This is a genomic window from Maribacter aestuarii, from assembly GCF_027474845.2.
Taxonomy (GTDB): Bacteria; Bacteroidota; Bacteroidia; order Flavobacteriales; family Flavobacteriaceae; genus Maribacter; species Maribacter aestuarii.
In genome coordinates this window covers 3,172,672-3,230,342 of the sequence record NZ_CP107031.2, presented here as the reverse complement: position 1 = coordinate 3,230,342, position 57,671 = coordinate 3,172,672, and the positions used below count along the sequence as shown (strand labels likewise).

The 57,671-nt window shown below is 39.7% G+C and carries 54 protein-coding genes and 1 pseudogene (2 of these 55 only partly in view); 32 read left to right on the top strand and 23 right to left on the bottom strand.

All coding sequences use genetic code 11. The features are described from left to right. Together N8A89_RS14815 and N8A89_RS14810 are read left to right on the top strand one after the other, a co-directional pair. Positions 1 to 646, top strand: the 3' portion of a protein-coding gene (locus N8A89_RS14815) for a PQQ-dependent sugar dehydrogenase (protein WP_281542931.1). The gene continues 473 nt to the left of window position 1, outside the view; 646 of the gene's 1,119 nt are visible here — the last part of the coding sequence; its start codon lies off the left edge, out of view; it ends in the stop codon at positions 644 to 646. 5 nt (positions 647 to 651) lie between these two features. Continuing rightward, positions 652 to 1,053, top strand: a complete 402-nt coding sequence (locus N8A89_RS14810) for a c-type cytochrome (protein WP_281542930.1) — start codon at positions 652 to 654, stop codon at positions 1,051 to 1,053. On the opposite strand, the gene murQ is transcribed toward N8A89_RS14810, so the two are convergent. Together murQ and N8A89_RS14800 are read right to left on the bottom strand one after the other, a co-directional pair. After that, positions 1,043 to 1,867, bottom strand: coding sequence for an N-acetylmuramic acid 6-phosphate etherase (gene murQ / locus N8A89_RS14805; protein WP_281542929.1), 825 nt, complete (start codon positions 1,865 to 1,867; stop codon positions 1,043 to 1,045). The two genes, N8A89_RS14810 and murQ, sit on opposite strands and share 11 nt — an antisense overlap. Before the next feature lie 3 nt (positions 1,868 to 1,870). Beyond that, positions 1,871 to 2,620, bottom strand: a complete 750-nt coding sequence (locus N8A89_RS14800) for a DeoR/GlpR family DNA-binding transcription regulator (protein ID WP_281542928.1) — start codon at positions 2,618 to 2,620, stop codon at positions 1,871 to 1,873. A gap of 210 nt (positions 2,621 to 2,830) precedes the next feature. Between N8A89_RS14800 and nagB the strand changes: the two genes are divergently transcribed. From nagB to acs, 8 genes and pseudogenes are all read left to right on the top strand, one after another. Further along, on the top strand, positions 2,831 to 4,759 hold the full coding sequence (nagB, locus tag N8A89_RS14795; protein WP_281542927.1) for a glucosamine-6-phosphate deaminase: 1,929 nt from the start codon (positions 2,831 to 2,833) through the stop codon (positions 4,757 to 4,759). Positions 4,760 to 4,816: 57 nt separating this feature from the next. Beyond that, entirely contained in the window at positions 4,817 to 6,337 is a 1,521-nt protein-coding gene (locus N8A89_RS14790) for a glycoside hydrolase family 10-like protein (protein ID WP_289644525.1), read from the top strand. Further along, positions 6,334 to 7,614: an MFS transporter gene (locus N8A89_RS14785; RefSeq protein WP_281542924.1), complete on the top strand. Its 1,281-nt coding sequence runs from the start codon at positions 6,334 to 6,336 to the stop codon at positions 7,612 to 7,614. The genes N8A89_RS14790 and N8A89_RS14785 overlap by 4 nt, the downstream gene beginning before the upstream one ends. After that, positions 7,598 to 9,178, top strand: coding sequence for a glycoside hydrolase family 3 protein (locus tag N8A89_RS14780; protein WP_281542923.1), 1,581 nt, complete (start codon positions 7,598 to 7,600; stop codon positions 9,176 to 9,178). Before N8A89_RS14785 ends, N8A89_RS14780 begins: the two co-directional genes overlap by 17 nt. Further along, the gene (locus tag N8A89_RS14775) at positions 9,165 to 10,241 is read left to right on the top strand and encodes an anhydro-N-acetylmuramic acid kinase (RefSeq protein WP_281542922.1); all 1,077 of its coding nucleotides are present in this window, start codon (positions 9,165 to 9,167) and stop codon (positions 10,239 to 10,241) included. Before N8A89_RS14780 ends, N8A89_RS14775 begins: the two co-directional genes overlap by 14 nt. Before the next feature lie 74 nt (positions 10,242 to 10,315). Beyond that, positions 10,316 to 10,576: a DUF4212 domain-containing protein gene (locus tag N8A89_RS14770; RefSeq protein WP_281542921.1), complete on the top strand. Its 261-nt coding sequence runs from the start codon at positions 10,316 to 10,318 to the stop codon at positions 10,574 to 10,576. A gap of 65 nt (positions 10,577 to 10,641) precedes the next feature. Beyond that, a pseudogene (locus tag N8A89_RS14765) lies at positions 10,642 to 12,335 on the top strand (sodium:solute symporter family protein). Between the two features lie 116 nt (positions 12,336 to 12,451). Further along, positions 12,452 to 14,359, top strand: a complete 1,908-nt coding sequence (acs, locus tag N8A89_RS14760) for an acetate--CoA ligase (protein ID WP_281542920.1) — start codon at positions 12,452 to 12,454, stop codon at positions 14,357 to 14,359. Here the strand turns inward: acs and N8A89_RS14755 are convergent. Next, complete coding sequence (locus tag N8A89_RS14755) at positions 14,356 to 15,573, bottom strand: multidrug effflux MFS transporter (RefSeq protein ID WP_281542919.1); 1,218 nt, start codon at positions 15,571 to 15,573, stop codon at positions 14,356 to 14,358. The two genes, acs and N8A89_RS14755, sit on opposite strands and share 4 nt — an antisense overlap. A gap of 108 nt (positions 15,574 to 15,681) precedes the next feature. Between N8A89_RS14755 and udk the strand changes: the two genes are divergently transcribed. The 12 genes from udk (at position 15,682) to N8A89_RS14695 (ending at position 27,430) form a co-directional block, all read left to right on the top strand. Continuing rightward, on the top strand, positions 15,682 to 16,290 hold the full coding sequence (gene udk / locus N8A89_RS14750; RefSeq protein WP_281542918.1) for a uridine kinase: 609 nt from the start codon (positions 15,682 to 15,684) through the stop codon (positions 16,288 to 16,290). Between the two features lies 1 nt (position 16,291). Then, positions 16,292 to 16,627 (top strand): FtsB family cell division protein, encoded by a 336-nt coding sequence (locus tag N8A89_RS14745; protein ID WP_281542917.1) that lies wholly within the window; start codon positions 16,292 to 16,294, stop codon positions 16,625 to 16,627. A 40-nt stretch (positions 16,628 to 16,667) separates the two neighbouring features. After that, positions 16,668 to 17,801 carry a helix-turn-helix domain-containing protein gene (locus N8A89_RS14740; RefSeq protein ID WP_289644520.1) on the top strand — a complete coding sequence of 378 codons (1,134 nt, stop codon included), beginning with the start codon at positions 16,668 to 16,670 and terminating at the stop codon, positions 17,799 to 17,801. After that, entirely contained in the window at positions 17,798 to 18,949 is a 1,152-nt protein-coding gene (locus tag N8A89_RS14735; protein WP_289644518.1) for a helix-turn-helix domain-containing protein, read from the top strand. Before N8A89_RS14740 ends, N8A89_RS14735 begins: the two co-directional genes overlap by 4 nt. A gap of 136 nt (positions 18,950 to 19,085) precedes the next feature. Continuing rightward, positions 19,086 to 21,464, top strand: a complete 2,379-nt coding sequence (locus tag N8A89_RS14730) for a TonB-dependent receptor domain-containing protein (protein WP_281542913.1) — start codon at positions 19,086 to 19,088, stop codon at positions 21,462 to 21,464. 202 nt (positions 21,465 to 21,666) lie between these two features. After that, complete coding sequence (locus N8A89_RS14725; RefSeq protein ID WP_289644516.1) at positions 21,667 to 22,440, top strand: ParA family protein; 774 nt, start codon at positions 21,667 to 21,669, stop codon at positions 22,438 to 22,440. A 1-nt stretch (position 22,441) separates the two neighbouring features. Then, positions 22,442 to 23,347, top strand: a complete 906-nt coding sequence (locus N8A89_RS14720; RefSeq protein ID WP_289644514.1) for a ParB/RepB/Spo0J family partition protein — start codon at positions 22,442 to 22,444, stop codon at positions 23,345 to 23,347. Beyond that, on the top strand, positions 23,340 to 23,978 hold the full coding sequence (locus N8A89_RS14715; protein ID WP_281542912.1) for a DUF5683 domain-containing protein: 639 nt from the start codon (positions 23,340 to 23,342) through the stop codon (positions 23,976 to 23,978). Before N8A89_RS14720 ends, N8A89_RS14715 begins: the two co-directional genes overlap by 8 nt. A 1-nt stretch (position 23,979) precedes the next feature. Beyond that, a complete protein-coding gene (dapB, locus tag N8A89_RS14710; RefSeq protein WP_289644513.1) occupies positions 23,980 to 24,681 on the top strand; it encodes a 4-hydroxy-tetrahydrodipicolinate reductase in 702 nt (233 codons plus the stop codon). Between the two features lie 113 nt (positions 24,682 to 24,794). Beyond that, positions 24,795 to 26,492: a signal peptidase I gene (gene lepB, locus N8A89_RS14705; RefSeq protein ID WP_281542911.1), complete on the top strand. Its 1,698-nt coding sequence runs from the start codon at positions 24,795 to 24,797 to the stop codon at positions 26,490 to 26,492. Position 26,493: 1 nt separating this feature from the next. Continuing rightward, complete coding sequence (locus tag N8A89_RS14700) at positions 26,494 to 27,123, top strand: WbqC family protein (RefSeq protein ID WP_281542910.1); 630 nt, start codon at positions 26,494 to 26,496, stop codon at positions 27,121 to 27,123. Next, positions 27,116 to 27,430, top strand: coding sequence for a DUF6122 family protein (locus N8A89_RS14695; RefSeq protein ID WP_281542909.1), 315 nt, complete (start codon positions 27,116 to 27,118; stop codon positions 27,428 to 27,430). Before N8A89_RS14700 ends, N8A89_RS14695 begins: the two co-directional genes overlap by 8 nt. On the opposite strand, the gene N8A89_RS14690 is transcribed toward N8A89_RS14695, so the two are convergent. From N8A89_RS14690 to N8A89_RS14660, 7 genes are all read right to left on the bottom strand, one after another. Next, positions 27,413 to 28,441: an endonuclease/exonuclease/phosphatase family protein gene (locus N8A89_RS14690; protein WP_281542908.1), complete on the bottom strand. Its 1,029-nt coding sequence runs from the start codon at positions 28,439 to 28,441 to the stop codon at positions 27,413 to 27,415. The two genes, N8A89_RS14695 and N8A89_RS14690, sit on opposite strands and share 18 nt — an antisense overlap. Before the next feature lie 5 nt (positions 28,442 to 28,446). Continuing rightward, the gene (locus tag N8A89_RS14685; protein ID WP_289644512.1) at positions 28,447 to 29,331 is read right to left on the bottom strand and encodes a rhomboid family intramembrane serine protease; all 885 of its coding nucleotides are present in this window, start codon (positions 29,329 to 29,331) and stop codon (positions 28,447 to 28,449) included. 1 nt (position 29,332) lies between these two features. Continuing rightward, positions 29,333 to 30,076: a rhomboid family intramembrane serine protease gene (locus N8A89_RS14680; RefSeq protein ID WP_281542907.1), complete on the bottom strand. Its 744-nt coding sequence runs from the start codon at positions 30,074 to 30,076 to the stop codon at positions 29,333 to 29,335. Beyond that, positions 30,077 to 31,924: a DNA mismatch repair endonuclease MutL gene (gene mutL, locus N8A89_RS14675; RefSeq protein ID WP_289644511.1), complete on the bottom strand. Its 1,848-nt coding sequence runs from the start codon at positions 31,922 to 31,924 to the stop codon at positions 30,077 to 30,079. A 3-nt stretch (positions 31,925 to 31,927) separates the two neighbouring features. Continuing rightward, positions 31,928 to 32,197 carry a riboflavin synthase subunit beta gene (locus N8A89_RS14670; protein WP_347343931.1) on the bottom strand — a complete coding sequence of 90 codons (270 nt, stop codon included), beginning with the start codon at positions 32,195 to 32,197 and terminating at the stop codon, positions 31,928 to 31,930. A 178-nt stretch (positions 32,198 to 32,375) separates the two neighbouring features. Then, positions 32,376 to 32,858 (bottom strand): 6,7-dimethyl-8-ribityllumazine synthase, encoded by a 483-nt coding sequence (gene ribH / locus N8A89_RS14665; RefSeq protein ID WP_281542905.1) that lies wholly within the window; start codon positions 32,856 to 32,858, stop codon positions 32,376 to 32,378. After that, positions 32,858 to 33,625: a tetratricopeptide repeat protein gene (locus N8A89_RS14660; protein ID WP_281542904.1), complete on the bottom strand. Its 768-nt coding sequence runs from the start codon at positions 33,623 to 33,625 to the stop codon at positions 32,858 to 32,860. Before N8A89_RS14660 ends, ribH begins: the two co-directional genes overlap by 1 nt. A gap of 124 nt (positions 33,626 to 33,749) precedes the next feature. Between N8A89_RS14660 and recF the strand changes: the two genes are divergently transcribed. From recF to N8A89_RS14645, 3 genes are all read left to right on the top strand, one after another. After that, positions 33,750 to 34,829, top strand: a complete 1,080-nt coding sequence (gene recF, locus N8A89_RS14655) for a DNA replication/repair protein RecF (protein WP_281542903.1) — start codon at positions 33,750 to 33,752, stop codon at positions 34,827 to 34,829. 70 nt (positions 34,830 to 34,899) lie between these two features. Then, positions 34,900 to 35,247, top strand: coding sequence for a hypothetical protein (locus tag N8A89_RS14650; RefSeq protein ID WP_281542902.1), 348 nt, complete (start codon positions 34,900 to 34,902; stop codon positions 35,245 to 35,247). Then, positions 35,247 to 35,543, top strand: coding sequence for a DciA family protein (locus tag N8A89_RS14645; protein ID WP_281542901.1), 297 nt, complete (start codon positions 35,247 to 35,249; stop codon positions 35,541 to 35,543). Before N8A89_RS14650 ends, N8A89_RS14645 begins: the two co-directional genes overlap by 1 nt. Positions 35,544 to 35,594: 51 nt before the next feature. Here N8A89_RS14645 and N8A89_RS14640 read toward each other — a convergent pair whose 3' ends face one another. Both N8A89_RS14640 and N8A89_RS14635 read right to left on the bottom strand, forming a co-directional pair. Beyond that, the gene (locus N8A89_RS14640; protein WP_281542900.1) at positions 35,595 to 36,014 is read right to left on the bottom strand and encodes a nucleoside-diphosphate kinase; all 420 of its coding nucleotides are present in this window, start codon (positions 36,012 to 36,014) and stop codon (positions 35,595 to 35,597) included. Positions 36,015 to 36,063: 49 nt separating this feature from the next. Beyond that, positions 36,064 to 37,086, bottom strand: a complete 1,023-nt coding sequence (locus N8A89_RS14635) for an alkaline phosphatase D family protein (RefSeq protein ID WP_281542899.1) — start codon at positions 37,084 to 37,086, stop codon at positions 36,064 to 36,066. A 73-nt stretch (positions 37,087 to 37,159) separates the two neighbouring features. Between N8A89_RS14635 and N8A89_RS14630 the strand changes: the two genes are divergently transcribed. The 3 genes from N8A89_RS14630 to N8A89_RS14620 are packed head-to-tail and all read left to right on the top strand — an operon-like array spanning position 37,160 to position 39,877. Continuing rightward, positions 37,160 to 38,176, top strand: a complete 1,017-nt coding sequence (locus N8A89_RS14630; protein WP_281542898.1) for a DHH family phosphoesterase — start codon at positions 37,160 to 37,162, stop codon at positions 38,174 to 38,176. Beyond that, a complete protein-coding gene (gene gldI / locus N8A89_RS14625) occupies positions 38,173 to 38,724 on the top strand; it encodes a gliding motility-associated peptidyl-prolyl isomerase GldI (RefSeq protein WP_281542897.1) in 552 nt (183 codons plus the stop codon). Before N8A89_RS14630 ends, gldI begins: the two co-directional genes overlap by 4 nt. A 10-nt stretch (positions 38,725 to 38,734) precedes the next feature. Continuing rightward, entirely contained in the window at positions 38,735 to 39,877 is a 1,143-nt protein-coding gene (locus N8A89_RS14620) for a peptidylprolyl isomerase (RefSeq protein ID WP_281543292.1), read from the top strand. 50 nt (positions 39,878 to 39,927) lie between these two features. Here N8A89_RS14620 and N8A89_RS14615 read toward each other — a convergent pair whose 3' ends face one another. Continuing rightward, positions 39,928 to 41,385, bottom strand: coding sequence for an aminoacyl-histidine dipeptidase (locus N8A89_RS14615; protein ID WP_289644510.1), 1,458 nt, complete (start codon positions 41,383 to 41,385; stop codon positions 39,928 to 39,930). Between the two features lie 61 nt (positions 41,386 to 41,446). Between N8A89_RS14615 and N8A89_RS14610 the strand changes: the two genes are divergently transcribed. The 4 genes from N8A89_RS14610 (at position 41,447) to N8A89_RS14595 (ending at position 49,516) form a co-directional block, all read left to right on the top strand. Continuing rightward, positions 41,447 to 42,514, top strand: a complete 1,068-nt coding sequence (locus N8A89_RS14610; protein WP_281542896.1) for a DUF3810 domain-containing protein — start codon at positions 41,447 to 41,449, stop codon at positions 42,512 to 42,514. A 183-nt stretch (positions 42,515 to 42,697) separates the two neighbouring features. Continuing rightward, positions 42,698 to 45,649 carry an amidohydrolase family protein gene (locus N8A89_RS14605; RefSeq protein ID WP_289644509.1) on the top strand — a complete coding sequence of 984 codons (2,952 nt, stop codon included), beginning with the start codon at positions 42,698 to 42,700 and terminating at the stop codon, positions 45,647 to 45,649. A 29-nt stretch (positions 45,650 to 45,678) separates the two neighbouring features. Further along, entirely contained in the window at positions 45,679 to 46,971 is a 1,293-nt protein-coding gene (locus N8A89_RS14600; RefSeq protein WP_281542895.1) for an amidohydrolase family protein, read from the top strand. Positions 46,972 to 47,113: 142 nt separating this feature from the next. Next, positions 47,114 to 49,516, top strand: coding sequence for a penicillin acylase family protein (locus N8A89_RS14595; RefSeq protein WP_281542894.1), 2,403 nt, complete (start codon positions 47,114 to 47,116; stop codon positions 49,514 to 49,516). A 92-nt stretch (positions 49,517 to 49,608) separates the two neighbouring features. Here N8A89_RS14595 and N8A89_RS14590 read toward each other — a convergent pair whose 3' ends face one another. From N8A89_RS14590 to N8A89_RS14545, 10 genes are all read right to left on the bottom strand, one after another. Beyond that, a complete protein-coding gene (locus N8A89_RS14590) occupies positions 49,609 to 50,019 on the bottom strand; it encodes a hypothetical protein (protein ID WP_281542893.1) in 411 nt (136 codons plus the stop codon). A gap of 191 nt (positions 50,020 to 50,210) precedes the next feature. Then, positions 50,211 to 50,333, bottom strand: a complete 123-nt coding sequence (locus N8A89_RS14585; protein WP_281542892.1) for a hypothetical protein — start codon at positions 50,331 to 50,333, stop codon at positions 50,211 to 50,213. Between the two features lie 496 nt (positions 50,334 to 50,829). Next, positions 50,830 to 50,958, bottom strand: coding sequence for a YHS domain-containing protein (locus N8A89_RS17820; RefSeq protein ID WP_281542891.1), 129 nt, complete (start codon positions 50,956 to 50,958; stop codon positions 50,830 to 50,832). Then, positions 50,916 to 51,830 carry an XdhC family protein gene (locus N8A89_RS14575; protein WP_281542890.1) on the bottom strand — a complete coding sequence of 305 codons (915 nt, stop codon included), beginning with the start codon at positions 51,828 to 51,830 and terminating at the stop codon, positions 50,916 to 50,918. The genes N8A89_RS17820 and N8A89_RS14575 overlap by 43 nt, the downstream gene beginning before the upstream one ends. Continuing rightward, entirely contained in the window at positions 51,823 to 52,959 is a 1,137-nt protein-coding gene (locus N8A89_RS14570; protein ID WP_281542889.1) for a vWA domain-containing protein, read from the bottom strand. The genes N8A89_RS14575 and N8A89_RS14570 overlap by 8 nt, the downstream gene beginning before the upstream one ends. Positions 52,960 to 53,063: 104 nt before the next feature. Then, positions 53,064 to 53,936, bottom strand: a complete 873-nt coding sequence (locus N8A89_RS14565) for an AAA family ATPase (protein ID WP_281542888.1) — start codon at positions 53,934 to 53,936, stop codon at positions 53,064 to 53,066. 69 nt (positions 53,937 to 54,005) lie between these two features. Continuing rightward, entirely contained in the window at positions 54,006 to 54,479 is a 474-nt protein-coding gene (locus tag N8A89_RS14560) for an SRPBCC family protein (protein WP_281542887.1), read from the bottom strand. Positions 54,480 to 54,648: 169 nt separating this feature from the next. Next, a complete protein-coding gene (locus N8A89_RS14555; RefSeq protein ID WP_281542886.1) occupies positions 54,649 to 57,015 on the bottom strand; it encodes an aerobic carbon-monoxide dehydrogenase large subunit in 2,367 nt (788 codons plus the stop codon). A gap of 18 nt (positions 57,016 to 57,033) precedes the next feature. Next, a complete protein-coding gene (locus N8A89_RS14550; protein ID WP_281542885.1) occupies positions 57,034 to 57,525 on the bottom strand; it encodes a (2Fe-2S)-binding protein in 492 nt (163 codons plus the stop codon). Positions 57,526 to 57,533: 8 nt separating this feature from the next. Next, a protein-coding gene (locus N8A89_RS14545) for an FAD binding domain-containing protein (RefSeq protein WP_281542884.1) crosses the window boundary here: on the bottom strand, positions 57,534 to 57,671 show its 3' portion. The gene runs 732 nt beyond the window's last position; only the last 138 of its 870 coding nucleotides appear in the window; its start codon lies beyond the right edge, outside the window; its stop codon occupies positions 57,534 to 57,536.

Sequence of the window (57,671 nt, the reverse complement as noted above, 5' to 3'; positions counted from 1 at the left end):
AATATTTGATAATGATGGTTACCTTTATTTCTCCATAGGGGAACGTGGTGCTCGCGACGTAAATCCACAAGATATTACAAGGGATGGTGGAAAAATCTATCGAATGTACGATGATGGGCGTATTCCTGATGACAATCCTTTCGTGAATAAGGAGGGGGCTAAAACCGCTATTTACAGTTACGGACACCGTAACCCTCAAGGATTGGCGAAACACCCTACTACGGGAGAACTTTGGGATAACGAACATGGGCCAAGAGGTGGAGACGAAATAAATATTATCCAAAAAGGCGCTAACTATGGCTGGCCACTGGTTACTTATGGAATAAATTATAGCGGTACACCGATAACGGAAAAAACCGAGATGGAAGGTACGGTACAACCCATTTATTATTGGGTACCTTCTATCGCTCCAAGCGGAATGGCATTCGTTACTACGGACAAATATGCGGATTGGAAGGGAAGTGTATTAGTTGGGTCGTTGGCATTTCAATATTTGGAACGGTTACAAATGGATGGCGAAAAGGTAATCCTGAGAGAAAAGTTACTTAATAAAGGAAGAGTGCGTGATGTAAAAGAAGGTCCAGACGGATTAATTTATGTTGCGGTCGAAGGAAAAGGTATTTATAAATTGATACCTAAAAGCTAGTCCGTATGAAGGTTTTCTTTCCCATATACTTTTGTGTCATTTTTATTATCAGCTCCTCCCTGTTTCAGGATACCAGTTTAAAAGAGAGCATGGAACGCGGCAGCGAAATTTATGCCGATTTCTGTGTTACCTGCCATCTGGAAAAGGGTGAAGGTGTAGCACATGTTTTCCCTCCGTTAGCACAATCCGATTATTTAATGCAAAACAGGGAAGCCAGTATCCGCGGTGTAAAATTTGGCCAACAAGGAGAAATCATAGTGAATGGAATTACCTATAATAGTGCGATGGCAGATTTAGGTCTGGAAGACGAAGAAATCGCAGATGTGATGAACTATGTATTGAATTCTTGGGGTAATTCTTCGAATAAAATGGTAACGACAGAGGAAGTTGAACTGATTACTGAATAGTATTATCCGCCTCTGCGTCCAGGGCTTTTTTTACCGAACCGTATTTTTTAAGTAATCGTTCGGCTTCAATATAGTCTACTCCCAGACCCTCAGCTATGTAACGAGTTCCACGGTCAACCAATTTATCATTGGTAAGTTGCATGTTTACCATTTTATTTCCTTTGACCCGGCCAATCTTAATCATGAGCGCCGTAGAAATCATGTTCAATACCAATTTTTGAGAGGTACCACTTTTCATGCGCGTACTCCCGGTAACAAATTCTGGTCCCACATTTACCTCAATAGGAATGTCAGCAACTTTAGCAATGGGCGATCCAGGGTTGTTGGTAATACAAGCCGTTAAAATCCCGTTCTTTTTCGCGTCTTTAAGCCCTCCAATAACGTAGGGCGTTGTTCCTGAAGCAGCAATGCCAACGACGACGTCCGTAGTATTTATGTTGTGCTCCTTTAAATCCAGCCATGCTTGTACGGTATCGTCTTCAGCATTTTCAACAGCCTTCCTGATTGCTGAATCACCACCCGCAATGAGTCCGACTACCCTTTCATGGGGCATGCCAAACGTGGGTGGAATCTCGGAGGCATCCAAAATACCCAAACGACCACTGGTTCCCGCACCTATGTAGAATAACCGACCTCCATTTTGAAACTTTTTACTCAATTCATCTACCAATTTGGAAATCTGTGGAATCATCTTTTCTACCGCATCGGCAATCTTTTTGTCCTCCTTGTTCATATTTACCAATATTGCATTGGTATCCATGTGTTCCAAGCCATCATAATTGGAAGGTGTTTCCGTTATTTTTTTATAATCCATAGGCTATAATATCGTTACATCGTTATTTTTAAAAGGTATTAGAATGCTATCATCGGGGTCGAGCTCCGTAATCATGGTGTTAATACTACTGATGTCACAGGTCTTATAACGGTGCTGGGAATTCAGTTTTTCTGATATGGATAGTAAGACCGTTTTTTTGGACGCCTTAATAACCGCCTTTTTAATCTGGACAATATCCCAATCAAATTCGGTAAGCCCATAAAGGGCATCCACATATCCGGTTCCAATAAAGCTATAATCTACCTTGATTTCGGATAAATTATGGATGGCATTTGCACCTATGGCTATCTGTGCCTCTTTTGCAATTTGTCCACCAATGGAAATCACCTTTACATTCGGTTTGTTTGAAAGTTCCATAGCCACCGGCAGACTTATGGTAAAACAAGTAAGTTGCAGTTTTTCAGGAATTATGCGAGCTAATTCCAAACAAGTTGTTCCACCATCAATGAAAATGACCGCTCCGTCCTTTAGCATTGTCGTTGCCTTTTTGGCAATCGTCACCTTGTCATCTAGAGCATAGATATTGGCGTTTCGTGCACTGTTCGTAGTGAAACCAAGAGAAATAGCACCCCCATGTACCTTTCGTAATTTGTTTTCTGCATCTAATTCCTTAACATCCCTTCTAATCGTATCGATGGAAACATCAAGAGTTTCCGCGATGTCCGTCAGCAGTATCCTATTATGTAGTTCAACTTCGCTAAGTATAGTTTGTTGACGCTCTTCTTTCAGCATAGTAAGGTATTTATTCGCTTAAAAATTCGCTTAAAAAGTCAAAGATAATCAAAATTATCTACCTGCCGTTTTATACAGTTTATGGTAAGTAATATCTACATATTTATTTATTAATGCATAAAACAGCATAAAATATTGCAAAAAACTGCAAATACTAAATTATTTGCATATATTTGCTTGATTTTAATCGAATAAAATTTCGTTAACCCTATGAAAACCGCGACAGCGCCACAGAAAACCGACATTACTCACAAACCCATTGGTCAATTTGAAGAAACCCGTTTTGAGAAAATCCATAATGTAATATTCGCTGATTCCAACGTAGCTTCCGTTCGTGTAGCCGATGAAATTGCAGAGCTTATCAAGAAAAAACAAGCACAGGGCAAAACCTGTGTTCTAGGCCTTGCTACTGGCTCCTCACCTATTCGTGTGTACGAGGAATTGGTGCGTAAGCATAAAGAGGAAGGTTTAAGTTTCCATAATGTGGTTACTTTTAATTTGGACGAATATTTGCCCATGGAGCGCAGCAACATCCAAAGCTACCACTACTTTATGCATGAGCATCTTTTCAACCACGTGGACATACCTGAAGAAAATATTCATATCCCGGATGGCACCGTACCTTTCGAGAAAGCTGTTGCGTACTGTTTATCTTACGAAAAGAAAATTAAGGAATATGGCGGGTTGGACTTTCAGTTATTGGGTATTGGACGAACGGGGCATATAGGTTTTAACGAACCGGGGTCCCACTATAATTCAGGAACTAGGGTCATAACATTGGACCACATTACCAGAGTGGATGCTGCACCAGCTTTTTTAGGAATTGACAACGTGCCTAGAAAGGCAATCACCATGGGGATTGCCACCGTTAGGAAAGCAAAAAGAATCATCTTAATTGGATGGGGGCAGAACAAAGCGGATATCATAAAGAAAACTATTGAAGGTGAAATCTCCTCCCACGTGCCAGCGACCTACCTGCAAAATCATAACAACTGCACTTTTGTTTTGGACACAGGCGCGGGCAGTGAACTGACGCGGAACAAAACGCCCTGGCTGGTAGATGCCTGTGAATGGACAGAAGAACTGAAGGCAAAAGCTATTGTCTGGTTGTGTGAAGAAACCGGAAAAACAGTTCTGAGCCTTACCGATAAAGATTACAACGATAATGGAATGGCAGATTTGCTATCCTTGGAAGACTCTTATGATTTGAACATAAAGATGTTCAACAAGTTACAGCATACGATTACAGGATGGCCTGGCGGAAAACCAAATGCGGATGATACCAATAGACCGGAAAGAGCAACGCCAGCCAAGAAGCGTGTCATCATATTTAGTCCACACCCGGATGATGATGTGATTTCTATGGGAGGTACTTTTGACCGACTTGTGGAACAGGGGCATGAGGTACACGTGGCCTACCAAACCTCAGGAAACATCGCGGTATCCGATACCGACGCGAGAAAATATGCTGAAATAGCCATGTATATAAATTCATCGGATAGAGCACAAAAGCTAATTGACTCAATTGCACAGAAAAATGAAAGCAGGGCAGATTCTCCGGAGGTTAGAAAGTTAAAAGGAAATATCAGACGTGGTGAGTCCTATGCCGCTACCCGTTACGTGGGTCTTAAGGATGAGAACGTACACTTCTTGGACCTTCCTTTTTATGAGACGGGAACTATCAAAAAAAATAACCTTTCCGAAAAAGACATATCGATTGTCATGGATATTATCACCAAAATTAAACCGCATCAAATCTACGCAGCCGGGGATTTGGCAGACCCCCACGGCACACATAAAGTATGTTTAGATGCTGTATTGGAGGCTTTGGATAGACTAGCATCTGAACCGTTTTTAAAAGATTGTTGGTTATGGCTCTACAGGGGAGCTTGGCACGAGTGGGATATTAATGAGATAGAAATGGCGGTACCCATGAGCCCCAGCCAAGTATTAAAGAAAAGAAATGCAATATTTTGCCACCAATCCCAAAAGGACGGGGTGATGTTCCAAGGAGACGATGCCAGAGAATTCTGGATGCGAGCCGAGGAGCGTAACAGGGATACCGCAAACAAATACAAGGCTCTTGGTATGGCCTCTTACGCCGCCATGGAAGCATTTGTACGACATAAATTCAATTAATTTTAAACCTTGACAAAAAGGTCTATTTTAGTGCGAAATAGACCTTTTTTACTTTCTATGTCCAAATACCTATTACCAGTTGTAGTTCTTCTACTCCTTAATTCCTGTGGAATTTTCAAATCAGGAATACCTCAACCTAGACGAGAGTTTAGAGGCGTTTGGATTGCCACCGTGGTTAATATTGATTGGCCAAAAAATGGCAACGATGCTCCCAAAAAACAAAAAACCGACTACTTGCATATTTTAGATTTTTACCAAAATTTAAATTACAATGCGGTTATTGTTCAAGTTAGAACCGCAGGTGATGCATTTTATAAATCGGATTTTGCTCCATTGTCCAGATTCCTCACCGGGGAAGAAGGGAAAACGGCACAGTGGAAAGAAGATACCCTGGATTGGATGATTAAGGAAGCCCACAATAGAGGTATGGAATTTCACGCTTGGTTTAATCCGTATAGGGCTAGTTTCGATTTAAAGACCCAAGTTTTAAGCCCTACCCATGATTATTACATGCATCCGGAATGGATGCTCAAATACGGTACAAAATACTATTACAATCCTGGGATTCCCGAGGTAAGGAATAGATTTTCTGAAGTAATTCAGGAAGTGGTTACCCTTTATGACTTAGATGCCATTCATTTTGACGACTATTTCTACCCTTATAAAATAAAAAACGAGGTATTTAATGATTCCCTAGCTTTCAAGAGGTATGCACAGCAGCATCAAACGCTGGAGGATTGGAGGAGAAGCAATGTAGATTCCTTGGTCAAGAACGTACATCAAACCATAAAATCCGAAAAGCCTTGGGTCCAATTTGGAATTAGCCCGTTCGGCGTTTGGAAAAATAAATCCACTGACCCCAAAGGATCGGACACCCAAGCAGGGCAAACAACTTATGAAGATCTCTATGCCGATCCCCTACTTTGGATGCAGGAGGGGTGGATAGATTATATTGCTCCACAAGTATACTGGAGCATGGAGCTGCCGGTAGCCTCCCATAAAAAAATAGTGGATTGGTGGGCCCAAAACAATACTAGGAGTAACTTGTACATCGGCAACGGAGCATACAAAGTGCGAAACAATAGCGATCAAGCCTGGAACGAGAAAAAAGAACTGCCCAACCAATTGAAACTAGCGAGAAATACTCCCGCAGTAAGTGGCAACATTCTCTTCAGTGCAAAATCATTAATGAACGACAATCCCGATGTCGTAGATTACTTAAAGAAAAAATACTATCGCTTACCGGCCCTTACACCAGTAACTCCCTCATCCAAGACAGTTGAACAAACCATTCCAATAATTAAAGCAAGTTTTCAGAATGATGAAACGGTGCAATTTGATCTACGTGATACTAGTGATTGGTCCCATGCCCTAATTTATAAATCCAGAAAAAAAGCCAAATCGCAATATCCCATGAAAAAACTTATCCAGAAAACATATTTGGATGGCAATACGGATACTTTAATTATATCCAAAAGAATGATTTCCGGTAAACACTTTGCCTTAACTTTTTTAGATAAGTATGGTCAAGAATCTGAACCAAGAATGATACAAATAAAAGAAATAAGCCAAAAATGATACAAAAAAACAAGTGGGCTTGGGCATGGGTCCCCACACTTTATTTTGCCCAAGGTTTACCTTATGCACTGGTGGTTACCGTTTCTGTAATCATGTACAAACGACTTGGGTTCAGTAATGCAGATTTGGGTCTCTATACCAGCTTATTGTATCTCCCTTGGGTGATTAAACCGCTGTGGAGTCCGTTCGTTGATTTAAAAAGCACCAAACGCAATTGGTTTTTAGCAATGCAACTTTTAGCCTCGATCGCCCTTTTGGCCATAGGTCTTTCGCTGCCTACTAATATTTTCTTTGTTACCAGCTTGGCCTGTTTTTGGATGGTAGCTTTTGCCTCGGCGACCAACGACATTGCCACAGATGGTTATTACATGATTGGCTTAACCGAAGACAGACAGTCTTTCTTCGTTGGAATGCGAAGCGTTTTTTACAAATTGGCGAATGTCACGGGACAAGGTTTACTGGTGGTACTGGCGGGTTTTTTAGAAAACAAATACAGTGATAATACAAAAGCATGGTCGTATACCATGATTTGTGCAGGCTCAATAATGTTGCTTATGACGCTCTCCAACTTTATAATTACCCCAAAATTTGAAAGCTCATCTGAGATTGTCCTTCAAAAGCCAAAGGGTTTCTGGGAAGTTTTCGTTTCCTTTTTCAAAAAGCCCGGTATGGGAATGGCAATAACCTTTATACTATTCTTTAGGTTGGGTGAATCACAATTAGTAAAAATGGCCTCTCCCTTCCTGTTAGACCCGACCTCGGTAGGAGGCCTTGGATATAGCACCTCTGAAGTAGGTACGATTTACGGGACTATAGGAGTTATCTTTTTAACCATAGGAGGAATACTTGGTGGGATTTTAATATCAAAACATGGATTAAAAAAATGGATGTTGCCTATGCTAATTTCCCTCAATGCACCCAATGCTCTTTATGCCTTATTGGCAATTACGGGAACCACAGAAGCTTGGGCGGTTACCGGAACTGTAATTGTGGAGCAATTTGGCTATGGTTTTGGAATAGCGGGTTTTATGGTCTACTTAATCTATATTGCTGAAGGAAAATCCAAAACCTCCCATTATGCGCTCGCAACCGGTTTTATGGCACTGGGGATGATGTTACCAGGGCTAATCAGTGGTTTTATGCAAGAATGGTTGGGCTATGATGGCTTTTTCATATGGGTCGTACTAGCTGCACTACCAGCATTTATTTTACTTCGATATATTTCTTATCCCCCAGATTTCGGAAAAGCAAAAGAGAAAGATGAGCAAAGTGTTTGATTACAATATAGCGAAGGACAGACTTTCGTTAAAGGAAAAACTTGGGCAACTATTTATGCCTGCGGCCTTCATTAATGATTCGGAAGAAGAAATTCTCCGGCTGGAACGATTGATACAGGAACAGCAAATTGGAGGGCTTTGCTTCTTTCATTCCCGCGCCAGTGCCGCAACCAACTACGAAGGAAATCAGCAGGTGGTTTATAATGAAAGTAGTTTTGATACCCTTACGTCTTTAATAGAGCGTTACCAAGCAGTGGCCAAATATCCCTTGATAATAGCTATTGATGCGGAATGGGGACTGGCTATGCGCATAGAAAATACACCACAATATCCTTACGCCATTACCCTAGGTGCCATAGATGATGCTGAATTAATTTTTCAGGTAGGCAAACAAATTGCCCTGGATTGCAAAGCAGCAGGGATTCATTGGAACTTATCGCCTGTAGTGGATATAAATATAAATCCGAACAATCCAGTAATAGGATATCGTTCTTTTGGTGAAAATAGGGAGTTGGTAACTAAAAATGCTATAGCCTATGTAAGTGGAACAGAGAGCGAAGGTATTCTCACTAGTATCAAACACTTTCCTGGACACGGAGATACCGCCACGGATTCTCACCTAGGTTTGCCCCTCATCGATAAATCGAAAGAAGAACTGTTGCAAAACGAATTATATCCATTTCAAAAATTAATCGATAAAGGCGTGGATGCTATTATGGTGGGCCACTTATCCGTGCCGGCCTTGGCAGATGGCAAAAGAATTCCTTCTAGTATTTCCGAAGAAATCATTAAAGGAACATTACGAAAAGAAATGGGTTTTAAAGGCGTCATTATCTCCGATGCGCTCAACATGCATGCCGTTTCAAAAAACTATCCGTTGCCGGGAGAATTGGAATGGCTGGCCTTTAATGCCGGAAACGATGTTCTTTGTTTCTCAGAGCACGTTCAAGAAGGAATTGAAACCATACTCAGAAACGCATCTCAAGAACAAATTGAAGAGAGCTTTGAACGTGTATGGAAGTTAAAAGTAAAAGCTTTTAATGAGCACGATACGAGTGCAGAACTTGACTTTAATAAAGCGGGCGCTTTAAACCGTAAAATCGCAGAAAAGGGAATTACACTATTGAAGGGACACGATTCGGATATTGCTAATTTCCGAGATACGGACTATTGTACGCTGTTCTTGAAAAGGTTTGATGAACATCAAGAACAGGTTAAAATTCTTAAGGCTGTAAAAAGAATGAAATCCGAAATTAGGGATGAAAAACAAATCTTGTTGTTGTTGACCCCTCCTCAAATGAAACCAACCAATAGTTTCGGATTTTTAAAGGAAGAAATCAATTTTATAAATGACATGATCAATACAAAGCAAGTGGTGCTCTATCATTATGGTAATCCGTATGCCTTACAACTTTTCAATTATGAAGATACTCTAGCCACAGTGGTGGTTTACCAAGATATGAAGGAATTTCAAGATGTGGCCACTGCCCATTTTTTAGGACAATTTAAAGCTAAGGGTAAGATGCCGGTAACCATTAAAAGTTTATACCATGAAAAGCTATAAAGTCTTAGGCCTAATGTCCGGGACTTCCTTAGATGGGCTGGACCTCGCCTATTGTCATATTTGGGAAAATGAAGGGAAATGGCAGTTTGAGATTAAAGAAACAACTAGCATTACGTATACCGAGGTTATGCAAACGGAGCTCAAAGATTCTATCCATTTATCGGCTGAGAGTTTGCTGCAATTACATAATACATACGGGATTTGGCTTGGGGAACGAGCTTTGGATTTCATAAAAAATAAAAATCTAGATGTAGAATTTATTGCCAGTCATGGGCACACTTCCCATCATCGACCAGAAATGGGATTGACCTTTCAACTAGGGTCAGGGCAACATTTGGCCAATTCCTCTGGTCAAAAGGTGATTTGCGATTTCAGAAGTAATGATTTGGCTTTGGACGGACAAGGTGCTCCATTGGTGCCTATTGGCGATAGATTATTCTTTAGCGAATATGATTTTTGTCTTAACCTTGGAGGAATCAGTAATATATCGTTCGAAGTAAAAGATAAAAGAATCGCCTATGATATCGGCCTAGCCAATATGATTCTGAATTATATTATAAGAAAAATAGGTCTGGATTACGATAAAGATGGGGAACTTGCCCGGACAGGAGAAATCAATTCAGATATGTTAAAGCGATTGAACGACTTAAAATATTACCTCCTACCCCATCCTAAATCTATTGGGTATGAATGGTTTATTGAGGAAGTGGTCCCTATTGTGGAAGATACAGAGGATACACTGCAAAATCTATTGCACACCTCTGTGCATCACATTTGCGATAAAATAGCGCAGCAAATAAAACTAAATTCCGACGAAACCAAAAAACGGCTTTTAATTACAGGAGGGGGAGCAATGAATTCGTTTCTTATTGAAACATTGAAACAAAAACTGGGAACCCAGATGGAAGTAGTAGTCCCAGAGCCAATTTTAATCGAATTTAAGGAAGCGTTAGTGTTTGCCCTTATGGGAGTGTTACGGGTTGAAAGGCAAATAAACGTGCTGCGTTCGGTTACGGGGGCAAAAAGGGATTCATCTAGTGGAGTGGTTTATTTACCCAATTAGGCTCAAATCTAAATATCTGTGAGTCCTTTGGTGTCAATAACCGATTCGCTATCTTGAAAAATTAAACTTAAAAAATGTCTGAAAAACAAAAGAAGGCCACCGCCTACTGGAGGGAAAATGTAAAATACTTGATTATTCTTTTAGCCATATGGTTTCTAGTATCTTATGGAGCTGGAATCCTGTTCAAGGATAGCTTGGACAATTTTAAGGTTGGAGGTTTTAAACTAGGTTTTTGGTTTGCACAACAGGGTTCCATATATGTCTTTGTTGTCTTGATATTCGTTTATGTGCGATTGATGAACAAGCTGGATAAAAAGTATGGTTTTAATGAATAGCGATTAGAATTTTAAAAACCGTCAACCAATTAATTTTCCGACCGAATACAATTAATCAAAAACTTATGACCGTACAAACCTGGACTTATATTCTCGTAGGACTCACATTCGCACTTTACATAGGTATCGCAATTTGGTCCAGGGCAGGTTCTACTAAAGAATTTTATGTTGCGGGCGGTGGTGTTTCTCCGCTGGCGAATGGAATGGCCACAGCGGCCGATTGGATGTCTGCAGCCTCTTTTATTTCTATGGCCGGTATTATTGCCTTTGCCGGTTACGATGGTTCGGTCTATCTGATGGGATGGACAGGAGGGTATGTCCTCCTTGCTCTTTTGCTGGCACCTTATCTTCGGAAATTTGGGAAGTTTACCGTACCCGATTTCATTGGGGACCGGTATTATTCCAAAACAGCACGGATTGTAGCGGTCCTCTGTGCCCTCATTGTTTCCTTTACCTATGTGGCCGGACAAATGAGGGGGTTGGGGTTGTTTTCTCCCGTTTTCTAGAAGTCGATATAAATACAGGAGTGATAATAGGAATGGTCATCGTTCTCTTCTATGCGGTGTTGGGAGGTATGAAGGGAATTACCTATACCCAAGTGGCACAGTATTGTGTACTCATCTTCGCTTTTATGGTTCCTGCAATATTTATTTCAATACAAATGACAGGGAATCCCATTCCACAACTTGGAATGGGCTCCACCCTCAATGATGGTTCAGGAAATTATCTTTTGGACAAGTTGGATGGACTTTCAACCGAATTAGGTTTCAACGAATACACGAATGGCTCAAAATCTCTGGTAGATGTTTTCGCCATTACTCTTGCATTAATGGTAGGTACCGCGGGACTTCCTCATGTCATCGTTCGATTTTTTACCGTAAAAAGAGTAAAGGACGCGCGAAAATCCGCCGGTATTGCGCTTTTACTCATTGCCATTCTGTACACCACTGCACCGGCGGTAGCCGTTTTTGCACGAACCAATATGATCAATACTGTAAGTAACAAAGCATACGCCTCCATGCCGGATTGGTTCAAGAATTGGGAAAAAACGGGTTTGTTATCATTTGATGATAAGAATAATGATGGTAAGATTCAATATGTAGCAGACGCTGCCCAAAATGAGCTTATCGTAGACCGGGATATTATGGTATTGGCTAATCCAGAAATCGCCAATTTACCCGCATGGGTAATTGCGCTGGTGGCTGCTGGTGGTCTCGCAGCGGCCTTATCCACCGCGGCCGGATTATTATTAGTGATTTCATCATCGGTTTCCCACGATTTAATTAAAAAAGTTTTCAGACCTAGTATTTCTGAAAAAGGTGAGCTTTGGGCCGCCAGAGGTGCAGCAACCGTTGCTGTGGTAATCGCCGGGTATTTTGGGATTAATCCACCCGGTTTTGTTGCGGCCGTAGTGGCATTAGCCTTTGGGCTAGCGGCAGCCTCATTTTTCCCAGCTATTGTTCTGGGTATTTTTTACAAAAAAATGAACAAAGAAGGCGCTATTGCAGGTATGGTGGTGGGTATCTTATTAATGCTTTTTTATATGACCAAGTTTAAATTTGACTGGTTCGGAGGTGGAACCCAAGATGATTGGTGGTTTGGCATATCTCCGGAAGGATTTGGCAGCATAGCCATGCTGGCAAATTTTGTGGTATCGGTCATCATCATGCAGTTTACACCGGATCCTCCAGAACATGTACAGGAAATTGTAGAAAATATTCGAATCCCAAGTGGCGCCGGAGAGGCTTCGGGACATTGATTTTTTCGTTATTTTTAGTAATGAATTACCCTTTTTTTGTTCCTATCAAGAGATTTAAGGGTAAAATTTAGAAATGTCATTTTAGTGACGACCATAATTTAAGAAACCGCGTTCACATGAGCAATTACCATATCAAGCACTTAGAGGAATATTATCAGGTATATCGCAAATCGGTTAGAAATCCAGAAGCATTTTGGGAGGAAATAGCCGAGGAACATTTTGTATGGCGAAAACGATGGAATAATGTGTTAAGTTGGGATTTTACTAAACCTGAAATTAAATGGTTCGAAGGTGCTAAATTGAATATTACCGAAAATTGTTTGGATCGGCACTTACCCGTAAGAGGAAATAAGACCGCCATACTTTTTGAACCAAATGACCCCAAAGAAGAAGCGGAACACATCACCTACAGACAATTGCATGAGCGTGTGTGTAGAATGGCGAACGTACTTTTGGAAAAAGGAGTCAAAAAGGGGGATCGTATCTGTATCTACCTTCCCATGATTCCGGAACTCGCCATTTCCGTATTGGCCTGTGCTCGTATCGGAGCAATACATTCTGTGGTTTTTGCGGGTTTTTCTGCCAATGCGTTATCTACCCGCATCAACGATTCAGATTGCAAAATGGTCATTACTTCGGACGGCTCATTTCGTGGTGCTAAGACCATCGACCTTAAAGGAATCGTGGACAAAGCGCTGGAGGACTGCCCAGGTGTAAGCACCGTTCTGGTAGCAAAGAGAATAAAATCTAAAATTAACATGGTTAAGGATCGTGATGAGTGGCTACAACCCTTATTAGATGAAGCCTATGCGGACAATGTTGCTGAAATAATGGATGCTGAGGACCCCCTATTTATCCTTTACACCTCCGGTTCTACGGGCAAGCCTAAAGGAATGGTACATACTACCGCAGGCTACATGGTCTACACCGCATATACTTTTAAAAATGTATTTCAATATAAAGAGGATGATGTGTATTGGTGTACAGCCGATATCGGTTGGATAACCGGACATTCCTACATCGTCTATGGTCCGTTAGCTAATGGAGCTACTACGGTTATGTTTGAAGGAGTTCCTTCTTATCCGGATTTTGGTCGGTTTTGGGAGGTTGTCCAGAAGCATAAGGTGAACCAATTCTATACAGCACCAACTGCTATTAGAGCTTTAGCCAAAGAAAAATTGGATTTTGTGGAGAAGTACAACCTATCCAGTCTAAAAGTTCTAGGCTCAGTAGGTGAACCCATTAATGAGGAGGCTTGGCATTGGTACAATAATAATGTGGGCAAGAAGAACAGTCCTATTGTAGATACGTGGTGGCAAACGGAAACCGGGGGTATCATGATTTCACCAATCCCGTACGTTACGCCAACGACCCCGACCTACGCTACATTACCATTTATCGGAGTACAACCGGCACTTATGGACGAAGAGGCTAAGGAAATTAAAGGCAACCAAGTAGATGGTAGACTTTGTATTAAATTCCCATGGCCTTCGATTGCACGTACCATTTGGGGAAATCACGAGCGCTATCGGGAGACCTATTTCTCGGCGTATAAAAATATGTATTTTACCGGGGACGGTGCTTTACGAGATGCCGTTGGTTATTATCGAATTACGGGTCGGGTAGACGACGTAATCATAGTTTCCGGTCATAATTTAGGGACCGCGCCAATTGAAGATTCCATAAACGAACATCCAGCGGTGGCAGAATCGGCCATTGTAGGTTTTCCTCATGATGTAAAAGGAAATGCACTTTATGGATACGTAATCTTGAAGGAGGTTGGGGAGTCGCGCGATCGAGATAATGTAAGAAAAGAAATCAATCAACAGATTACAGAGCAAATAGGACCAATTGCCAAATTGGATAAAATTCAGTTCGTCTCTGGCTTACCCAAAACCCGTAGCGGTAAGATTATGCGACGTATTCTTAGAAAGATTGCCAGTAAGGACACTTCTAATCTTGGCGACACCAGCACGTTGTTAAACCCAGAAGTTGTTAAAGAAATAATGGACAATGCCCTTTAAGAAATTTGTTTTCTGTAAACCAGTGGCTTTTTGCTAAAAGCAAGAAAAATGACCAACGCAACGAGTCCACAACCGCCTAAACCTACAAAAAGTGGCCAGATGGTATCGTCTACGAAACTACCAATGTAATTAGCAATAGGTACTGCTAGGACAGTTGATACAAATCCGTTTATGGCCGCACCAATACCCGCAATGTGACCGATGGGCTCCATGGCGATGGACCGAAAGTTACCCCATAAAAAACCTAGGCAAAAAAACTGCACTGATAAAAATCCAACCAAAACCGGTACTCCGGGATTGGGTTTTCCCCAGAATAACCCTACATATACCAGAGCGATCAGGCAAAATGTTATCAACGCCATTAATGAAAGTCTCCGCATACCAAAACGCATCACCAAAGTGCCGTTTAAGAAGGTGGATAATCCAATGGAAATGGCGAGACCGGCAAAAATATAGGGAAACAGCTCAGGTAAACCATATTGGTTTTCAAATATATGTTGCGACGCGCTCAAATAGACCAAAAATGCCCCGGTAATTAGTCCTGAAATAAAAGTGAAAGCGACAGTTTCCCGATGTTTTAAAAACTCTATGGTCCCACTAATGAAAACACTTGGTGAAAATGGAATTTTATATTGTGCCTTAAGAGTTTCCTCTTGTCGTTTCCAAAACCATATACCCACCACCAAAGCAAAAAATAATTGCATGTAAAATATCCCTTGCCATTCAAAAGCATCCATTATCCATTTGCCTATCGCCGGAGCCACGACCGGAATCAAAATAAAAAATGCCGTAACAAAAGACATGACCCTAGCCATATAATCGCCTTTATACGTATCCCTTATAATAGAAATCGCCATTGTTCTCGGTGCGGATAGGCCTATTCCCTGAAGAATACGACCGGCCACCATAATTTCCAGAGAAGGCGCAAAAACACAGATGATACTGGCTATACCGAACAGTGCAAAACCTGAATATACGATGGGCTTTCTACCAAAGCTGTCCGATAAGGGTCCGAAAAACAACTGCCCCACACCAAGACCTAGGAATATCATGGTAATCAAAAGCTGATTATCGGTAGGGTCTAAACTATTTATTGATATCCCAATTTGGGAGATGGCCGGTAAAATAGCATCAATAGCCAAGGCAACTATAGACATTAATGAGGCCATTAATGCTATAAATTCGAAATTCGGTTTTACCGGTTTTACTTGCATGGCGCAAAAGTAATAGTTAACATCGCAAGGCTTGTTATAAAAAGTTCATTTTTGAGTTTAATAGAAATTTGAGGCACAAATCTGTATTTTTGTTCAAAACTGGGTTGTATGCTTATAATTGGTATAGCGGGAGGAACAGGTTGCGGAAAGACTACAGTGGTGAACCAAATCATCAATGAACTTCCCGATGGGGAGGTCGGCGTGATTTCACAGGATTCGTACTACAACGACCTTTCCCACCTCTCTTTAGAAGAAAGACGGAAGACAAATTTTGACCATCCGCAATCAATTGACTTCATTTTATTGGAAGAGCATTTAAGCCTTTTAAAAGCCGGGCACTCCATCAAACAACCGGTTTATTCCTTTTTAGAATGCAATCGTACCGATAAAACGGTCCTTGTGCATCCCACTAAAGTATTGATCGTCGAGGGAATCTTAATTTTGACCAACGCGCGAATCCGTAAAATGATGGATATCAAAATTTTTGTACATGCCGATTCTGATGAGCGGCTTATTCGAAGGCTAAAACGAGACGTAAACGAACGTGGCTGGAATCTGGACGAGACTCTGGAAAAATACCAAACGAATATCAAACCTATGCATCTGCAATTTATAGAACCCAGCAAAGAATATGCGGATATTATCATTCCCAACAATAAGTATAATACAGTTGCAGTTGATATGGTACGCACCATCATCAGTGAAAAACTAGTTTAAAATGGGTTTAAAGGATTTGAAAAAGAAAAAGTGGTTCAAGATATTTACAAACATGTATGTCTTGGTACTAACCGTATTTCTTATCTGGATGGTTTTCTTTGATACCAATTCCCTACTGATTCATTTAGAACTGAAAAAGGAAATCAAAAAATTGGAGAAAACCCAAGACTTTTTGAAAAAAGAAATCGCCAAGGACAAAAAGACCATTGAAAAACTTTCAGATCAAGAAGAGCTGGAAAAGTTTGCTCGTGAACAATACTATCTTAAAAAGAGAAATGAAGAGATTTATTTGATTGAGTACGAGGATAGTCTCAAAGTAAAAGAAAACATTGATTGATTCACTTTATCCAACATGCCCGAAAACCGTTCAATAGCGAATGACTGACCTCAATCTAATCAATGTCCTAAGTATCCTATCCTTGTTCCTAGGCCTGCTTTTTACTGTATTTCTTTTTTCCGCGAAGGGAAAAAATCGCTTTTCCAATCGCATTTTTGGAGTCTTTCTGTTATTGAGTGCTATTGATAACGTATTCGTTTCAAGATTGCTGAATGACAATTATTTGGCACTTAGCACCGCGATATCGACTACCGTATTTCTACAGCTGCCTATTTTTTTCCTTTATGTAAACTCTGTCTGCTACACGGATTTTAAATTAAAAAAAATTTATCTATTACACGCCATACCTTATATAATCGTAAATCTTTTGATGCTTTCGAGTAACTATGGCATAGATTCCGATTCACCATTGATTCTATTAAGTGGGCTATCGGTGCAGCTTAAAAACAAGATTATTCACATCATTATCCATGTTCAGGTATTTTCGTATCTGCTCGCTTCTTACATGGTCGTCCGTAGATCGAAAAAACTATATTTGGAAAACTATGCCAATGCGGCAATACCTTTTTACCATTGGCTATTGCAGTTGATGTCGGTACTTTTCATTTTACATGTAACCGCGCTATTTAAGAATATTTACAAATTTTCAAGCGACGATGTAATCTACCGTGGAACGCTTATCTCACTTATATCGCTAGAACTACTGATTTTTTGCTGGTACGTCTTAAAGGCGTTAAACCATCCTGAGCTTTTTAAAAGTGTAGATTCAAAATTAAAATTGACAAGCGACCTGATCAAAGCAGCTGACCGTTCAACAGTATTGTCGGCCCATGAGGACGAAGAAGTTAGAAAAGTAAGGAGTTACATGTCGGCCGAAAAGCCTTTTTTAGAACCTTCTCTGACCATAAATGAACTGGCCGATTACGTACAATTACCAACAAAAGATCTCTCTATAATTATTAACCATAAAATGGGACAGCATTTCTTTGATTTCGTAAATGAATTTCGAATTTCGGAGGCAAAAAAACTATTAAAAAATCCGGATAAAAAAGAATATACCGTACTCGAGATTTTGTACGAGGTCGGCTTTAATTCGAAATCTTCGTTTAATACAGCGTTTAAAAAAAATACTGGGTTGACACCAACTGCCTATCGCAAACTGGACCACTTATGAGCAATCCCGATATTCTTGGTATTCTAGGTTTTATCATTTTTCTGTTATTTATATTGCTTGCCCTATTCCTATTGACGGTCAAGACCAAGAATAAAATGAGCAATAAACTACTCGCCTCGTTTTTAATAGTGACGGCCATTGATATCAGTGCGTTTTTCTACTATAGGTATATCGAATTGCCACCTGTTCTTGAAATGTTACGCATACAGTTATCGAATTTTAAAGACCCAATATTATTTCTATATTTTCTTTCAATTATTTACGCTGATTTTAAATTACAAAGAAAGCATCTGGTGCATTTGGCACCTTGGGCCATTTCAATTATCGTTCTGATCCCTAACTTTTTTATGGTCGACCGTACGTCTCAAAGTCTTTTTTTAGACGCCTATTGGCAAACCTCGGAGCAAAAATGGCTAAGTATATTCGGCACTACTTTAGAAGTTGTCTATATAGTTGCAGAGCTATATTATCTTTTTCGGTATCGAAAGCTATTATTGGAAAACTTTACCGGCAAAGCGTACTTCTATAATTATCGCTGGATAAAACAACTCATGATTTTTATTTTGATAGCGCAGCTATTAACATTTATTAAAGGGATCGTAGTAAAATCGGACGCGTCCGAAAAAAACGCTGATTTAGCATTTATTATTCTTTTGTGCTATGGTCTTTTTTTTAGTTTTTGGTTGGTCTGGAAAGCATTGCACTCCCCCAAACTTTTTAGGGGGATTACGGTCGACCTAAAACTTTCCAAAGAATTAATAAATGAAAGAAAATCAAAAGAAGATTTATCAAAGGAGACTAAGCAACAAATCGAGGTATTGAAAGATTTCATGGTTAAAAAAGAGCCCTATCTCGATCCTTCACTGACGGTACAAAAGTTGTCTGAGCAAAGCGGTATTCCATCCAAACAACTGTCCGTTTTGATTAACCAGCACCTGGGGCAGCACTTTTTCGATTTTGTAAACGGGTATCGTATCGATTGTGCTACGAAAATACTCTCTGACCCCACTAAAAAGGACCTTACTATATTAGAGATTCTTTACGAAATCGGGTTTAATTCTAAATCTTCGTTCAATACCGCTTTTAAAAAACATACGGGCACTACACCTACCGCCTATCGCAAAAACAACTTAGTATCAGACCTTTAGGAAAAAGTCGAACGCTTGAAGAATAAAGTCGAACGGATTTCTTTGGTAGAAATCCGTTCGACTTTTTGAACTCGGTCGCACAGGCCGGTACTGCATAGGATATTTGTCGAAACGAAAATAGACAAAAACAATCCTTATGAAACGTAGTATCATTTTATCGTTATTATTTCTACCCTTATTTCTAAACGCTCAGTTCAAATTGACTGGAAATGTCAAAAGCGAAACCGAAGCGATAGCCTGGGCCAATGTCGTCCTATTGTCGGAGGATGAAAAAATTATCAGCGGTGGCATCACCGATGAGAATGGCTCTTTTACTCTAAATGCCGAATCAGGAACTTATAATTTAGTCATCAGTTTTTTGGGGTTTGAAGATTTCAAGAAAGACATTAATCTACAACTAAATGTAGACCTTGGCGAAATCATATTGAAAGAAGCAGCCAATGCACTCGATGAAGTGGTCGTATCCTACACCAAGAAACTTATCGATCAAAAGCCGGACAGGATTGTTTTCAATATTGAAAATAATATCACCGCAGCGGGCGGTGACGCTTTAGATGCACTTAAAATTGCACCGGGACTACGTGTAGACGACAATGGAATAAGTATGCTCGGTAGAGGAAATTCGCAAGTCATGATCAACGGACGTATTTTTCCATTGAGCGGCGCCGAACTCGTGGGCTATCTCAACTCGATTTCTGCCGATGATATCAAAAAAATTGAGGTGATTACGAATCCACCGGCAAAATATGAAGCTTCCGGCAATGGAGGCCTCATCAATATCGTACTGAAGAAGGGAGTGCAGAATTCTTGGAAAAATACGACTTCGGCAATTCAAAACATCAATACACATAGCTTCCTGACATTGAGAAACAGCCTATTATACAATAAAAACAAATGGAACGTTTCCTTTAGCCTTGACAAAACCGATGGTTCGTTGCGCGGTTTAGAAGATTTTCAAGTCTACTATCCTGAAAGTACATGGGATATCGACATAACGACCAAAGATAATGAAGACGCTTTTTCTGGTCGTTTACTCCTCGATTATGAAGTAAGCGACAGATCAACGGTAGGCGTGCAGTACTTGGGCAATAATAGACAACCCGATATTAGGGACAGATCTATTTCCAATATTTTCAATGCTTCGAATACCTTGGACTCGCTGTTGATCAATGATGGCAATAGCCTACAGGATATCAATAGCCACCTCGTCAATCTACATACAATAACAGCATTGGATACGTTGGGAAGAAAATTATCTTTTGATGTTGATTATTTTTACTATGACTCCAATCAAGAACGAAATTTCAGAACGGAAAGCTTCTCTCCCAATATGGAATTCTTGAATGTGAATGCCGCTGCTATCACTACTTCAAATCAATCTATCGAGAACTTCACCTTTAAAGGCGATATGGAACATCCCTTTGATTTTTTAAACCTTTCTTACGGATTTCTGGTAAGTTCCACTAAAAGCAAAAGTGACATCGAGAACTTCAATACGGATTCAGGCGCGCCCGAATTAGACGTTAACACTTCGAACATCTTCAGTTATATGGAAAACAACCAGGCTATTTATGTGAACGGCTCAAAGAAAATAAATGAGAAATGGAATCTACAACTAGGACTTCGCGCTGAAAACACCCAAACGGAAGGTTTCTCCGAAAACTTGAACCAGACCAACAAAAACAATTATCTGAAAATATTCCCGACGGCTTACATGTCTTATGAAAAGAACGAAAACAACAGTATGACATTTAGCTATGGGAAACGCATTAGAAGGCCAAGCTATCGCAACCTAAATCCTTTTCGCGTATATGTTAGCAGTAATACTTTCAGTGAAGGAAATCCTTTTTTACAACCGTCTTTTACCGATGTATTCGAATTCAAACACACCTTTAAAAATAAATTGACGACCAACATTTTCTTTAATCGTACAGTAGATGCATCGGGAATCATTTTTACTTCAGATATCGAGAACCAGACCCAAATAGTTACCCGAGAAAACTTTTACGACCAAAATACCTATGGTTTCGGGGAAAGTTATTTATTTAATACGCTGAACTGGCTACAGAGTCAAAACAGTTTCAACCTGGTCAATATCCAGACCAAATTTATCAAGCCGATAAACGCAATACCTCAAAACGGTTTCTCCTATTCTTTGTCATCGAACAATACGATTACACTTAATGACGTGACCAAACTACAGCTTGACATGAGATACGATTCGTTCGCCAAATCCGATTTGTTCACCCTTGGAGAAATGTGGAGTGTCGATCTCGGCCTTTCTAAATCATTTTTTAACAAAAATCTAAAGGCATCGGTTTTCGTGAAGGATATTTTCAATACTTCGAGCCTGAACAATCTGGCTTCCACAGTCAATGGAGTTCGGCAGGTATACGGCCAGAATAGAAATAATCGATTTATAAGAGTATCGCTAAGTTATAGTTTTGGAAACCAAAAAGTGAATGTAAATGAAAGGGGATTCGGAAACGAAGAGGAAAGAAGAAGAACAAATTAATTAGGTTCTCTGTCATGTTATGTGGGTCTGTGGTTATTCACTTCAGCAACAGACTTTTGATAACATTGGTATTTTATCAAATATTGATTTTATTCATTAACAGTCTTTAACGCAAATCGTTGCGTTATTCACCTAGTGTTAACAAAATCCTTTTACCACCCTCATAATTAATCGTATTTTTACAGCCAAACTTACTTTGAATATGGGCAAGATAATTGCTATTGCAAACCAAAAAGGCGGTGTTGGCAAAACCACTACTTCCGTAAACTTGGCTGCCTCGCTAGGTGTACTGGAAAAAAAGGTATTGTTGATCGATGCCGATCCACAGGCCAATTCGACTTCTGGTCTAGGAATAGACGTAGATGCTGTAGAGATAGGCACCTATCAACTTTTGGAACATACGAAAACGGCTCAAGAATGTATTATTGCTACCACCTCACCTAATGTAGACTTGATACCCTCGCACATAGACCTCGTGGCTATTGAAATTGAGTTAGTGGATAAGGATGAGAGGGAATACATGATGAAAAAGGCAATCACCGATTTAAAAAATGACTACGACTATATACTCATAGACTGTGCCCCATCACTTGGGTTACTCACTTTGAACGCGTTAACTGCGGCAGATTCAGTTATCATTCCCATCCAATGTGAATATTTTGCTTTAGAGGGATTAGGGAAATTATTGAACACAATCAAGAGCGTGCAACGTATACATAATCCAGATTTGGATATTGAGGGTATGTTATTGACGATGTACGACTCTAGGTTACGGTTATCCAACCAAGTGGTAGAAGAGGTGCGGAAGCATTTTGGGGATATGGTTTTTGATACCATTATACAGCGAAACGTGCGCTTGAGCGAGGCCCCAAGTTATGGGGAGAGCATAATAAAATATGATGCCGCGAGTAAGGGTGCCAGTAACTATTTAAATATGGCGAACGAGGTAGTCAAGAAAAACAAGCAGAAAGTATAGCATGGCAAAGGCAACGAAGAAACAGGCTTTGGGAAGGGGGCTTTCGGCTCTTTTAAAAGATCCTGAAAATGATATTAAATCGGCTTCCGATAAAAATGCCGACAAAGTGGTTGGTAATATTATCGAATTGGATTTGGAATTCATAGAAGTAAATCCTTTTCAACCCAGGTCCAATTTTAACGATGATACGTTGCAAGAATTGGCCACTTCCATTAAGGAATTAGGTGTTATACAGCCTATAACGGTCAGAAAGCTCGGCTTTAACCAATATCAATTGGTTTCTGGGGAAAGAAGGTATAGGGCCTCCAAATTGTTAAATTTAACTACGATTCCTGCCTATATTCGTATTGCAAATGACCAGGAATCCTTGGAAATGGCGTTGGTCGAGAATATTCAGCGCCAAGATCTTGACCCTATCGAAATTGCGCTTTCGTATCAGCGACTTATAGACGAAATAAACCTTACCCAAGAAAAATTAAGTGATCGGGTAGGCAAAAAAAGGTCTACAATTGCCAATTATCTTCGATTATTAAAATTAGACCCTATTATACAGACTGGAATGAGGGATGGCTTCTTGAGCATGGGCCACGGAAGAGCATTGGTAAACATTGATAAGAAACAAGATCAAATTGCGCTTTACGAGAAAATCATAAGCCAAAATTTATCCGTAAGGGATACGGAGCATGCCGTAAAAAATTATCATAGTGCGGGTAGTCCCACAAAGGCTTCGCCATCTACCAGTAAATCAATTCCCAAGTTCGTAAACGAAGGTGTTACCGAACTGAAAGAGCATCTGGGTGCCAAAGTTGGAGTAAAACATTCCGGAAAATCTGGAGGAAAAATAACAATTCCGTATAGTTCTGAAGAAGAATTTGAGCGCATTGTAAATCGCATTACCGGTGCATAAATTTGTAACCACATTTTTGATACTTTGCTTCTGCTTGCCCATTTTAAACGCACAAGAGGAAAACGACAGTATACCAAAAACAACGGAATCGGATAGTCTCAAATCAACATTACGTTCAAGTGGCGTAATCATGCAGGATTCACTCTTTAAAAAGAAGAAGAACTTTAATCCTTTAGCTCCCAGTAAAGCCGCTTTTTATTCAGCTGTATTTCCTGGTTTGGGACAAATCTATAACAAGCGATACTGGAAAGTTCCTATTGTTTATGGGGCAATCGGTGGCAGTATTTATGCCTATACTTGGAACAACGACAATTATCAACGTTTTAGAACAGCCTTTAAACGCCGGTTAGCGGGATTCGATGATGATGAATTCAATGGAGAAGGTCAGTTCCCTTTTTTTGATTTGGATAGGTTAGAGAACCAACAGGAAAGATTTCAACGGGATAGAGACCTTTGGTTAGTGGTATCCATTGGTCTTTATGCCTTGAATATTATAGATGCCAATGTAGACGCCCACTTGAAACAATTTAATATTGATGACGACCTTAGTTTTGATTTTGAGCCATTTTTGGATTTGAACCAGGTTACCAATGACCCTACCTATGGGATGGCCTTAACTATAAGATTTTAAGATGAGAATAGCGTTGTTCGGTTACGGGAAAATGGGAAAAATGATTGAAGGCATAGCGCTAGGAAGAAATCATGAAATTGTTGCGAAAATTGACGTAAATACTGCTGAAATAGACTTTTCCAATATCGATGTTGCCATTGATTTTAGCATGCCCCAGTCTGCTTTCATCAATATCCAGAAATGTTTAGAACATAACATACCGGTTATCTGTGGGACCACAGGTTGGTTGGAAGATTATGAGAGAGTCGTTCAACTTTGCAACGACAAGAATGGAGCCTTTATATATGCTTCCAATTTTAGTCTAGGTGTGAACATTTTTTTTGAATTGAGTAATTATTTGGCTGGAATGATGCGAAATCTGGATCAGTACAAAGTATCGTTAGAAGAAACACATCATACACAAAAATTGGATGCACCCAGTGGAACGGCCATTACCCTTGCGGAAGGAATCGTTTCTAATTCTGATTACGAAAATTGGAAATTGGACGGAAAGGAAGAGAAAACCGTTTCCATCACCTCTAAAAGAATAGGAAACGTTCCCGGAACACATGTGATCAATTATAAAAGCAAAGTTGATAGTATAGAAATAAAGCATACCGCTCATAACCGTGAAGGATTTGCTCTGGGTGCGGTTACTGCGGCCGAGTGGATAATTGGAAAAAAAGGTGTTTTCACAATGAGAGATGTGTTAAACATGGGTTAAAAAGAGTAACAATTATGGCTTATACCTACCTATAGACTTTGAGTAACACAACAAACCCTTTAAAACAATGGCAAAGCTTAATTTTGCCATATTGAACAACAAATAAGATTTTTATGAACGTAACACAATGGATTATTTTTATTCTTATTGTACAGGTCATCCATTTTTTAGGAACTTGGAAATTATATGTTAAGGCGGGCAGAAAAGCATGGGAGGCGGCCATCCCCGTTTACAATGCCGTCATACTTATGCAGATAATCAACCGTCCTAAATGGTGGGTCGTATTATTGTTTATCCCTATAATTAATCTATTGATGTTTCCTGTTATTTGGGTAGAGACTATACGGAGTTTTGGTAGAAATAGTCTTTTAGAATCATGGTTGGTAGTTCTAACACTAGGTTTTTATATTTATTATGTGAACTACGCTTTGGATGTAAGCTATATCCAAGACCGTAGTCTACAACCTAAAACGGCCATGGGTGAATGGGTGAGTTCCATTGTCTTTGCCGTAGTTGCGGCAACTCTGGTACATACCTATTTCATACAGCCCTATGTAATTCCTACGGGCTCTTTGGAACGCACGTTGCGGGTTGGCGATTTCCTTTTTGTTAGTAAATTTCATTACGGAGCAAGGACACCAATGACTACGGTTGCCGCACCTATGGTTCATGATACATTACCCATTTTAGGGGTACGCTCCTATCTGAACAAACCACAGTTGCCTTATTTTAGGCTTCCCGGGTTTACAAAAGTTGACCGAAACGATATTGTTGTCTTCAGCTGGCCAGCGGATACCGTTCGAGTCTTCTTTAAAAAAGAGGACGGGGTAAAAAAACCCATTGATAAAAAATCCAACTATGTTAAGCGCTGTGTTGGCCTGCCTGGAGATTCTTTAGAGGTTAGGGACGGTTATGTATATGTTGATGGACAGCAACTGGAATTACCTGGAAGTGCCAAACCACAGTATGACTACCTGCTTTACAGCTCTAAAGGAGTCTCTTCTAGATTACTTGAAAAGTTGGGTGTGACAGATTTTACACGAAAATACCTTTCCAATCAGGTGAATCCAGAACAGGCAAATGTTTTGAACGAATATTTGATGGGTTACAATCAGGCTGCCAATGGCGAATTGGAACTTTATACCAAAAGTTCTGGAATACCTACGGATGTAATTAGAAAATATGGTCTGTCCTTAAGAGAAGTAACGGATAGGGAAAGATTAGTCCCCCTAACGGATGAAATGGTCGTTACCTTAAGAAAGGATGCCAGTATCGATTCTGTTGTTCGTCAGGTCATACCCAAAGGAAAGAGAGGCATCAACCTCTTTCCCCAAAGCTCGGATTATCCATGGAACTATAGTCAAATGGGACCCATTTATATTCCAAGAAAAGGTGCTACGGTGCCCTTGAACCTTAGAGTATTGCCTTTATATAAAAAAATCATACGGGATTACGAGCACAATACCATTGCAGTATCCGGCAATCAAATCAGTCTAAACGGACAGGTGGCCGACTCCTATACTTTTAAGCAGGATTATTACTGGATGATGGGTGACAACCGGGACCATTCTGAAGATAGTCGCGCATGGGGCTATGTCCCAGAAAACCATATCGTTGGAACACCAATTTTTATTTGGATGAGTTTTGATAATTTCACCCAGAGCATGTCCAACTGGAGGCCTCGCTGGGACCGAATATTCACAACGGTTAACGGAGATGGTGAGCCGCAGTCTTATTTCAAGTATTTCCTTATTCTTTTGGTTGCCTACTTTATCGGAAATTGGTTCTGGAAGCGTCGGAAAAACAGATAAGATGATTCTTTTACATCCTACGTATTTTCTCAGCATAGCCTCTAGTGCGGCAATCGTTCAAAATGAAGTCTGTTGGGAGGTTCACGATAATTATCAAAAACAAACCTATAGGAATCGAACGAAAATTTGTACAGATCGTGGTTTACATGTGTTGAGCATACCTATAGTCCACGTTGGCAATACACAGGGCAGACAATTGTATAAGGAAGTAAGGATTGATAATTCCTACAATTGGCAGAGACAACATTGGAGGACGTTGGAAACCGCTTATAGGACATCACCTTTTTTTGAATATTATGAGGATGACATCCGAACAATGTATGATTCGCAATACGAGTATTTACTAGAGTATAATCTCAAAACCATTGAAACCATTTGTGATTTGCTACAAGTAGAGATGCCTTCATCAAAATCAGAGGAATTTCAGCTGGCTACTAAGAATACAAAAGACTATAGGTCATTGGTGGATGCCAAAAAGAAGTTCAATATAAAATACGCGCCCTATAATCAAGTATTTGGGGACAGGCACAACTTCATACCAAACCAAAGTATATTGGATTTAATATTCAACATTGGTCCGGAAGCAACTAAGTATTTAAAACAACTAAAAATAGATTTTACGAATGTCTAGGTTCCTCCTACATTATGGGATTCATTTTGTAGTGCCCATTTTGGTTGCTTTAGTTTTTTACAAAAAAGATAGTCTAAGGGCGGCTCTTGTGCTTTTAGCTGGAATTATTATTGATATTGACCACCTGATTGCAAATCCCATTTTTGATGCCGTACGCTGTAGTATCAATTTTCATCCATTGCACAGCTACTGGGCCATTGCTTGTTATGTACTACTTTTCATTATTCCAAAAACTCGTATCTGGGGACTTGCATTCCTCATTCATATCCTGGCAGACTATGTAGATTGTCTATTCCTTGGAACTTAGCTTGAAAGAAGCCATTACAGGTTCATGGTCAGAAAGACCAATATTGTAATTTTTGTGTGACAAAACCTCTAGTTCTAGATCTGCGAGAATAAAGTCTATTCTAAATGGAAAACGCCAAAAATAAATAGTCTTACCGTAACCGGTACCTTCTTCTGCGAACGAATCGTTCATATTGCCTTTGATGATACGGTAGGCACTTGAGAATTGGGTGTTGTTCAAGTCTACACAAACGATTTTAGCGTATGAGCAGTTTTCAGCATTTTTTCGAAATATAAGGGCTTGTTCGTGCTGCTTGGCAAAAGAATTCCGGAGCCTTTTAAAAAGCCGGTCCGACCTTTCTCTTTTGACCATTCCTGGTCGAATATTCAAAGATTCTAAATGGAGATTATAAACGCGCACTGTATCGGATTCTAAAGCAATATCTGCATAAATGGCATGATTTGCACTTTCCGGAAATTCAAGAACACCTTCATTGATAATTGGATATTTGGAATAAATAGCCTGAATAACACGATTTTCATTACTACTATATCCTCCATTAACATATTGATATGGATAATCATCCTTTACTTCTGTTCTATTTATTCTTTGACTATATTCCTGAAAGCTTATGATATCTGGATTTTCGGTCTCAATAAAATTCGCAATTTTTTTTGATGCTTTGGAAGAATTAGAGCTTCCGTAGCCGCCAAAACCAAAAGCATTGTAGGTCATCACCTTCAACTGATTATCGTCAATAGAATCTTTATCCAATTTGAACTGAACAAATGAACCTAATGATACGTAACCTATAATCAATATTACTATTGAGAACCAGAGGATATACTTCCCTTTAGTTAACCAATAAATAAAAAAAACAATATTTAAAATAACCAAAAGGGGAACTCCCAGACTTAAAAAAGAAAAACTCGCCGAAGTGGAATACGGAACCATACAGGCCAGTAAAAGTAAGAGCCCCGTAATGAGATTGATTACAAATACAAATTTGTTGAAGAATGATAGTTTTTTCATTCCCGTTACTTCTCCTTACCAGCTTGAAACAAGAAATCCTTCTCAGCTTTGGAGAGACTCTCATAACCCGACTTACTGATTTTATCTAAAATAGCGTCAATCTTCTTTTGATGACTTTGTCGGTCATAATCCTTACCGGAGTTACTGGAAGTATTCTTGGACGTCTTTTTCTTATAAACCGTTTTCAAAGGAGCTTTTTTATCCCCTCCTTTGAACATATTAACTACAGTATCTAAAAATCTCGAAAAACCAGCTCCAATATCGGTTCCATTTAATAATTGTCTTGCATACCAATAGCCCAAAAGCGCACCTCCCAAATGTGCTAAGTGGCCGCCTGCGTTACCACTATAGGGTAATTGAATCAAATCCATTAAAACCACGAAAGCTCCTATATACCATAATTTAACATTGAAAAAAATTAGACGGACTTCTTGATTAGGAATATAGGTGCATATAAAAATCAAAACAGCACTAACTCCCGCTGAGGCACCTATAAGATAGGCTGTCACATTAAAAAAAGCAGGAAAAATATTGTAACCCAATATAAAGAAAAGCCCCCCTAATATAACCCCAAGGAGGTATACGTTTAAAAAACGTCTACCATCAAATAGATTCAAAAATATTCTCCCAACAAAGTATATCAGTAACATATTCCAAAAAATATGCCCGAATCCCCCGTGAAAAAAAGAATACGTAATTATCGACCAAGGTTGCATAAAAAAATCAAAGAAATCTTTTGGTAGCTCAAACCATTGTACAATACTATTTTTGGAAAGTCCCAATAAAAAAGGGAACAGACTATTGACTATAAAAACCAATACGTTTACGGCTATTAGCTTTTCCGCAATATTTAATCGGCTGAATTGATATTTTAAATTTCCTTGCGCCATTTTAATTCCATCTATTTTTAGTAAACTGGTTTTTCTTCCAGTACCACATCATTAAAAAACCGAATAAAGCTCCGCCCACATGTGCAAAATGTGCTATTCCCTGTCCAAACAGACCATAGCCGGTAACTCCCGAAAATAAATCTAATCCGATTAATACAGGAATGAAATACTTGGCTTTGATAGGAATAGGCAAGAAAATTAGGAACAGCTCACTATTGGGATAGGACATCCCAAATGCTACCAAAATTCCGTAAATAGCACCTGAAGCACCAACAGCAGGGGTATTATACGCACTTAGAAAATTATCTATAGTGGATTTACCTGCAACGGAATACCATTCCGTACTGTACTGCCCGCTAGAGATAATTTCAATTATATTTTGTTCTGGTATACCCGAATCTACTAAAGCACTTAGCCCCTCATTAAAATGATAATAATTTACACCTGTATGAATTAATGCAGCACCCAACCCGGCAGAAAAGTAAAAGAATAGAAACTTATTTTTTCCCCACATTTGCTCTAAAGGCGATCCAAATGCATACAAGGCATACATGTTAAAAAGTATATGCATGAACCCACCGTGCATAAACATATGCGAAACTATTTGCCAAAGTGCAAAATTCTCGTTTTTTGGGAACCATAGGGAGAACCATTCATACATTTGTTCCCCGTACAATTGCGTAGCAACAAAAAATAAAATATTAATAATAAGTAAGTGCTTAATTGCCTCGGTTAATCTTCCCATCTAAATAAATTTTCTATCCAAATCGTTTTCCGTAATCGTAATATAAGTGCGTTTGTTGAACGGGCTCAACGTAGTTTCCTTACAAGCGAATAAATCGTTAACCAATGCCGTTTGTGATTGCTCATCCAAAACTTCGCCTGTTTTAACGGATAAGGTTTTTGCCAAGGTTTTTGCCAACATATCGCTTTGAGAGAAACTATCTACGGCAACCTCCATCTGATAATCGGCAATTAGTTGTTCCATGACCATTTGCACCTCACTTTCTGTAACAATAACAGGAACTCCCTTAATTTCTACTACATTTTCATCAATAGTACCAAAAACAAACCCTACTGCACATAGATTGTTCCTTATTTCTTTTAAAATCTCAATTTCATCCAAGGAAAAAGATAAAGAAAGTGGAAATAGTAATTGTTGGCTTACAGCCTTCTTTATAGTTATATTTTTTAAGAAATCCTCGTAAAGTATCCGTTGATGCGCCCTACTCTGATTAATGACGACCATACCGGATTTTATTGTTGTAATGATATATTTTTTTCGAAGCTGGAATGTGGTGCCTATGGTATCCAATTGTTCGTTAAACGAACTGAAAATTGAACCATTGATCGTTTCCGATTCAAACTCCAAGTTACTAGCACCATCCCTATTTATTGGAGTTTCAAAGCCTTGATATAAATTTTCCCAACCTTTTGTACTGGTCTTGCTATAGTGCTGTCCTACCCTCGTTTTATGTTCAACTACTTGAAACGGGTTAAAAGCGGCATCAACGGAAACCTTTGGCAGGCTAACGCCCTTATCCTTATAACTGTAAGGTGTTTCTAAATTCTGGTCCTGTTCAAAATCCAACGCTGGAATAACGTTGAACTGACCTAGGCTATGCTTAACAGACGATTTTAATATGGCATAAAGCGTATGCTCGTCGTCAAACTTAACCTCTGTTTTGGTGGGATGTATGTTGATGTCTATGGAAGCGGGATCTACATCCAAACAAAGAAAATAACCAGGATGTGTTCCCGGCCGTATAAGTCCGTCGAATGCTCCCAGAACTGCGTGATGAAGGTATGGGCTTTTAATGAACCTATTATTGGCAAAAAAAAACTGCTCCCCCCTACTCTTTTTGGCAAACTCAGGTTTTTGTATAAAGCCTGAAATTTTAACAACTTGCGTGTCCTCGGTAACCGGAACTAATTTTTCGTTGGATTTTCTGCCGAAAATATGAACGATTCTTTTTCTAAAATCATTTTCTGGAAGATTAAAAAGCTCTCCCCCATTATTATAAAAACAAAATGAAATTTGAGGATGCGCCAAAGCTACCCTATGAAATTCATCCGTAATATGACGGAATTCAACTTGATCGGATTTTAAAAAATTACGCCGGGCAGGTATATTGAAAAAAAGATGCTTAACCAACATGGATGTTCCTTTAGGAACGACCGCAACTTCTTGACTTATTACCTTACTTCCCTCTATTTTTATGTGCGTACCAATTTCGTCCTCACCTGTTCGCGTCATCATCTCTACATGAGCGATTGCCGCGATAGAAGCAAGTGCCTCACCCCTAAATCCTTTAGTACTAAGATTAAAAAGATCTTCTGCTTTTTCAATTTTCGAGGTAGCATGACGCTCAAAACTAAGACGGGCGTCGGTACCGCTCATTCCTATTCCGTTATCCACTACTTGGATCAGTGTCTTGCCGCCGTCCTTAACTATCAGTTTAATTTCCGTAGCCTGTGCATCAATAGCATTTTCCAAAAGTTCCTTTACAACGGATGCAGGTCTTTGAACTACTTCACCCGCAGCGATTTGATTGGCTACATGGTCTGGCAAAAGTCTAATTATATCTGCCATTTTTTAAGAAAAGAATATGGATAGGTCAAAATCAATGATATAAAGAAAGCAAAAAACCAAAATTGCTATTATAACCGCCATACGTATCTTAATATTACGGTCACCTTGCCGCTTGGCATCACTAAGGGCATTAGAAATTTTATTTTTAAGACCTCTTTGATTGGCTGTGGTACTTCTAAATTTATCGAATTTTGTTTCTATTTTATAGGGATTGCCTTTCCCCTTATCATCAAAATATCTTGGTTGATAATCGAATTGCCTATTTTTTCGCAATCGCGTTATTTTACTCAGAAAACCCATAATTCAAAGTTACTTAAAATCGAAAAAAGGGCACTGTCCGTATTGCCAAAATTTGTTAACAGACATACTCAAAGACAAGTTTCAAGTCCAATTACAAAAACCAGGCAGAAAAACAAAAGGATTTATTTAAGTCTGACCTTACATCAGGGTTTTACTGAATCAATGTAGCCATCTTGATGGCCGCTATAGCCGCTTCCGTTCCTTTATTGCCATGTTTCCCGCCGCTGCGGTCAATTGCTTGCTGCATGGTGTTGTCGGTAAGTACACAAAAAATAACGGGAACATCGGTCAGAACATTCAAATCCATAATTCCCTGAGCGGTAGCACTGCAGACAAAATCGAAGTGTTTCGTCTCTCCCTGAATTACACTGCCTATGGCTATAACAGCGTCCACTTCACTTGTTGCAATCATTTTTTTACAACCAAAAGTAAGCTCAAAGCTACCCGGCACATTCCAACGTGTTATATTAGCAGCGTTCGCCCCACAATCCAACAGTGCATCCTCGGCACCTTTAAAAAGCCCTTCGGTAATTTTTGGATTCCACTCCGAAACAACGATCCCAAACCGAAGGTCTTTCGCGTTTGGGATCGTTGTTTTATCGTAAACCGATAAATTTTTGTTAGCAGTAGCCATTACGCTCCACTTTTAGCCATTCCGATAAAAGCATCAATAGATTTGGCAGCTTCGGAATTCGGAAATTCGTCTTTTATACGCTGAAAATGATCCAATGCTTTCTCATTATTACCCATTTCTAAAGCGGTAACACCCGCCTTATATAAAAATTTTGGAGTGGTGAATTCATTGTTGCTGTCCGCAAATGCCTTTTCATAATAACCCAGTGCATCCTCAGGTTGTCCCAATTGCATAAAAGCATCACCTAAGCCACCAAGTGACAAGGCGCTTAAGATTTGGTCATCCGATTTAAAATCTTCTAAATAATCTATCGCCTCTTGATATTTATTCATATTAAGGTAAGCCATACCGGCTGAATAATTGGCCAAGTTTGCCGCTTTTGTACCGCTATACTCCTCAATTATATCTAAAAAACCATATTTACCTTCACCACCTTCCAACGCTAACGTGAACAACGAATCCTTTGCCGTGGTGCTCGCAAGTGCTTGATCAAAATATTGCTGCGGGTAATACATTTCATTAGCCGCATTGGCCTCCTTTGGCTTGAGCACAAATTGATTATAGGCTAGGTACCCCAAAACGGCAACGGCAATAACACCAATGGTTCCTAAAATATAATTCTGATTTTTAGACACCCATTCCTCGGACCTGGAAGCACCTTCATCCAGTGTGCTGAATACCTCGGCCGTTGTGCTTTCCTGCTCGTCAAACTCTTGAGCTTCAGCCTTGTTTTTGGGTTTAAATCCTCTTTTCTTATATGTTGCCATCTCTAATTTTATTGGTCGCGCAAAAATAAAGTTTTTATTGAAATCCTGAAGCGTATTTATTCGTTATTTTTGGATATTTTAGGGTCAATTCTACCCATCCAAATCTTAAATTCATCAAATTTTAATGTTCCTTAAAAAATTATCGCTCATCAATTACAAAAATTTTGAATCGAAAAATCTCGAATTCGATTCAAAAATCAACTGTTTTGTAGGCAATAATGGGGTGGGTAAAACCAATATCTTGGATGCCATCTATCATCTCTCCTTCGGAAAAAGTTACTTTAATCCAATTTCATCGCAAAACATTAAACATTATGAAGACTTCTTTGTAATTGACGGAGTTTTTGAGAAAGATGGCCGGGAAGAAAAAATTGTCTGTAGTCTAAAACGAAATACTAAAAAAATAATTAAAAGGAATGGCAAAGCCTATGAGCGTTTTGCAGACCATATTGGACTCTTACCTCTAGTAATTATTTCTCCAGCCGATCGTGACTTAATCATAGAAGGCAGCGATATCCGAAGAAAATTCATGGACGGTGTAATTTCACAGTCCGATAAGGCCTATCTACAGTCCTTAATCAATTATAACAAGGTGCTGGCACAGCGAAACTCGTTGCTAAAATATTTTGCAGTTAATCATACTTTCGATGCTACCTCGCTTAAGGTGTATAACGAGCAGCTAAACACCTATGGTTCAGAAATATTCCAGAAACGTCTCGAGTTTCTTCAAGCATTTATCCCCATTTTCAAGGAACAGTACAAAGCGATAACGGGTAATTCCGAAGAAGTTAGCCTAACTTATGATAGTAAGTTATTAGATACGAATCTCCTGCAATTGCTCGATAAAAAATTGGAAAAAGATAGGGCTCTACAATATACTAGCGTGGGAATACATAAAGACGACCTCAGTTTAGATATTATGGGGCATCCAATTAAAAAGTTTGGAAGCCAAGGGCAGCAAAAATCGTTTCTAATAGCCTTGAAATTTGCACAATTCCATTTTATGCAAAACCTATCCAAAACTACCCCGATATTGTTGCTTGATGATATTTTTGACAAATTGGACGAACATCGTGTGTCTCATATCATCTCTTTGGTAAACCAGCAGAATTTTGGACAAATTTTCGTCAGTGATACCCACGCCGAACGTACAGAGGACGTTGTTAAAAAGATTCATCAAACCTATAAAATTTTTAAATTGTGATATGAGTCGGTATTTAATTGTCTTTTTTTGTTCACTTCTTTTTTCTTGTAACACAGTTACAAAAGATAAATTGACCTTGTTAAACGGTTATTGGGAGATATCGGAAGTTGAATTTCCCGACGGCAATACGAAAGAATACAAAATCAATTCGAATGTCGATTATTTTCAATTGGAAGGTCTAAAGGGATTTCGCAAAAAGGTAAACCCAAAATTTGATGGTAGTTTTGAAACCTCGGACGATGCCGAACCCTTTACCATTTTGGAAGAAAACGAGGTATTTACGATTCGTTATAAAAACAATTTAAGTAGTTGGCAGGAAATTATCGTTTCGCTATCCAATGAAAATTTTTCACTGAAAAATGAAGAGGGTACAATTTATCACTACAAACGTTTTGAACCTATAAATGTTTCCGACTGATGGCAAAACGTGAAAACGACAATCTGAACATGAAAGAGGCTCTTTCCGCATTTATTCAAAAAAATAAATTGCAAGGAGGAATTGATAAGGTAGACACTAGAGAAGCATGGAAGGCGCTAATGGGTAATGGAGTCGACAATTACACTACTGCAATAGAATTACGTAACGGCACCTTGTTCGTATCCCTATCGTCATCCGTTTTACGTGAAGAGCTTAGTCTGGGCAAATCAAAAATTATCACCATGCTAAATGAAGAACTAGGTAAGAATTTGATAAAGAAAATAGTACTTAGATAATAAAACCGGTCGTATGGACCGGTTTTAATATTCTTTTATGTAATTACTGAATTAGTAAATCTCCCTTCCCGAAAAGTGAAAAGCACCTTCGATAGCTGCATTCTCATCGCTATCGGAGCCGTGGACCGCATTTTCCGCAATATCGGTAGCGAATAGCTTTCTTATGGTTCCTTCCGCAGCTTCAGCCGGGTTAGTTGCTCCAATTAAAGCCCTAAAATCTTCAACTGCATTCTCCTTCTCCAAAATAGCGGCTACTATAGGACCTCTTGTCATAAAATCCACCAACTCTCCAAAAAAAGGACGTTCCTTATGAATTGCGTAGAACTCTTGAGCATCCCTTTTACTCAGCTGCGTGTATTTCATTGCTACGATTTTAAATCCGGCTGCCGTGATTTTTTCTAAAATGCCACCAATATGGCCATTCTCAACGGCATCTGGCTTAATCATCGTAAATGTTCTATTTGTACTCATTTTTTTAAATTTTGCGCAAAAATACGGTTTTCCCTATAACCTACAACTTTTAATAGGTTTGTTGCAATGAGCCCAGCAATTTACCGGCGTCTCCTACCATACGCATTCGTACACTTTTATTTTTAAGATCAAAGTCCACCAATCCAAAACTTTCCGTCTTAACAACCTCTCCTACTCTAAAAGGATTTTTCTCACCTTTAAAATCGATGTAAGCATGGGTAAGACCGCTACTAGTAAAGTCTATCAAAGGATAACTCGTTCCCTCCACCTCAGTACGGGAAAACTCAGAGATATGGCGATCTCCAGACAATATCATCACTCCCTTTGCCCCTGAACTTGACACTAAATTCTTAAGTCGGTCTACCTCATGCGGGAAATTACCCCAACATTCAAAACCGTGTTCATTGGACAATACTTGTATACTGCTAACTATTACGTTGAACTCGGCGTTGGAGTTTTTCAATTGGGTTTCCAACCAGTTCCATTGCGTTTCACCCAAAATTGTACCTTCGCCGTACGCATTAGGTTTAATTCTTTTTTCGGTTTCCGTATCCGGTGTTAGGGGTGTTCTAAAATATCGTGTATCCAAAACCAGGACCTTAATTGCCCCCTCTTCCAAGACATAATCGTGAGTTGTATAGATACCCTCCTGATTTCTTCTGGGACTATTCGCTGGAACATCCATAAAATCCAAAAACTCCTGCTGGCTTTCCTTTTTAGCCTTGAACTCTACTCCACCATCGTTCAATCCATAATCATGGTCATCCCAACTTCCAATTATACCAACTTTGGATTTCAAATTTTTATATCCCTCAACAGCATCCTGTTCGTCGTACATTCTTTTCAATTTTGACATATCATCTGTATCCGCATAGATAATATCCCCTCCCCAAATCCATACATCCGGGTCAGAGCTGAGTACGTCGTCCCAAAGCAAATTGGGAAGTGAGGCTTTATTGCAAGAACCAAAGGCAATAGTAAAATCTTCTCTTGAATTTGAATCTAAAATGGGTTTATTGGCATTGCAGGAGATTATAAAGACTACGATGCAGGCAAGTTTAAATTTTTTCATATCCGATTTTTTACATGATAAAAATAGGACTTTACATTTAAAGACTTTAGTATTAAATTGTATCTTTGCGCCCATGAATTTTGAGCATCTCAATGCACTAAAAGAGCTACTTTCATCACCTAAGAGAATAGCCATTATACCTCATAAAAATCCTGATGGAGACGCAATTGGCTCTACATTGGCCCTTTGGCACTACCTACAATTAAAAGGTCACGAAGCCACGGTAATATCTCCAAATGATTATCCGAAATTTCTCAAATGGATGCCAGGCGCAAACGAAATTTTAAATTTCGAACGTGAGAATACCGAATCCAAAGAATGCATAAAACAAGCAGAGGTGATTTTTACCTTAGATTTTAACCATCTAGGACGTGTTGGTCAAATGACCGAAAATCTTGAAAGTGCCGAAGCAACTTTCGTAATGGTAGACCACCACCAACAACCTTCCGATTATGCGAAGATTATGTATTCGGATGTTGCTATGAGTTCTACCTGCGAAATGGTTTATAAACTCATTTCCCTTTTGGGTGATGTGGAAGTAATAAATGCGGAAATGGCCAATTGTATCTACACAGGTATAATGACGGATACCGGCTCCTTTAAATTTAAAGCAACCACGAGTGATACGCATAGAGTAATTGCCGATTTGATGGACAAGGGTGCTGAAAATACCGAGATTCATCACCGAATCTACGACACCAATTCGCCAAGTAGATTACATTTATTAGGTTGTGCCTTAGAAAATATGGTCATTTTAGAGGAGTTTAGCACTGCATACACTACGTTAAGCCAGGAGGAGCTTGATCGATATAACTATCAAAAGGGAGATACAGAGGGCTTAGTAAATTATGGTTTGACTTTGGAAGGCATCAGATTTGCTGTAATTTTTATTGAAAACAAAGAAGAGGGCATACTGAAAATTTCGTTCAGATCGGTTGGTGACTTTTCCGTAAATGATTTCGCAAGAAACCATTTTGAAGGTGGCGGCCATACCAATGCTGCCGGAGGAAAAAGCAATAAAAATATTAGTGAAACCACTGCCTACTTTAAATCGTTATTACCGCGCTACCAGAAAGAGTTAACACAATGAGGAAGTTACTATTCTTATTGGCATTGATTGTTGGTATTGGTTGTGAGGGTCCCGAGCCAAGAAAACCTATACAACGAAAAAGTGGTAGCTTTTTCAAACAATCGGTAGAAAGGAACAGGAAACTACTTCTAGCAGAGGAACAAAAAATCAAGAAAATTATTGAGAATGATTCATTGAAGCACTACATAAATAGTGCAGCGGGTTCGTGGTACCACTATTTAGTGGTAAACGATACGGCAAAATATACTCCTAAACCAGATGATATCGTTACAATGACTTATGATATATTGTCTCTGGAAAACGACACGATTTATTCCGAAAATGACATTGGAAATATAGCATACAGAGTTGATAAGGAGGAATTGTTTCAAGGACTTAGGGATGCCGTAAAATTGTTGAAGGAGAATGAAAAGGCCACTTTTTTATTTCCTTCATCCCTAGCATACGGTTATCACGGGGATAATAACAAAATAGGAACTAATGTCCCGTTAAAATCCACCATAACCATATTAAAAATTGAAAAATCAGGAAATAACAACGAAAATTAATTAGTGTATGATGTTTAAAAAAATGTATGTAGTAATGGTGATTGCCCTAGCAATGGCCAGTTGTAAAACCAGTAAAAGAGCAGATTTGGGTGACGGACTCTTTGCAGATATTAAAACTACAAAAGGAGATATAATTGTTCGGTTGGAACACGAAAAAACCCCGGTGACGGTAGCCAACTTTGTTACCTTGGCAGAGGGTGAAAATACGTTCGTAAGTGACCAGTTTAAAGGTAAGAAGTATTATGACGGCCTCACCTTTCATAGAGTAATGAAAGACTTCATGATACAAGGCGGTGATCCAGAGGGTACCGGAAGAGGTAATCCAGGATACAGATTCATAGATGAGTTCAATGATTCTTTAATCCATGATAAAAAAGGAATTTTGTCCATGGCCAATTCTGGCCCGATGACCAATGGAAGTCAATTTTTCATCACACATAAGCCAACTCCCTGGTTGGATGGTGTACATACGGTTTTCGGGGAAGTTGTTGAGGGTATGAACGTGTTAGATTCTATTGCAAATGTTCCAGTTGGTGCCGGAAATAAACCCGTAGAACCCGTAAAAATGAATACAATTGAAATTATCCGTAACGGCAAAGAAGCAAGAAAGTTTGATGCGGTACAGCTAATGACGGATTACTTTGCCAATGAGGAAGAACGTCTGGCGGCAATTGAAAAGGAAAAAGCGGAGAAACTGGCCGAAGTAAATAGAATAAAAACCGCTTTCGCTTCAGAAATTACAAGCCAAAAGGAATCGGCTCAAACATTGCCCTCCGGTTTAAAAATGAAAGTATTGAATGAGGGTACTGAAGAGAAGCCTACAGTTGGAAATAATATTCAAGTAATGTATGCGGGGTACCTAGCTGACGGAACGCTTTTCGACACTAATTATACCGATGTAGCAGAAGAATACGGAATATTGGAAGAGATTACCAAGATGCACCGTGGAGATATGTCGGCCCTTAACATACCTTACAGTAAAGATATGCCCATGATACCTGGTTTTAGGGAAGGTCTTCTCAATATGAATATTGGCGAAAAAGTCCGATTGTTTATTCCACCACATTTGGGATATGGTGAACAGGGCGGTGGACCTATTCCTCCAAACGCTGAGTTGGTTTTTGACGTAGAAATTACGGGAACAGGTCAATAGGCTGGACCGATTTAAAAAGAAAAAAGCCCACCGTTTGGTGGGCTTTTTTATTACTTGACCGGTGTTTCTTTTAAGATTTTCAAAAGAAATTTCCAAAATTTCTGTACAGACGAAATACTTACCCGCTCATCTGGAGAATGGGCGCCTAAAATAGTTGGTCCAAAACTCACCATGTCCATATTCGGGTAGTATTGTCCCAGAATTCCACATTCCAGACCAGCATGGCAGGCGACAACTTTTGGTTCTTCTTTGAATAAATCCTTATAAATACCCTTAGTAATTCTTAAAATCTCCGAGTCCGGATTAGGACTCCATCCGGGGTAGAAACCCTTAAACTCAACTTCAAAACCAGCGAGTTCAAAAGTAGATTTAAGGGCATTCGCCAAATCCATTTTTGCGGTCTCTACGGCGGAACGCGTCAAACAATTTATGAGGATTTCCCCTTCCTTCACTTGTACACGGGCTATATTGTTGGAGGTTTCTACCAAATCAGGAATGGAAGCACTCATCGCATACACACCATTGTGAGCAGCATATATACTTTTAACCAACTTTTCCTGTGCGCCTAAACCCATTACTCTTTTAGAAGGCTTAGAAGGAGCAATAATAATAGATAGGTTAGGTTCCATTACCTTCAATTCCTTTTTTATATCCTCGGCAACAAGTCCAAATTGTTCTAAGAAAGCTACCTCATGGGTTTTGTCAAGATTTACCTTACACCAACTTTCCCGTGGTATGGCATTCCTTAGACCGCCCCCCTGTAAGGCGCCAACTCTCATGTTATATTTACTGCCCGTGTAGAGCAACCTGTTCATTATTTTATTGGCATTCCCCAAGCCTTTATGAATTTCGATACCGCTATGCCCTCCCTTGAGACCTTTAACTTTTATTTCAAAGCCTATGTCCCCATGAACTGAAGACTTTTCATTGTAGTGTCTTTTTGCAGTGACATCAATTCCGCCAGCACATCCAATATCGATTTCATCATCTTCTTCCGTATCCAAGTTCAATAGAATATCACCCTTAAGGATGCCACCCTTTAATCCAAAAGCACCCGTCATACCCGTTTCTTCATCAATCGTAAACAATGCTTCCAAAGGTGGATGGGGAATATCGTTGCTTTTTAAAAGGGCCATTATTGTGGCCACGCCCAAACCGTTGTCCGCACCAAGTGTAGTGCCCTTCGCTTTCACCCAATCTCCCTCAACGAACATTTGAATACCTTGTGTGTCAAAATCAAATTCGGTATCGGCATTCTTTTGGTGCACCATGTCCAAATGCGATTGGAGCGTAATCATTTTTCTATTTACAAAACCGGGAGTAGCAGGTTTCCTGATTATCACGTTGCCCACCTCGTCCTTAAAGGTTTCAAATCCGAGGTTATTACCAAAGTTCATCATAAAAGCAATAACTTTTTCTTCGTTTTTAGAAGGTCTTGGTACGGCGTTAAGGTTGGCAAATTGTTCCCAAATCAATTTTGGTTCCAGCTGAAAAATCGTGTTGCTCATTGCGTATAAGTAAAGCAGGTAAAAATACGGATAGAAAAAGGATTTCGCTATTTTTGACCCAATGAAGATATCCCTCAAAACTGGTATTGCACTCTCCCTTTTACCCCAAATACTACTTGTTAGATGGTTGGCGACTAAACCTGAATGGGTCGAAAATTATTATAGTCAAGGTATTTATCCGGTAACATCAAGAGCTTTTCGGTTTTTGTTCGGATGGATTCCATTTTCAGTAGGAGACATCATTTATTTATCATTGACCATAGTTGCGCTAGCCTATATCTACCGAAACAGGCGCTCTATCCTAATCAACAAAATATCTTTTTTACGAGATGTAATCATGGTTCTTTCCATAGCATATTTCACTTTTAATCTTATGTGGGGGTTAAACTATTATCGCCAACCACTCTCCAATACTTTAGCACTAAAGGAGTCCACAGATTACGAAGAACTGGTCTCCTTTACTAAATCGTTAATAGCCAAAACGAACGCCCTTCAAAACAAAATAGCCGGAGATTCTATTAGCCCAATTAACATACCCTACTCTAAATCAAAAATATTCCAAAAAAGTTTGGAAGGCTATACCCATTTATCCAATGAATATCCTTTTTTGGAATATAGAACACCGAGCGTAAAAAAATCTTTATTTAACACAGGACTATCCTATATGGGGTATGCGGGGTATCTAAATCCGTTCACCAATGAGGCCCAGGTAAATGGATTACTTCCCAATTTTAGATTTCCAGTGGTGACCGGTCATGAAATGGCACATCAGCTAGGCTATTCCGCGGAAAACGAAACTAACTTTATAGGGTATCTGGTCACGGCCAGTAATTCTGACATATATTTCCAATATGCGGCCTATTCCTATGGTCTTGGATATTGTTTAAACGATATTAGAAGAAGGGACATTGCTATGTTCGATGCCCTTTTAGAAGACCTAAATGGAGGCGTAAAGCTCAATTTTCAAGAGATGAGCGACTTCTGGGCCAATTATGAAAATCCGACGGAGCCTGTATTCAAATCTATTTTCAATTCTTTTTTAAAGGCCAATAACCAATCCAAAGGAATACAGAGTTATAATGCGGTTGTATCGCTACTAGTTGCTTATCACAAGCAACATCCGCTTTAACTCTTTTTATAATGTTCTGGTAATTTTTAGAATAAGATTATTTTACCTAAAAAAGGTCCGGTTTTCTTGGTATGTAGCCAACAAATCATTTTTCTTCTTTTCAAGAATGTTAAAAAGTATAAAAGGGATACTTAATACTATTACATATCTTATTTTTAAAAGGACTAATCAAACTAACTCATAATGAAAAAAAGCATTTTGGTACTATGCCTATTTTGGTGTAGTGCAACTCTCTTTTCACAAGACTATTTTCCAGTAAATGATGGTGTAAAGGCTAACAATAACAATTACACCGCTTTCACCAATGCCAAAATTTATGTCACCCCTTCTGAAGTCATACAGAAAGGTACATTATTGATACAAAATGGCAAGGTCGTATCCGCTGGTTCAAGCGTTTCCATACCTGAAAATACCGTAGTCGTGGATTTATCTGGAAAATCAATTTATCCCTCATTTATAGATGCATATTCAAAGTTTGCCGTGGAACAACCTAAAAGAAGCCCTGGCGGTGGTAGAGCATCTCAATATGATGCGGAACGTGAAGGTTTTTACTGGAACGATCATATAATGCCGGAAAATTCGGCCATCACCAAGTATAAATATGATGATAAGGCTGCCAAGGAACTACGTGAGGCCGGTTTTGGGGTTGTGAATTCACATATTCAAGATGGTATAGTAAGAGGAACCGGGGTGCTCATTGCTTTAAACGGAGAAGGCTCGGACGCCAATCGTATTTTGGATGACCGTTCCGCTCAATACTTTTCTTTGGACAAAAGTGTCTTGAAGAAGCAATCTTACCCCACTTCACTCATGGGAGCTTTGGCTCTCTTACGACAAATGTATAGTGATGCGGATTGGTATTCAAAAGGTAATGCTAAAACAAAAGACCGCTCTCTGGAAGCTCTAATCGAAAACAGGGGACTGGTTCAAATTTTTGAGGCAAAGGATAAGGGCAATGCTTTGCGTGCCGATAAGATTGGGGACGCCAACGGAGTTCAATATGTCATATTGGGTGGCGGAAACGAATTTGAGCGTATTGCTGAAATCAAGGCCACCAACGCCAAGTACATTATCCCAATCAATTTTCCGGAAGCCTATGACGTATCGGACCCGTATCAAATGAGTTACGTTTCATTAGAGGATATGAGATTCTGGAACCAGGCACCGACCAATCCCAAAGTCCTAGCGGAAAATGGAGTTCCTTTCTCTCTGACTACGTACGACCTTAAATCCATGTCCAAGTTTAAGGACAATTTAATGAAAGCTATTGAATATGGTCTCTCCAAGACCAAGGCCTTGGAGGCGTTGACCACGGTTCCTGCACAAATTCTTGGAAAATCAAGCTCAATCGGGTCTTTAAAGTCGGGCAGCTATGCCAACTTTCTGATTACTTCCGGAGATATTTTTGACAAGTCTACTACCCTTTATGAAAATTGGGTACAAGGCAACAAAAATATTGTCAACGATATGGACATAAAGGATATCCGTGGAGATTATAAGCTTACGTTACAAGGAAAAACTTTTGATGTCGCCATAACTGGTGAAGTTTCTAAACCCAAGGTAGAGGTAAAACAAGATACCCTTAAATTGACTTCCAAAATTGCTTATAAGGATAATTGGCTTACGCTATCCTTCTCAACAGACGAGGGAGATAAAACTTATAGAATGATAGGTGCCGTCACCGAAGATGTAGATAACCTATCCGGGCGACTCCTATTACCGGATGGAACAGAAAGTTTCTTTTCGGCGTCAAAAACAGATGCTTTTGAAGAAAAAGATAAAGAAGATGAAACGGCCAAGGCCCCTAAGGTAATGCCTGTTACCTTTCCTAATCTAGGTTATGGATTTGCTTCTAAGCCTAAACAAGAAGATATATTGTTCAAGAATGCGACCGTTTGGACCAGTGAAGCCGATGGTATCCTTGAAAATACCGATGTGCTGATAAAAAATGGTAAAATAGCAAGAATAGGTAAGGATTTAGGTGCTGGGGGGGCTAAAGTGATAGATGCCACTGGAAAACATTTAACGGCGGGAATTATAGACGAGCATAGTCATATTGCTGCTTTGGCCGTGAACGAGGCAGGCCACAATAGCACTGCCGAAGTAAAGATGGAAGATGTAGTAGATCCCGAACATATGGGTATTTACAGATCACTTGCCGGAGGCGTAACTTCATTGCAATTATTACACGGATCCGCTAATCCAATTGGAGGAAGGTCCGCCATCCTTAAATTAAAATGGGGTGAAGAGGCCGATGGGCTCATCTACGACAACACCCCTAAGTTTATAAAATTTGCTCTGGGCGAGAATGTAAAGCAATCCAATTGGCAGAGCTTTTCCAGGTTTCCTCAGACCCGTATGGGGGTGGAACAAGTCTTCATGAACTACTTTCAACGAGCCAAGGAATATGATGATCATAAGAAAGCCGGTAAGCCCTATCGTTATGATGAGGAAATGGAGGTATTGGCCGAAATTATTAACGGTGAGCGCTTTATAAGCTGTCATTCGTACGTACAAAGTGAGATTAATATGATGATGAAGGTCGCAGAGAAATTTGGTTTCCGTGTGAATACGTTCACCCATATTTTAGAAGGTTATAAGGTAGCCGATAAAATGGCAGAACATGGCGTAGGTGCTGGAACGTTTAGTGATTGGTGGGCCTATAAGTTTGAGGTGAACGATGCCATTCCTTACAATGCGGCCATCATGCAATCACAAGGCGTTACCGTAGCCATTAATAGTGACGACCGTGAAATGATAAGAAGATTGAATCAAGAAGCCGCCAAAACCATAAAATATGGTGGGATGACCGAACTGGAAGCTTGGAAAATGGTCACAATAAATCCAGCAAAATTATTGCATTTAGATAATCGTGTTGGTAGTATTAAAGTAGGTAAGGATGCCGATGTTGTGCTATGGTCGGGCCATCCGATGTCCGTTTACACGAAAGCGGAAAAAACCGTGATTGAAGGAATTACCTATTTTGATTTAGAAAAGGACAAACAGCAGCGCGAGGCCATAAAAGAAGAACGCAACGAACTGGTAAAAATGATGTTGGAAGAAAAGGCCGGAGGTTCAAAAATGCAAGGACCAAAACAGAGCGTAAAAAGGAATTTTACGTGTGAAAGCCTTTAATTATGACATCAAGACTAAAAAGATATAAAATGAAAAATATAATATACATACTAGTACTAATTGGTCTATGCTTCCCTGGTGTGGCCCAGCAAACCCCTGCTTCCAAACAAACTGAACCAATTACCATTGAAGGTGCAACGGCGCATCTTGGGAATGGTGAAGTCATTGAAAGCTCCTTGATTATGTTCGAGGATGGAAAAATTACTTTCGTGGGCGATTCCAAAATGAAAATTGCGCGGAAAGGCAAGGTGATAGATGCAACTGGAAAGCACATTTATCCAGGTTTCATTGCCCCTGCCAAAACCTTAGGTTTGGTAGAGATAAATGCCGTCAGAGCCAGTAATGATCAAGATGAAATTGGGGATTTAATACCACATGTTCGCAGTTTGATAGCTTATAATGCCGAATCCAAGGTTGTAGAAAGTATGCGTCCAAACGGTGTTTTATTAGGTCAAATTGCCCCCTCTGGTGGACGGATTTCAGGAACCTCGTCCATCGTGCAATTTGACGCATGGAATTGGGAAGATGCAGCTATCAAAGTTGATGACGGGGTTCACCTAAATTGGCCCAGAAGCTTCCGCCAGGGTAGATGGTGGATGGGTGAAGATAGAGGATATCAGCCCAATAAAGACTATGCCAAACAGGTTGATGAAGTAGTAAGCTTCATAAAAAATTCCATGGCATATGGTAAGACAAAACCAAAGGAAGTCAACCCTGCCTTCGCTGCAATGCAAGGAATTTTCGCAGGAGAACAAAAGCTTTACGTTTATGCGGATGGTGAAAAGGAAATAATTGATGCCATCAATACCCTAAAAGCAAATGGCGCAAAGGAGGTCGTATTGGTTGGTGGCTATCATGCATATAAGATAACGGATTTCTTGAAAAAGAATAATATTCCGGTGTTGGTTCAGTTTACCCATAACCTACCCGTTTTTGATGACGATGATTACGACCTCCCCTATAAACTACCGAAACTTTTGGTGGATGCCGGACTTCTGGTAGGACTTCAAAACAATGAAGCATCTAATTTCCAAACCAGGAATTTACCTTTTTATGCCGGACAGGTCGGTCAGCAAGGTTTGGATAAGGAAAAGGCCTTACAGTTGATTACCGGAAACAGTGCGAAGATTCTTGGTATCGATGCGGATTATGGCACCTTGGAGACGGGTAAAAGTGCTACCCTATTCGTTTCTGAGGGAGATGCCTTGGATATGCGGGAAAATCAATTAACACACGCTTTTATTGATGGCAGGGACATTTCATTGGAAACACATCAAACCGAACTTTGGAAAAGGTATATGGGCAAGTACGAAGGTAAATAAGATCAACTGCCGATTACTATGTTTAAACTGTACTTTTAAAAGAGATAGTCATTGGCATAAAATTGTATTTTCAAAAAGAAGCAATTAATTTTTAGCCCGATGTAATGTCGGGTTTTTTTACGAAAAATAAATAATAACTAAGATGAGAACATTACTTTGTTTAAGCTTACTGGCACTTTCCATCTCCTGTAAAGAATCACCAAAGAACACAACCCTGGAGCTGGCTGTGGATGGTCTCCAAGAACAGGTAGAAATAATTCGGGACGAATGGGGCATTAATCATATTTATGCCAAAAATCAACACGACCTATTCTTTGCCCAAGGCTATGCTGCTGCCGCCGACCGTCTTTTTCAATTTGAAATTTGGAGAAGGCAAGCTACGGGTACAGTGGCAGAAATACTTGGGGAACGGGAACTCAAAAGGGATATCGGTACGCGACTCTTTAAGTTTAGAGGTGATATGACTACGGAAATGAGTCATTACCATGAAAACGGAGTAGAAATAATTACGGCATACACAAATGGTGTGAACGCTTACATAGAGGAGATACTCAGAACTCCTGAACAACTTCCTATAGAGTTTAAAATTTTAGATATACAACCACAAAAGTGGACTCCAGAAGTAGTTATTTCCCGACATCAAGGGCTTTTAGGTAATATTGATGAAGAATTACAGGTTGGACGCTCCGTAGCAAAGTTGGGTGTTGAAAAGACAAAGGATTTATTTTGGTTTCATCCTAAAGAACCTAATCTAGAAATTGACCCTGCCATAAATACTTCTTTGTTAGACGATGATATCTTAGAACTATACCATGCCTATAGAAAGCCTGTCAAATTTGAAGCAGAGGATGTCATCCCGGTTTACAAAAATTCAACTGAAAAAGAAACGGTTACCTCCCTTCTGGAGGGCAAGAATGACTCCCTATCCATTGGCAGTAACAATTGGGTTGTAAGTCCCAGCCTTATGGAAGATGGAAATTCCTATATGGCCAATGACCCCCATCGGACCATTGCAATACCATCCCTGCGCTACATGGCTCATTTAGTAGCTCCTGGTTGGAATGTTATTGGTGGCGGCGAACCGGAAATTCCGGGTATTTCCATTGGACATAATGAATATGGTTCATGGGGTCTCACTGTTTTTGAAACGGATGGTGAAGACCTATATGTTTACGAACTGAATCCAGAAAACCCTAACCAATACAAGTATAAAGGAGAATGGAAAGATATGTTAGTCTTAACAGAAACTATAAAGGTTAAGGGAAAGGAAGATTATACAGCCCAGCTAAACTATACGTTGCACGGACCTGTTACATATATTGACGAAGAAAACAATGTGGCTTACGCTATGCGTTGTGCTTGGTTAGAACCGGGTGGTTCACCCTATTTAGCTTCCTTGAGAATGGACCAAGCGCAAACTTGGGAGGAATTCCGTGATGCTTGCAATTATAGTCATATCCCCGGAGAGAATATGGTATGGGCCGATAAAAAAGGAAACATAGGGTGGCAATCGGTTGGTATCGCACCGATAAGAAGAAATTTTAGCGGTCTTGTTCCCGTCCCCGGTGACGGACGCTATGAGTGGGACGGATATTTGCCCATAATACAAAAACCAAGCTCCTACAACCCAGATAAAGGATACATAGCCACAGCGAACCAAAATGTTGTTGCGGAAGATTATGACCAATGGGATGCCATTGCCTTCTCTTGGGCAGACCCCTATCGCGGTGAACGTATAGATGAAGTATTGAATAATAATCCTAAAAAGTTGACTATGGAAGACATGAAAGAGCTACAAACGGATTATCTCTCTATTCCTGCAAGGATATTGGCACCTATGCTTAATGGTTTAGCATTTGGAGAAAAAGCCTCAGAAGCAAAAGACAAATTAAAGAATTGGGATTATAGATTGGAGGCCAATTCAGTCCCTGCGGCCATTTATGTGGCATGGGAAAACCAAATAAAAAAATTGGCGAACGAACACTTTATCCCCGAGGCTGGAAAAGGGATTGTTCCGGGCATTCAAATGAAACGTATTTTGGATTGGGTTACAGAACCAGATTCCCGTTTTGGGACTAATCCCGTTCTTAACAGAAATACGTTATTGAGTGATGCTTTTGAAAATGCAGTAGCAGATTTAGAGAAAAAATTGGGAGATGACATGGCAAAATGGGAGTACGGTCAAGACAAGAACAAACATAGCTATATGGAGCATGCGTTAAGTAGTGCGGTGAATGAGGATACGAAAGCGAAACTAGATCTTGGTCCCCTGCCAAGGGGCGGCAATTCCTATACCCCAGGTTCTACCGGTGGTAACTTGAGACAAGGTAGTGGTGCTTCTTTTCGTATGATCGTAACTACTGGAAATTGGGATGCAGCCGAGGGCATGAATAGTCCCGGGCAATCCGGAAATCCCGATAGTCCTTTTTATGACAATCTTTTTGAGGAGTGGGCGAATGACCAGTATTTTCCTGTGTACTATTCTCGTAATAAAATAGATTCGGTTGCTGTGGAAAGTAAACTACTGAATCCATTAAATAAGTGAAAATATAAAGCACGTTATTACTTTGATGAAGTGAGATAATGGTACTTTGCAAATACAGCAATTATTAAGAGTACTTCACAAGAACCAAATGTCTACTTTTTATCAGCGAATCTCCAACCCAAATAGGCCATTGGAAAATAAGCTACTATTAAGTCTAAGGCATTAAACCATAATGGCCCTCCCAGACTGCTTGCGCTTATGGCTCCACCTAGAAAGAAAAAAGCGCCTATGACCAATGCTAAGAGCATTTTTCGGGAAGCAGCTATTTTAGCGGCCACAAAGGCTCCGACCAAAGTTCCCAAAGCATGGGCGAGGAAAGGCATTATAAAATGCTTAGGCTCGAAGAGATGCATTGTGGCTCTTAAACCGTCCATAGTGGTAACATCTCCTCCCTCTGGCGGTGGTATAATTGATCCGCTGAGCATAACAATACCCATATTCACAATACTGCCAATAATAAGACCGGCGATAACGGCTAGAATATTCTTAACTATTGGATTCATAAATTTGATGGTTTGGTTGTACTATAAATATAGTAACATTATTTATTACTAAACCAATTACCATTAAACCTATTAATAGGTCTAGCATCAACTTTTATCTCATGCATCCGATTTTCTATAATCGTTCATTAAATAGAGGTAATAAAAAAGAGGGCAATAGCCCTCTTTAAAGTATTTCAATTCATATGGTTTTAAGAAAACCGTATTAATTTTAGTCCCGTATGCCTACGATGGTTTCTCCAACTTTCGTGTCGCGTCAATACCTTGTCCGCACTTGCATTTTCTTTTGTATGTTGTTTCTTAGTATCGTTCATATTATTGTTTTTATATATTGCTGTGATGAATACAATAAGTACTCTTATCTACACATTATATAAGACGGACAAAAACACTAGATATTACACCGTTGGCATAAGCTTAACACTTTGTCAACTCCTGTAAAATATGGGATTCGGGTTATTTGAAACTTGATTCTGACGAATAGTTAAAGAAACAAGCTCCAACGTTAATATTCCATTAAAATATTACACCTATGAGAAGAATATGGGAAATCCGTTGAAGCTGAGTATTTAACAATAAAGACGATTAATTTAAGATACAATAAAGACTATCTGGTATCAACAAAATATACCCTCTATTCTTTTCTTAAATTTCTACTTACTGGAGTAATATGAAAAGTACCTTATTTCCAAGTGGTTTGCACTTGGATAAATCATGAAAGCAGAGAAATGATTTGCAAATAGACCAAGTGTTCAAATAAACACAGAATTCGCTTCCCAAGAGTCGCTCGTGCAATTAAAAAAAGTGACATCACGTTTTGATATACTTTGAAGGCTCTTTCTCAAAACTGACTTTACAACCATCACAGCAGAAAAATACTTTCTGGCCTTGGTATTCTAGAACATGCTTCGGGTTTTTTTGGAGACCGGCACGTTGCAAACTGGGTTGATATAATAATCCTCTACAAATTTATCATTAACCATAGGCTCTGTGGCAGCAGCTGATGTACTCCCACAACAAGAAACTCCGTTAGTTTGTTCTTTACGAAAATCTTCAATGACATCTGCTAAGATACTTATCGCGACCTCACTCGCCAGTTTGGCATTGATATCCAAGCCAACGGGACTTCTTAATTGGCCAATACGCTTGTCTGTGATGCCTTCTGCTTTCAAATATGATTTTATGTCCTCGGCTTTTTTACGACTGGCAACGAAGCCTACATATTTAGCAGAGGTTTCCAAAGCTTTTTTGACAGAGGATTCATCGTCCTCGCCTTGCGTAGTGATAATTATGTAGGTATTGGAGAAATTTTTAAAGACTTTGAAATCTACCCTGTAGTAAAGACTGTTTACACTGGGAAACATTTGAACGTCAGCATTGCTCGCCATTACGGAAACCCTAAAATCAGCTACAGAAGCCATTTGCACCAATTTACGGGCAATATTACTCTTTCCTACTACAATCAATTCCGGTTGTGGTATTACAGGTTCTATCATAATTTCTAGTGTTCCTTTACTTTGACAGGACATGACATACTCTTTAAACGAAGCCGTTTCACGTGTACCACCTTGGGGTGAAATACGTACACGACGGTAGCGTTTATTTCTTATTACATCCAACGCTTCTTTGATAACAATGCCACGCACACAACCCCCGCCTATCCACCCGATAAGTTCACCGGTTTCCAAAATAATTGCCTTATCCCCTATCTTACCTGAACTTGGAGCTATACGGTCCACCACTTGAGCTATGGCAAAATTAGATCCTTGCGCCAAGTGTTTCTCTATCTGTAAGGCGAGTTCGTTAAACATCCATCAATAATTTTTCCAATTTTAATAGGCTATCCAGGTTATGTGCTGATTCAAACGCATCTAAATGGGGCATCACGTTAACCATTCCTTTTTGGATGGGCTGATAACCAACCATTCCTTTTAAAGGATTCAACCATACTAAGGTCTTGCATTTTCTGTGTATCGTTCTTACGGCATCTTTCAGCACGCTTACATTTCCCGTTTCGAGTCCGTCACTCAAAATGACCACTACATGTTTTTGACTTAGAAATTTACTTCCGTAATCGGAAAGAAATTCTGTTAGCGATTCTCCGATTTTTGTGCCACTGGACCAAGAATGCACCTTTTTTCCTATTTGCTTTAGAACTTCTTCTTCATTATTCTGCCGTAACAAAGGAGTAACATGGGTCAAGTTTGTACTAAAGGTAAAGAACTCTAGGCTTTTAAAATACTTTTTTAACACCATAACATAACGTAATAAGTAATAACTATAGGTATCCATAGAGCCACTGACATCCAATATAAAAACTACTTTGCGCTTCTCTTTGCGTTTTCTTTTATGGGATAGGTCCAATAACAAACCTCCTTTGGAAACCCCATGGCGAATGGTATTTCGGATGTCAATAGTACCTTTGTTCGAGTTTTCAAGCCTTCGCTTGAAACGCATACTCATTTGATGAAAAAGCTCTTCTGCCAATTCTTCTAGCTTCTCCTTGTCGGATACATTTACCTTAGAAAAATCAGTCATTCGTAAACGAATGCTTTCATTAGCACCAACGGTTTCTTTTGCCTCACGCTCCTTCACTTCCTTTTTGGGAAGTTTGAATTCCGTTCCTAAAAAAATAACCGTTGCGGTATCTTTTTCCTTTTTAAGTTGTTTGATTTGCTTTTTTCGCTGCTCTAATTTCTCTTCATAATACCTACTCCAAAAACGTTGAAACATCTCATCAAAACGATCAAAATGTTCTTTACGCTTACAATAAATCGCCTTTAGACTGTACTGGAACAATTTTCTATCCAAGGCATAACCTCTTTCCGCAATGTCGAAGGCATCTCTTGTTTCCTGAGGTCCCAACATAAATTGCCGTTCTCGACAATACATCGTAAAGTCGATGAGGCGTTCTTTGAATGTTTTTTCTACGGCTTGCATTTAATAGGTTGTTCGATTATTAAATCGTTCGATTATGCACTTGAAAAATTGAACCCTTTTGGCTTTGTAGCCTCCTATTGCGTTCGAAGTGACCTTAATTAATTTCAATGTATTGGAGCTAAAAACTCTTGAACGGATTTGTTTCGTACAAACTCCACATCATCCTTATGCTTAAGAACACTTCCAATAGTTGTTTTCACAATCTCATCCGTAATGTTTTTCTGATTCATCAGTAACAGCGTTTTTGCCCAATCTAAAGATTCAGCTATTCCAGGAGGTTTATGTAAACTTGACTTCCTAAGATTATGAATAAAGGTTACCACCTGTGTTGCCAAAGCTTCATCGATGTTCGGAAGTTTTTTTGCAATTATATTAATCTCGCCCATTTTAGATGGGAAGTCAACCCAATGATACAAACAGCGCCGTCTTAAAGCATCACTTAATTCTCGAGTTCGATTGGAAGTCAAAATAACCAATGGTTTTGATTTTGCTTTTATGGTCCCTAATTCAGGAATACTAATTTGGAAATCAGAGAGCAACTCCAGTAAATAGGCTTCAAACTCTTCATCTGCCCTATCGATTTCATCAATTAATAAAACCACGGGTTTATCAGCACTGATAGCTTGTAATAAAGGTCGTTGCAAAACGTACTCCATTCCAAAAATTTGATTTTGGAGCGCCAGTTTATCCTCCTCTTGCTCAAAAAGTTTAATATGAAGCAATTGTTTTTGGTAATTCCACTCGTAAATGGTGGTGCTGACATCCAAACCTTCGTAACATTGTAAACGAATTAAATTGGTTCTCAAATGTTCGGCCAATGTTTTGGCCAACATAGTCTTCCCAACTCCCGGATTCCCCTCTAATAGTAGTGGTTTCTCAAGATTTTTCAATAAAAATATTGAAGTTGCCAATTCTTCATTTAAAATATAGTCGTGCTCATAAAAATCGTTTATGAGTTTTTGAATGTCTTTGTTCAATGGTTTAAATTTAGAAAGCTATGCTAGGGGTTGTAGCATAGCTTTGTTATTTTAGAATTATTAAACTCTTTAGGCCGTTGCCCCTTCGGCTGCGGCCAATTTTTTGGAGAAATTCGAAACGAACTGTTTGAACAACTGGTTAGAGACTGTAGTAATCAACCGCGAACCGAATTGAGCTATTTTACCGTTTATAGTAACATCCATAATGGCATCTAATTTTACGCCGCCTTCTGGGCGTTCTGTAAGATTAATGGTCATCACCATTTCGGCATTACCATTACCTTTGGAGTCTACTCCGTCTCCGGTAAGAATAATTTTTTTGTTCTCCTTATCAATTTCCTTATAGAAAATATCAGCATCGTACTTTACTCCCATAGGTCCAAACTTCATACCTACTTTCCCCTTATAATGGTTTTCACCGACTTTTTCTTCGACCGATACCCCGGGTACACAGTCCATTATTTTCTCTGGGTCGATTAAATGTTCCCATACCAATTCTGTGCCTTGTGGCACCTCGAATGACTTATCTAATTGTGTTTTCATCGTAGTTCAATTTTTTGCGGTCCCTTGCATGCTTTAAACTTTTTTCAGCACATACGGGAGTCTAAACTTTTTAATATATGATGAAGTATTCTGCTTGCTCAAAACCGTCTCACCTACTTTTCAATTATGATTGAAACGAATTGATAATTAAACTTCTTACTTCATTATGCTAGGCCTTCGCTTTTGCCTCTTGAATTGCATCCCAAACCTTATCAGGTGTAATTGGAATATCCAAATGTTTGATTCCCAATGGATATAATGCATCAATAATCGCATTCGCTATTGCCGGTGGCGCCCCAACTGTTGGTGATTCTGCTACACCTTTTGCACCTAATGGGTGATGTGGCGATGGCGTAATTGTATGACCTGTTTCCCAATGTGGAGATTCTACCGCCGTTGGCACTAGATAGTCCATTAATGTTCCATTCAGTACATTTCCTTCATCATCATAAACAATGCCCTCGTACATGGCAGGAGCGATACCTTGAGTCAATCCGCCATGGACTTGACCTTCTACAATCATAGGATTGATGATATTTCCGCAATCGTCAATCGCAACAAATCGTTTTACATCGATGGCACCAGTTTCCTCATCTACCTCAACAACACATATATAAGCACCGTTTGGGAATGTTAAATTTGGTGGATCGTAGTAATGGGTTTCTTCAAAGCCGGGCTCCATCCCTGGTGGAAAATTCGTGTATGCTGCAAAAGCCACATCTTGAATCGTTTTAGATTTTTCAGGAGCTCCTTTTACAAAATATTTTCCTACTTCCCATTCAATATCCTCTTCACTCACTTCTAATAAGTGTGCTGCAATTTTCTTTCCTTTATCACGCAGTTTTCTGGCAGCAACTGCTGCTGCTGCTCCAGCGGTTGGTGTACTACGACTTGCATAAGTACCCAACCCATAAGGAGCTGTATCGGTATCACCCTCGTCGATTTCAATATCCGTGTAGGGAATCCCAAGTTCTTCGGCCAAGATTTGAGCATACGTCGTTTCGTGACCCTGTCCTTGTGATTTAGTTCCGAAACGTGCTAAAGCTTTCCCTGTAGGATGCACACGAATCTCTGCACTATCGAACATCTTAATGCCCAAAATATCAAAATCTTTGGATGGCCCTGCCCCTACTACCTCAGTAAAAGTGCAAATTCCGATGCCCATCAATTTTCCTTGAGCACGTTTCTCCGCTTGTTCTTTTTTATAGTCGTCATAACCTACCATTTCCATGGCTTTTTCCAAGGTGGCCTTATAGTCTCCGCTATCATAGCTCCATCCTAAAGGAGAGGCATATGGAAATTGTTCTTTCTTGATAAAGTTTTTAAACCTGATTTCGGCTGGATCCATTTGTAATTCCGCCGCTAGCTTATCAACCATTCGCTCAATGGCATGCACCGCCTCCGTTACCCGGAAAGAACATCTGTAGGCAACGCCACCCGGGGCTTTGTTCGTATAGACTGCATCCAATTCTGCGAAAGCATGTTCATAATCATACGATCCTGTGCAAATAGAGAACATTCCCGTAGGATATTTTGAAGGGTTCGCCGAAGAATCGGTATAACCGTGGTCCGCCAAAGTTGAAACTTTAAAAGCTTGGATTTTTCCGTCCTTCGTTGCCGCAAGTTCGCAGTCCATATGATAATCTCTTGCAAAGCCGTTCACTAAATTTTCTGAACGGTCTTCAATCCACTTAACCGGTTTTCCTATCAAGAATGAAGCAGCAATCGCAACGACATAGCCTGGATACACCGGAACTTTCCCTCCAAAGCCACCCCCAATATCGGGCGCTATAATTCGAATCTTTTCTTCGGATAAACCAACATGTCCCGCAACCAAAGCTAGAATGGTCCGAATCGCATGAGGTGCTTGAGAGGTCAAGTAAATCAACATTTTCTCGGTATCCTTATCATAAGAGGCCACAACCCCGCAGGTTTCTATCGAAGCAACATGAATTCTTGGTAAATGAATACGTTCTTTTACAACCACATCGGCAGCGGCAATGGCAGCATCGGTTTTCTCCTTGTCACCACGCTCCCAATGATAAATATGATTGTCTTTTTGACCTTCCTTATCAGGGCGCAGTAGAGGTGCATCTTCATCCAATGCCTTGAACGGGTCTACAACTGCTTGCATTGGTTCATATTGAACGTCTACGGCTTCTGCACCATCAACGGCAATATATCTATCCGTTGCAATTACCGCACACACTTCTTGCGATTGATGCATTACAGTATCTGTCGGCAAAACCATTTGTGTATCGGACAGTAAAGTTGGCATCCAATGTAGATTATATTGCGCCAAATCTTCTCCGGTAATGACAGCCAAAACACCGTCAATGGCCAAAGCTTTTTCTTTATCGATACTTAATATTTTGGCATAGGCGTACGGACTACGTACCATGACCATATGCAGCATGCCCGGTAATTTTACATCGTCGGTATAATTTCCTTTGCCGTGTAAGAAACGGGCATCTTCTTTTCGTTTTACAGAGTGGCCCATTCCGCCTACCTCTGGTGATGTTTTACATGAGAACATATTTTTATTATTTAGAGGTTAGACTGTGGCTTCTTTTTCCTTCGACATTTCCTGGGCAGCCTGTTGTACAGACTTTACGATATTATTATAGCCCGTGCATCTACACAGGTTTCCTGAAATTCCCCATCGTATTTCCTTTTCTGTAGGATTGGGATTTGTTTCCAATAGCTCTATAGACCTCATAATCATACCCGGAGTACAGAAACCACAATGAAGACCATGTTGGTCATGAAATGCCTTTTGCAGCGGGTGATTGGTGCCATCTGCAGCAATACCCTCTATTGTAGTGATGTTTGCGCCATCAGCTCGAACGGCTAAATAGGTGCATGACTTGACCGATTTACCATCAATCAAAATGGTGCAAGCACCACAACTTGATGTATCGCAACCAATATGGGTGCCTGTCATATCCAGATTTTCACGTATAAAGTGTACTAAGAGCAAACGAGAATCCACTTCGGCAGAAACGCTTGCCCCATTTATTGTCATTGTTATTTTATGTTTTGCCATAGCGATTTCTATTGTTTTGCTCTTTCAAGAGCCTTGTTCAACATTCTTTTTGTAATCGTGTTCACGATTGATCTTTTATAGGCTTCCGATCCCCTCAAATCAGATTCGGGCTCACAATCTTCGCTTGCAATTTGACCTATCTGTTC

Excerpts from the sequence above, each read along its gene's own strand:
- N8A89_RS14810 (WP_281542930.1), top strand. The coding sequence starts at position 652 with ATGAAGGTTTTCTTTCCCATATACTTTTGTGTCATTTTTATTATCAGC.
- N8A89_RS14640 (WP_281542900.1), bottom strand. The coding sequence starts at position 36,014 with ATGAGTACAAATAGAACATTTACGATGATTAAGCCAGATGCCGTTGAG.
- N8A89_RS14730 (WP_281542913.1), top strand. The coding sequence starts at position 19,086 with ATGAAACGTAGTATCATTTTATCGTTATTATTTCTACCCTTATTTCTA.
- N8A89_RS14595 (WP_281542894.1), top strand. The coding sequence starts at position 47,114 with ATGAGAACATTACTTTGTTTAAGCTTACTGGCACTTTCCATCTCCTGT.
- N8A89_RS14630 (WP_281542898.1), top strand. The coding sequence starts at position 37,160 with ATGAATTTTGAGCATCTCAATGCACTAAAAGAGCTACTTTCATCACCT.
- udk (WP_281542918.1), top strand. The coding sequence starts at position 15,682 with ATGCTTATAATTGGTATAGCGGGAGGAACAGGTTGCGGAAAGACTACA.
- N8A89_RS14790 (WP_289644525.1), top strand. The coding sequence starts at position 4,817 with ATGTCCAAATACCTATTACCAGTTGTAGTTCTTCTACTCCTTAATTCC.
- N8A89_RS14660 (WP_281542904.1), bottom strand. The coding sequence starts at position 33,625 with ATGGCAACATATAAGAAAAGAGGATTTAAACCCAAAAACAAGGCTGAA.
- murQ (WP_281542929.1), bottom strand. The coding sequence starts at position 1,867 with ATGGATTATAAAAAAATAACGGAAACACCTTCCAATTATGATGGCTTG.
- recF (WP_281542903.1), top strand. The coding sequence starts at position 33,750 with ATGTTCCTTAAAAAATTATCGCTCATCAATTACAAAAATTTTGAATCG.
- N8A89_RS14560 (WP_281542887.1), bottom strand. The coding sequence starts at position 54,479 with ATGAAAACACAATTAGATAAGTCATTCGAGGTGCCACAAGGCACAGAA.
- N8A89_RS14645 (WP_281542901.1), top strand. The coding sequence starts at position 35,247 with ATGGCAAAACGTGAAAACGACAATCTGAACATGAAAGAGGCTCTTTCC.
- N8A89_RS14780 (WP_281542923.1), top strand. The coding sequence starts at position 7,598 with ATGAGCAAAGTGTTTGATTACAATATAGCGAAGGACAGACTTTCGTTA.
- N8A89_RS14575 (WP_281542890.1), bottom strand. The coding sequence starts at position 51,830 with ATGTTTAACGAACTCGCCTTACAGATAGAGAAACACTTGGCGCAAGGA.
- N8A89_RS14680 (WP_281542907.1), bottom strand. The coding sequence starts at position 30,076 with ATGGGAAGATTAACCGAGGCAATTAAGCACTTACTTATTATTAATATT.
- N8A89_RS14740 (WP_289644520.1), top strand. The coding sequence starts at position 16,668 with ATGACTGACCTCAATCTAATCAATGTCCTAAGTATCCTATCCTTGTTC.
- N8A89_RS14700 (WP_281542910.1), top strand. The coding sequence starts at position 26,494 with ATGATTCTTTTACATCCTACGTATTTTCTCAGCATAGCCTCTAGTGCG.
- nagB (WP_281542927.1), top strand. The coding sequence starts at position 2,831 with ATGAAAACCGCGACAGCGCCACAGAAAACCGACATTACTCACAAACCC.
- N8A89_RS14620 (WP_281543292.1), top strand. The coding sequence starts at position 38,735 with ATGTTTAAAAAAATGTATGTAGTAATGGTGATTGCCCTAGCAATGGCC.
- N8A89_RS14725 (WP_289644516.1), top strand. The coding sequence starts at position 21,667 with ATGGGCAAGATAATTGCTATTGCAAACCAAAAAGGCGGTGTTGGCAAA.
- ribH (WP_281542905.1), bottom strand. The coding sequence starts at position 32,858 with ATGGCTACTGCTAACAAAAATTTATCGGTTTACGATAAAACAACGATC.
- N8A89_RS14585 (WP_281542892.1), bottom strand. The coding sequence starts at position 50,333 with ATGAACGATACTAAGAAACAACATACAAAAGAAAATGCAAGTGCGGAC.
- N8A89_RS14685 (WP_289644512.1), bottom strand. The coding sequence starts at position 29,331 with ATGGCGCAAGGAAATTTAAAATATCAATTCAGCCGATTAAATATTGCG.
- N8A89_RS14605 (WP_289644509.1), top strand. The coding sequence starts at position 42,698 with ATGAAAAAAAGCATTTTGGTACTATGCCTATTTTGGTGTAGTGCAACT.
- lepB (WP_281542911.1), top strand. The coding sequence starts at position 24,795 with ATGAACGTAACACAATGGATTATTTTTATTCTTATTGTACAGGTCATC.
- dapB (WP_289644513.1), top strand. The coding sequence starts at position 23,980 with ATGAGAATAGCGTTGTTCGGTTACGGGAAAATGGGAAAAATGATTGAA.
- N8A89_RS14615 (WP_289644510.1), bottom strand. The coding sequence starts at position 41,385 with ATGAGCAACACGATTTTTCAGCTGGAACCAAAATTGATTTGGGAACAA.
- gldI (WP_281542897.1), top strand. The coding sequence starts at position 38,173 with ATGAGGAAGTTACTATTCTTATTGGCATTGATTGTTGGTATTGGTTGT.
- N8A89_RS14570 (WP_281542889.1), bottom strand. The coding sequence starts at position 52,959 with ATGCAAGCCGTAGAAAAAACATTCAAAGAACGCCTCATCGACTTTACG.
- N8A89_RS14775 (WP_281542922.1), top strand. The coding sequence starts at position 9,165 with ATGAAAAGCTATAAAGTCTTAGGCCTAATGTCCGGGACTTCCTTAGAT.
- acs (WP_281542920.1), top strand. The coding sequence starts at position 12,452 with ATGAGCAATTACCATATCAAGCACTTAGAGGAATATTATCAGGTATAT.
- N8A89_RS14785 (WP_281542924.1), top strand. The coding sequence starts at position 6,334 with ATGATACAAAAAAACAAGTGGGCTTGGGCATGGGTCCCCACACTTTAT.
- N8A89_RS14690 (WP_281542908.1), bottom strand. The coding sequence starts at position 28,441 with ATGAAAAAACTATCATTCTTCAACAAATTTGTATTTGTAATCAATCTC.
- N8A89_RS14770 (WP_281542921.1), top strand. The coding sequence starts at position 10,316 with ATGTCTGAAAAACAAAAGAAGGCCACCGCCTACTGGAGGGAAAATGTA.
- N8A89_RS14550 (WP_281542885.1), bottom strand. The coding sequence starts at position 57,525 with ATGGCAAAACATAAAATAACAATGACAATAAATGGGGCAAGCGTTTCT.
- N8A89_RS14610 (WP_281542896.1), top strand. The coding sequence starts at position 41,447 with ATGAAGATATCCCTCAAAACTGGTATTGCACTCTCCCTTTTACCCCAA.
- N8A89_RS14755 (WP_281542919.1), bottom strand. The coding sequence starts at position 15,573 with ATGCAAGTAAAACCGGTAAAACCGAATTTCGAATTTATAGCATTAATG.
- N8A89_RS14695 (WP_281542909.1), top strand. The coding sequence starts at position 27,116 with ATGTCTAGGTTCCTCCTACATTATGGGATTCATTTTGTAGTGCCCATT.
- N8A89_RS14555 (WP_281542886.1), bottom strand. The coding sequence starts at position 57,015 with ATGTTCTCATGTAAAACATCACCAGAGGTAGGCGGAATGGGCCACTCT.
- N8A89_RS14600 (WP_281542895.1), top strand. The coding sequence starts at position 45,679 with ATGAAAAATATAATATACATACTAGTACTAATTGGTCTATGCTTCCCT.
- mutL (WP_289644511.1), bottom strand. The coding sequence starts at position 31,924 with ATGGCAGATATAATTAGACTTTTGCCAGACCATGTAGCCAATCAAATC.
- N8A89_RS14720 (WP_289644514.1), top strand. The coding sequence starts at position 22,442 with ATGGCAAAGGCAACGAAGAAACAGGCTTTGGGAAGGGGGCTTTCGGCT.
- N8A89_RS14735 (WP_289644518.1), top strand. The coding sequence starts at position 17,798 with ATGAGCAATCCCGATATTCTTGGTATTCTAGGTTTTATCATTTTTCTG.
- N8A89_RS14590 (WP_281542893.1), bottom strand. The coding sequence starts at position 50,019 with ATGAATCCAATAGTTAAGAATATTCTAGCCGTTATCGCCGGTCTTATT.
- N8A89_RS14800 (WP_281542928.1), bottom strand. The coding sequence starts at position 2,620 with ATGCTGAAAGAAGAGCGTCAACAAACTATACTTAGCGAAGTTGAACTA.
- N8A89_RS14635 (WP_281542899.1), bottom strand. The coding sequence starts at position 37,086 with ATGAAAAAATTTAAACTTGCCTGCATCGTAGTCTTTATAATCTCCTGC.
- N8A89_RS14745 (WP_281542917.1), top strand. The coding sequence starts at position 16,292 with ATGGGTTTAAAGGATTTGAAAAAGAAAAAGTGGTTCAAGATATTTACA.